The sequence below is a fragment of the uncultured Bacteroides sp. genome (assembly GCF_902491285.1).
GTDB lineage: Bacteria > Bacteroidota > Bacteroidia > Bacteroidales > Bacteroidaceae > Bacteroides.
Genome location: NZ_CABUHK010000036.1, coordinates 1 through 51,181, shown reverse-complemented (window position 1 = coordinate 51,181; position 51,181 = coordinate 1). Strand labels below are relative to the sequence as shown.

The following is a 51,181-nucleotide window of genomic DNA, read 5'->3' as shown; positions in this document are numbered from 1 at the left end:
TTGTTGCAGGTGGTATGAAAGTTGCCTTGATTACAACTATCTTCGGTTTGATCGTTGCTTTGATTCTTCAGGTATTCTACAACTACGTACTTTCTAAGATTGAAGCTCTTACAAGCGAAATGGAAGATTCTTCTATCTCTTTGCTTGATATGGTAATCAAATATAATTTGAAATACAAAAAATAATTCGAAATGAGTAAGTTAACATATAGAATATCGTATTATACTTTGTATGCGATGTTTGCTGTCATCCTCATTGTACTGGGACTTTTCTACCTTGGTGGTGATGCTCAGGGTGCGGATGTTGTCGTAGGAGTAGATCCTGAAATGTGGCAACCGGCACATACTAATACTTTGCTGATGCTCATTTATGCATTGTTTGGTTTGGCTGTTGCTGCTACTGTTATTGCTGCTATATTCCAATTTGGCGCAGCTTTGAAAGATAATCCGGCAAATGCAATTAAGTCTTTACTTGGCTTAGTGCTTTTGATTGTTGTTTTAGTTGTAGCTTGGTCTATGGGGGACGGTACACCGATGCAAATTCCAGGTTATAGCGGTACGGACAACGTTCCTTTCTGGCTGAAACTGACTGATATGTTCCTTTATTCTATTTACATCCTGTTGTTTGTGACTGTTGTTGCAATCATCGCGAGTGGTATAAAGAAAAAAATATCGTAATCAATTGGGGATACTCAATTAAATAAGTAATTACAATGGCAAAAGGAAAAAGAAAAGTTCCTGATATTAACTCAAGTTCTACGGCGGATATCGCTTTCTTGTTGCTGATCTTCTTCTTGATTACGACATCAATGGATACGGACCGTGGTTTGGCAAGACTTTTGCCGCCGCCACCCGAAGATCAAGACCAACAGAATACGGATAAGATCAAAGAACGTAACGTCTTGCAGGTTTATCTGAATAAGGATGACGCCTTGATGTGCGGTAATGATTATATCAGTGTTGATCAGTTGAGAGATAAAGCTAAAGAATTTATTGCTAACGTCAATAACGCGGAGAATATGCCTGAAAAGACACAAAAGAGTGTGGAATTCTTTGGCACATATATGGTTAATGACAAGCACGTAATTTCTTTGCAGAATGACCGTGGATCTTCTTATCAGGCATATATCAGTGTGCAGAACGAATTGGTTGCTGCATATAATGAATTGAGAGACGAGTTGGCTGAACAGAAATTTGGAGTAAAATACGCTGAACTGAGCGATGAACAGCAAAAAGCAGTTCGTGAAATTTATCCGCAACGAATTTCTGAGGCAGAACCTAAAAAATACGGAGAAAAAAAGAAGTAAGTAATGGGAAAATTTAATAAGACTGGTAAACGTGAAATGCCGGCGTTGAATACTTCTTCATTGCCTGACCTTATCTTTACCTTGTTGTTCTTCTTTATGATTGTAACAACAATGCGTGAGGTAACATTAAAGGTGCAGTTTACGCTTCCGCAAGGTACTGAACTCGAAAAATTGGAGAAGAAATCACTGGTGACATTCATTTATGTAGGTGAACCTACTCAGGAATATCGCGCGAAAATGGGTACTGAAAGTCGTATTCAGCTCAACGACAGCTACGCTGAAGTTGGTGAAGTACAAGATTTCATTTTTCAGGAACGTGCTAGTATGAGTGAGGGAGATGCGGCTAAAATGACTGTATCTCTGAAGGTTGACCAGAAGACTAAGATGGGTATTATTACTGACGTAAAAAATGCTCTTAGAAAATCTTATGCTTTGAAGATTAACTATTCTGCTACAAAACGTGGCGAGAAGTAATTAGTTAATTTAATAATAATAAAGAGAGGGCTTCCAAATTATTGGAAGCCCTCTCTTTATTATTATTTTTACTATTCTTTTACTTCATCAGTGTCTTTTACTTGTTTTTTGCTCCTTTTATTCTTTTACTCCGTAAACGGCTGTATGAAGCTTATGCTTTATTTCTTCATAATTTTTCTCCGGTTCAAGATTGCCATGTACCATTAAATACATAGGCAAAGAGTCATCTCCCGGTTTATATGGCGGCTGATAATAGTCTTCATTCCACAGAACGAAACCTTGTCGTTGGTAGAATCCGATACGGCGTTTTGCCATATCTTCTATCGGACGTTCTACTTCAAGTACAATCGGCAGTTTTAAGTAATTGCACAAGTATTCAAGTGTGCGTTTTCCGTATCCTCCATTTCGTAAGGCAGGGTTGGTGGCGAAGTGTTCTATATAGTAGTAACTGTCGAAGTCCCAATAGGTGATAAAGCCGATTGGCAGGTCATCATCAAAGATGATGTTATTATGAAAGTTACCCATACGGTCGGTGTATTCGCGTAGTTGGTTCAACTCGCGGTATTCTTCTGGTGGAAATGCATCTATAAGCAGTTCTTCCATAAACTTGTAATGCTGGAAATCCGATGTGGTAATCGGTTGGAATCTAATCATACGGTTTGGCTTTTAAAATTTATAGTCATATAATTTTTAAGGAATATAAAATTCGATTATCCGGCGGATGGCACGTTGGCAAACCGGGCAAAATTCCGGATATCCGTTAGTTTTCATACGGCAATCATAGGCGGGGCGGTAAATACCTTTGGCAGAATAACCGGCTCCCTCGTACACTCCAACCGGATATTTCTTCTTTTCAGCAGTAGGAGTTGGTATTGGAGTGCTTGCCGGGAGCATATTCTCCCATTTGGAAGCAAAGTTCACTCGTGTAGAAATGTTCTGTTCCCACGGTTCGATATCCAGTGGGTAAGTATCTGTCATTGTATCATCCTCATAGAAATATTCGTCGGCTAATCCGGCGAAGCTGTGCCCGAATTCGTGAACTACTACCGGCTTGAACATCGGATGATGAGCGGTAGTCAAGGTGTAAGAGTTATAGATTCCACCACCACCGTATACATCAGTATTGGCGAGAATAATAATATGCTCGTAAGGGATACCGGATAGAGCGTTATGGATTGATTTCACCCGGCTGGTAGTCAGATAACGATCCGAATAGAAAGTGTCGAAGTGGGAGTGAACAGCCGTTTGTTTCCATTGGTTTTCGCGGGGGACACTGACACCGCTATCCGTAGACGGACTGGCAACGGCAATAATATTGAATTTATCTTTCATAGAACGAAATGGTTCGTGTGAAAAAAGACTTTCACAGGCGTTTTGTGCATCCTGGTAGAATAGCTCCATTTCCTTTTCCGTGTATCCTTCAGCAAGAATAGCGACGTCTATACAATTCTTCTCATTACCACTTTGAAGCATATAACGGTGTGGAGTGATGTGTGACACACCACGTTTATGAATCAGAATATCGTTCGGGCGGACAATATGTTTGTAGCTGGCCATTAGTTCCCTGCGTGGAGAATATAAAGTAATTTCCACTTCGACCGCTTGTTTGGGATAAGGGAGAAGAAAAGTGTTTTCGAATCCTTTTGCTGTTTCTTTGGCTTCATCCGTAGTCAGCCATTCTTGAAATAGAGAAGAGAAAGAAGTCTTATAAATACACTGTTTCGTGGCAAGGTCTTTCACGATGATTTGTCCGTTGCCTTCCAAAGGAAGTTCGGATAAATGGTGTTGTCGACCGGCCCAGGAAGGGAGCTGTGACAGTTCATCCAGGTAGATAGCTTGTTGCTTGGCATTTCCGGTAAAAATATAGTCCACTCGCAATGTTTTGTCTTGAAAATAATCGGCAAAGTTCTGTGCATAGCCTTCTGCAAAAGTTAAGAAGAATAGAACGATACAGCAAATTTGTTTCATATAAATGGTATATTTATGTTTTTTGCAAAGATACAAACTATTGTTGATTTATCTGCTTCGTATAAATAAAAGTAATAGATTATAGTATTTGTTGCCGGAAAATCGCTAACTTTGCACAAAAGATTCATAGATAAAAACAATTTGGTTTAAGAAATGGGACATCATCAATTAGATACTTTAGATGAACAAATACTGAAACTGATTGCAGGCAATGCCCGTATTCCTTTTTTGGAAGTGGCAAGAGCTTGTAATGTATCCGGTGCTGCAATTCATCAACGTATTCAGAAACTGACTAACTTGGGTATACTCAAAGGTTCGGAATATGTTATTGACCCCGAAAAAGTAGGATATGAGACTTGTGCTTATATCGGTATATATCTGAAAGATCCCGAATCATTTGATTCGGTGACAAAAGCCTTGGAGGCTATTCCTGAAGTAGTGGAATGTCATTTCACCACCGGAAAATACGACATGTTCATTAAGATTTATGCAAAGAATAACCACCACTTGTTGAGTATTATTCACGATAAGTTGCAACCGCTGGGGTTGGCGCGTACGGAAACGCTTATCTCCTTCCACGAAGCCATTAAGCGGCAGATGCCTATAATGGTCGACGTAGATGACGAAGATTAATCAATACTTTGTTCCGGACAGAAGGTAGATCTACTTTCTTACGTAATCGACAAAAGCATAGGAGCAGAGATGTTTCTCATCCGCAGGATGAGCATCTCTGTTTTTTTCTTGCCATATCTCAGGAGAAACTTCTGGAAAATAGACATCAGCTTCCGGGGCGGTACTGTCTATTTCTGTCAAGCAGAGTTCATCCGCAAGAGGAAGCGCTTGCCGATAAATGCTTGCCCCGCCGATTATATATACATGTTCGTTTTCCAGACAACTTTGCAGGGCGGCCTCGAGTGAAGGAAAAACTTCAGCGCCGGGACATTCAGTTGCCGGATTCGAAGACAGTACTACGTTTCTACGGTTGGGTAATGCACCTTTCGGAAGAGATTCGAAAGTTTTGCGTCCCATTATAATTGTATTTCCGGTAGTCAGCGACTTGAAGCGTTTCAAGTCGTTTGGCAACCAAAAAAGAAGTTTATTCTGAAAACCTATTGCCATATGCCGGTCAACGGCGGCGATAATTGATATTCTACTCATAGGATTACACGGCTACTACTCCGGCAATGTGCGGATGCGGATCGTAATTGACTAATTCAAAATCTTCAAATTTGAAATCGAAGATATTTTTCACATTCGGGTTGATTTTCATTTGCGGCAATGGGCGGGGTGCGCGCGACAGTTGCAGTTTTACCTGTTCTAAGTGATTCAGATAGATATGTGCATCACCGAAAGTATGGACAAAGTCACCGGCCTTCAATCCTGTCACTTGTGCCATCATTTGTAATAATAATGCGTAAGAAGCGATGTTGAAAGGAACACCGAGGAAAATATCGGCACTACGTTGGTAAAGTTGCAGGCTCAGCCGTCCGTCCGCCACATAAAACTGGAAGAACGCATGACAGGGTGGGAGATTCATGTTATTCAAGTCAGCCACGTTCCAAGCGCTTACGATGATGCGGCGTGAATCCGGATTATGTTTGATCGTTTCCACTACTTCGCTGATTTGGTCGATAAATCCACCGTTGTAATCAGGCCATGAGCGCCACTGGTAACCGTAGATGTGACCTAAGTCACCGTTCTCGTCAGCCCACTCATTCCATATACGTACTCCGTGTTCTTGTAGGTATTTCACGTTGGTGTCCCCTTGCAGAAACCAGAGCAGCTCATATATGATTGATTTTAAATGCAGTTTCTTCGTTGTCAGACAAGGAAAACCATCTTCGAGATTGAAGCGCATTTGATGACCGAAAACGCTGATGGTTCCCGTTCCGGTGCGGTCGCTTTTTTCCGTGCCTTCCGTTAACACACGGTTGAGTAAATCCAGGTATTGTTTCATACGTAAATAAATTATCAAATCATTGGTGAATTCATCACATGAGGAATTACACGTTTGCGCAAAATTACAAAAATGGGGTGAATAAATTCGCAAACCATCCGACGAACTTTTTCCAGGGTGAACGCTTTTTCCAAAATTCAGGTGTCAGTTGGGTACAGTGTTCGATGTCGTTGTGAAACATACTATTTAGTTCGGCAGTCGTTTTCTTGTCAAAAATGAAGGCATTCGTCTCGTAATCATATCGTAGGCTACGGCTGTTCAGGTTGGCGGTGCCGACCGTGCAGAACAAATCGTCTACCATCATAATTTTCGAGTGATGAAATCCGCCGTTGTACATATAGACGGTTGCCCCTCTTTTCATCAGTTTATGCAGTTTGTAGAGCGCCGCATCCGGTGTAAACGGAATATCAGAAGCGGAAGAAACCATTATTGTCACGTCTACCCCCCGGTCGATAGAGCGGTTCAGCGCTTTCTTGATGGAAGAAGTCGGCACGAAGTAAGGATTGACAATGTGCACATTCTTTTGTGCCGAATAGATACTCATCGCATACGCATGACTCAGCATACGGCTGTTCTTCTTCGGAGTACGGTCGACAATGGCAACCACGATATTAGTACTGTCCGTCTGCTCTTTATGCAGGGGAAAATAAACTTCTCCGCCTATATTCTGTTTAGTCTCCTTGTTCCAGATTGTGAGGAATATTTCCTGCAAGTCGTTGACCGCATCCCCTTCAATGCGCATATGCATATCCCGCCATGTTCCGATTTTTGGTAAACCGTTGATGTAGTAATCAGCGATATTCATCCCACCTGTATAAGCCACTTTTCCGTCGATAACGGCGATTTTCCGGTGGTCGCGGTGGGCGGCATGATTGATATAAGGGAAAGTAAACGGGTCGAATTTAACAATCTCGATGCCCCGTTCGCGTATTTTCTTGAGATGTCTTTTTTTTAGCGGTTTATTGTTCGACCAGTTGCCGAAAGCGTCAAACATCGCCCGTACTTCAACGCCTTCCTTCACCTTTTCGGCCAGCAGGTCGAATAAGGCATTGGCAATGGAGTCATTGCGGAAATTGAAATATTCCAGATGGACATGGTGTTTGGCTTCCCGTATGGCTTCAAATAAATCGATAAACTTCTCCCGTCCGCTTTTCAGCAGTTTGACTTTATTATTATCGGAGACAGGGATTCCCGATTCTCCCAGGAAATGCAATACGAGAGAATCACTCGTTACTCCGATAGAGTCCCGGGGATACGTCATCAAGCTGTCGATAACATCTGCCTGGGCACGTAATAAAGACAAAAACAGAAATAAAATAAATATACGTAGTTTCAAAACTTTTCTCTCTATTTTAGTTTACAGAACAACAAAGATACAACATCTAAGTTTGGGGCTGCCCGGAAGAAAGGGTAGATTTATTATTGTTTAACAGACAGGACAGTTAATAAGGATTTCTTGCTATGAAGAATAAAAAAGCCCGGAGATAAACAGACGTTCTTCGGGTTTGTAATTATATATGTTTCCAATAGCATTTACGCCATGGAGGCCACTTTACGGGTTGCCATGAATATCAGGACAACCGTTGCGATAATTATTGATTTCGGGTCAAGGCTTGTGGTGCCATGATTGAGCATACCGATGAACACATCCCTTATCGTTCCCCAAGTAGCTTCCAAACCGCCCAGCCAAACGAAAAGTACAGTTACTACCGCCATAATGAAAGCACTCCAGATACGTGCCAGCCGACGGCTTCGGTCGGGCAAGTGGTGCATGACACGGCGACTGAATCCGTTGTCCGCTATTTCCTGCTTGTTTTTCGAGAAGAAATCCCGCAAGAGCTTATCATTGTCTACTTTTGTCATAACCGTTTTGTTTTAAATACATTGCTAATTTATCTTTTCCACGCGACAGGTGGCTTTTCACCGTTCCTGCCGGTATTCCTATTATCCCCGCAATCTTGTCGATGCTTACATCTTCCATGTAGAACAACGTGATGCAGGTTCTTTCCACTTCTTTGAGCGTTTTGAGTGACTGGTAGACATCCATTTTCTGACCGACATTTTCTTGTTCGGTGCTGTTGATGGCGTCTATTTCCCTTGTATCCAACTCAGCCGTCTCTTTTCGGCTGCGAATATAATCATAAAAAACATTATAGGCAATACGATACAGCCACGTGGAGAAACTGGATAAGTTTCGGAAAGAAGCAATGTTCGTGTATGCTTTGATAAAGGTGTCTTGCGCCAGGTCATCACTCAATTCGCTGTCGCCGCAAGTCAGGTTCAGGAAGAACCGCCGTACAGCCGACTGGTACTTTCCCACTAACTGGTCGAAGGCCCTGGTGTTCTTGAACACCACGACCTGTGCGACTAGCGATATATCGTTGAGTTGACTCATTATTCTTCTTCGTTCTTTTCTTCATTCAGCCCGTTACCTTTCTCTTTGGAGCCGATATTGTGCATCCATGTATCGGATGTATCCGGATTTTGTTTCTGATTGTAACCTATAATCCATTGTCCGATACCCATGAATGTGACTAGAAGTCCGATAGTGCCAATTCCGAATTCACCTGTGATTGCCCAAAGGAAGATAAAAAGCCCGATACCGGTAAATGTATTTTTGATACCTTGTGAGCGTTGGTCGACAGGTTTGTTTTCACGGATAAAATCCGCCGGTAACGGTTGTCCTGCTGCAAGTGCCTGTTCGGCAAGGCGATAGCGTGCTTTCCGGTTCTTGTAACGGAAGAAGAATACGACAAATAGAATAAATACCGGTAACCCGAATACGGCGATTATACTGATAATAGCTACTAGAATGCCACCGCTAATGGCATTGCCGAATTTGTTGAATGGAAAATCGTCATCATCCGTATTTATGGTAAAACTGGCGTTACCATGACTTACGCTGCTTGAATCTGTATCAACTTCGGTAGAGTCAGCATCCGTAGTGTCCACACCAATCACTGTCACAGCAGTGTTGTTCGCATTCGCTTTACTGCCTTTTTTTACACTAACTTTTACGCTTCCAACGGAATCACGTATAATAGTCGTATTATTTTGGGCGATAGCCAATGTGCAAGTGGTCAATACAACCATCAAAGCAAGTAGAAAATTTTTCATATAAATGTTTTTTTTATTTGTTTCTTTGTCTGTTAGACGTAGTTAATATCCGAGAAAGTTGCAAAGAGACGAAATATTTTTGATATTTGCGCAAATTATTATACGAAAATGGATTTACCCGCTTCTTTCATAAAGTACACCCGCTCTTTATTGGGCGATGAAGAATACGACAAACTGGCTGTTGCTATCCAACAGGAACCTCCTGTCAGCATAAGGTTTAACAAGTTGAGAATGGATTCTCAACTTGTTCCCGTTCCTTGGGCATCCGAGGGCTTTTATCTTGATGAGCGTCTTACTTTTACGTTCGACCCGTTGTTTCATGCGGGGTGCTATTATGTTCAGGAAGCCTCTTCCATGTTTGTAGAGCAGGCGCTCCGGCAATATGTCACAGAGCCGGTGGTGATGTTGGATCTCTGTGCTGCCCCCGGTGGAAAATCGACTCATGCCCGCAGTGTACTTCCTGAAGGAAGTCTGTTGGTTGCCAATGAAGTCATCAGAAACCGTTCGCAGATTTTGGCGGAGAACCTGACAAAGTGGGGACATCCGGATGTAGTTGTTACGAACAATGATCCTGCTGATTTTTCGTCCTTGCCGTCTTTCTTTGACGTGATTCTGACCGACGTTCCTTGTTCCGGTGAAGGAATGTTCCGCAAAGATCCGGTAGCAGTTGAAGAGTGGAGTCCTGAAAATGTGGAAATATGCTGGCAACGGCAGCGAAGAATTATCGCAGATATCTGGCCTGCCTTGAAGCCCGGTGGAATTCTTATATATAGTACGTGTACCTATAATACAAGAGAAGACGAAGAAAACGTCTGTTGGATTCAGCAAGAATTTGGAGCCGAACCGCTAGTCCTGGACATTTCGGAAGACTGGAATATAACAGGAAATCTCTTATATAAGAAGTCTGAGACCCCAGATATGGGCGGGAATTCTGAACAAGTGGCTTCCGTCTACCATTTCTTCCCGCACAAAACCAAAGGCGAAGGCTTTTTCCTTGCTGCCCTTCGCAAACCGGAAACAGAAGCAGATACTATGCCAGCTTTTCTTTCTTCAAAAAACAAGGCAGCAAAGAAAAAGGATAAGAAAGGCGGGGCAATCCCTTCAGTTGTCTCCAAAGAGCATCTGAATATAGTCAAGAGTTGGCTGAATGAAGAGAAATCCCACGGATATATAGTATCGGTAGAGGGAACCAAGATTCAAGCCTTTCCGCAACAATACGTTGAAGAACTGGCAGCTATGAAGCAAAGCCTGAAAATCGTATTGGCGGGAGTTGGCATAGGAGAGGTGAAAGGGAAGGATTTGATTCCCGACCACGCTTTGGCGATGAGTTCCGCGCTATTGCGGCAGGGAGCTTTTGCAACCGAAGATATAACTTATGAACAAGCGATTGCCTATTTACGGAAAGAGGCCATTGCCTTGTCGGCAACAGCCCCTCGCGGTTATATTTTACTTACTTACCGGAATATCCCTCTCGGTTTCGTAAAGAACATCGGCAATCGTGCAAACAATCTTTATCCGCAAGAGTGGCGTATCCGTAGCGGATATTTGCCGGACGAGATAAAGACCTTATAGTTTACTTTTGTAAATTCGTGCCATTGCTTTTTGGTACTGATTTTCCAGTTGCAAATAATTCTGGTGGCTTTGATAAATCACGGATACCTCGACAAAGTATTCAATCATGCTGATTTGTCCGCCCGTTAAAGCCTGTCTTAGCAATGCCAGGTCTTGTTGGGACTGGAAAGTCTTGCTGTATTCTTCCATAGAAGTATGCAGCGCTTTAGCTTCCCGATAAAGCTGTGCCAGTTCAGATTCCACCTGCAATGCGGCATTATCCTTTTGCAAGTCAATATTCAGCGCTTGTGCTTTGGCAATCTTTACCTTATTCCGGTTTTCGAAAATCGGGAAAGAAAAGCCGACCACTACACCGTTGAACGGTACTCCCGTCTCTGTATTCCGTCGATAACCCAACTCCAGTTTCGGTAGCCACTGAGACTTGTTGACAGCAATCTGTTTGCGAGCAACCAGACTCTCGTTGCCAAGTGCCATCAATGTGCGGTCTGCGGACATCACCTCAGACTTCAAAATCTGATAATCAGAGGGGAAAGGCACAGCCGCATATTGATTCTCTTCGAAAACTACCGGAATATTTCCGTTCAACGTATTCAGTTCTTGCAACTTATTGCGAAGTGCCGTCTCGTTCAGAGACGCTTCTGTTTTCACGTTCAGCAGTTCCAGGTTAATCTTGTTCGTCTCGAGTGCATTCGCGTCTCCCGTTTGCAGACGTTTGGTGTACATCTTGGCAAGCTCTTCCGCATTGCGCAGACGCTCTTCCAGGATGTTTTTCTGCTGGCGGAGCATGATAATATCCAGGCAAAGTTCTTTTGCTTGCAATAATTTCTCTTGGCGGAAAACATCTGCCTGACTGTCATAAGCTCCGGCTTTCAATCGGTTCAGCTTATTGCGTGTTGCATATAAACTGGGGAAATCGAAGCTTTGTGAAACAACCAGCTCGCCAATTGTTTCACTCTTATCTTTCGCACCCCAAAGATGCGCATAAGAAAGTGTGGGGTCGGGCAAGTTATTCTCCGTTCGGGATTCCAATTTTTGCGAAGTAATAAGTTGGGCATTTGCCTGCAATTCCTTATTATTCGTTTCTATATTTTTTAATACCTGCTCTATGCTACTCTGAGCATGTGCACCGCCTGTCAGGGCGAAAAGTGCTGTAGCAGTAAAAGAACCTATGATAATAATTCGTTTCATACTTTTTCTTTTATTTGTTTTTTGGGGAGTGCATCATCAGGTAAACAATCGGGACAATGAAACCGTTCAGGAATGTAGATGTTAAAAGTCCGCCCAGAATAACTTTAGCCATCGGGCTTTGAATCTCGTTTCCGGGCAGATCGCCACCTAGTGCAAGTGGAATCAGTGCCAGGGCAGAAGACAATGCAGTCATCAGAATCGGGTTCAGACGGTCGAGAGACCCCAGTATCACGCTGTCGTAGACATTCAGACCTTCCTCTTTTTGCAGATGGTTGTAGTGGCTGATGAGCAACATACCGTTTCGGGTCGCAATACCGAACAGAGAGATAAAGCCGATGATAGCCGGAATGCTCACCTCTCCCGTGGTGATAACCAGTGCAAATACGCCGCCAATCAGTGCAAGCGGCAAGTTCAGCAAGATAACGCCGGATTCCTTCACGTTGCGGAATTCATGGTAAAGCAGCAGGAAGATAACGACAATACTGATAAATGAAGTCAGTGCCAATGTCCGGCTGGCAGCCTGTTCGCTTTCAAACTGTCCGCCGTATTCGATGTGATACCCTTCGGGGAGCTGTACGGACGTGTCGATACGTTCCTGGATGTCGTTCACCACACTACGTAAGTCACGGTCGGCCACGTTGGCGGAAATCACGATTTTACGTTTTACATTTTCGCGGTTGATTGTGTTCGGCCCCATGGACGAAACCACTTCCGCCACGTAGTTCAGAGGAACTTTGCGGCCGTCGTTGGTATCCACCATCAGATTGCGGATTTTCTCCATTTCATCTCGCGCGTCATCTTTCACCTTGACGATAAGGTCGAAACTCTTCCCCTTTTCGTAAACCTGTGAGATGACTTTTCCTGCGAGAGCTACGTTGACATACTCCGAAAATTCCGGCAAGGTGATTCCAAATTTGGCCAGCATTTCCCGTTTCGGCTGGATTTTCAACTGTGGACGTTCGATTTGCTGCTCCACGTTGAGGTCGGCGATGCCCGGAATATCCTCGATAGCCCCTTTTATCTGGTTGCCGAGCGAGAACATCTTGTTCAGGTCGTCACCAAAAAGTTTGATAGCAATATTCGCCTTTGTACCGGACAACATAGCATCGATACGGTGACTGATAGGCTGGCCGATTTCTATATTCGCGCCGGTGATTGTACCCAACTTCTCGCGAACCTCGGCAACAAGCTCATTGCGCGGGCGATCTTTCAGTTCAAAAGGCGCCTCGATTTCCGACACGTTCACGCCAAGCGCATGCTCGTCCAATTCGGCACGCCCCGTTTTGCGGGCCACCGTCTGTATTTCGGGAATGGTGAGCAACAATTCCTCTGCGCGATGCCCCATTTTGTTGCTTTCTTCCAAAGAGATACCCGGCAGAGAACTGATATTGATAGTAAAAGAACCTTCGTTGAAAGAAGGCAAGAAACTGCGTCCGAGAGTAAAGAACACACCGAGAGCAATAACAAACAGTCCGATAGTACTACCTAAAGTCAACCGTTTGTGCGCCAGCACCCATGTAAGAGCTTTTCCGTAAATCCCTTTCATCCAACGTGCTACGAAAGATTCTTTCAGCTCCTTGTTCGTCTTGCCGCTGCCTAGTAGATATGAACAGAGCACCGGTGTCAGCGTGAGTGCAACTACCGTTGAAGCAAACAGTGCCACGATAAACGCAATGCCCAATGGAACCAGCATACGTCCTTCCATTCCACTCAGGAAGAAAAGAGGAACAAAACTGACAACAATAATCAATGTCGAATTAAGGATAGGCATACGCACCTCTTTAGAGGCGTTAAACACCACTTCGAGCGTACTAAGCCGTTCAGCTTCCGGTTTTTGGCGGTTCTCCCGCAGCCGCTTGTACACATTTTCTACATCGACAATTGCGTCGTCCACCAGCGAACCGATGGCAATCGCCATACCGCCGAGACTCATCGTATTGATAGTCAGCCCCATGTAATGTAGCGTCAGAATAGAAACAAGCAGCGAGATAGGCAATGTCACCAACGAAATCACCGTTGTGCGCACATTCGCCAGGAACAGAAAAAGAACGATGACCACAAAGATACCACCTTCAAAAAGCGACTTTTTCACGTTACCGATAGAGCTTTCGATAAAACGGCTCTGACGGAAGATATCGGTAGACACTTTCACGTCCGCAGGCAAATTCTTCTGAAGGTCTTTCAGCGAAGCTTCCAGTTTGTCTGTCAGTTCGAGCGTGCTGGTGGCAGGTTGTTTGGTGACAGTCATCAGTACGGCAGGTTTGCCGCGTTCGGAAGCCGTTCCCAGTTTCGGAGCTTTCGGTCCGATTTTCACATCGGCGATATCTTCCAGTGTCACAGGGAAAGTGTTCACCGTTTTCACGACAGCTTTGCCGAGCTCTTCTATCTTTGATGTGGAGAGTACGCCACGTACAATGTATTCATTTCCAAACTCGTATAGCACGCCACCGTTGGCATTGAGGTTCATATCCTGGGTGACAGTCATCACTTCGCCCATTGAAACGCCGTAGTGGCGCATCCGTTCCGGGTCTAGCTGAATTTGGTATTCTTTGATGTCTCCGCCCAGTACTGCCACCTGTGCCACACCGCCGGTAGACAATAGGCGGGGACGAATCGTCCAGTCGGCAATCGTCCGGAGGTCGAGCATCGAGGTCGAGTCGGCAGTCAGACCGACGATAAGCATTTCACCGAGAATCGAAGACTGCGGGCCGAGAGTCGGCTTGCCGACGTTGGCAGGGAGAGATTCGCTGACTACTGCCAGTTTCTCGCTGACAATCTGACGGGCAAGGTAAATATCTGTTCCCCAGTCAAATTCCACCCATACAACAGAAAAACCGTTGGTGGAAGAGGAGCGTACGCGGCGTACACCGGTAGCACCGTTCACGGCTGTTTCGACAGGAAAGGTGACGAGTTGTTCCACTTCCTCGGCTGCCATGCCGTTGGCTTCGGTCATGATGACCACCGTAGGGGCATTGAGGTCGGGGAAAACGTCTACTTCCGTATGCATGGCAGTGTAAGTCCCCGCGATGAGCAGGAGAACGGCCGCGCAGAGCACAACCAGGCGGTTGTGCAGGGAGTAATGTATGATTTTGTTAAGCATGATAATTCATCAATTGAGTGATACAAAATTGGATAGATGCACCGCAAGGAAATCCGGCTGCGGCACCTTGCCGCTTAGTGCTCGTGGCTGTGCGCAGGAATGGCGTTGCTGGCGCTTGCCAGGCGAACCTGATAAGCTCCCTCGGTCACTATACGGTCGCCCGGTTTTATTCCGGTCAGGATTTGCACGCTCTTGCCGTTGTCGGCACCTAGAGTGACTTCCTGCTTCTTGTATCCTTCCTCATCGAGTTGCAGATATACAAAGAATATTCCCTGCTCCTCGGTCAATGCTGTGCGGGGAAGGGAGAGCACATTTTCCAGTTGTGAAGAAAGCAGATAAACCTCTACGAACGAGCCGGCAATGATATCGCCTTTGTTGTCAAACTCGAAAGTCACGGGCACGTAGAAAGAATTGTCACCCGATGTCTTTCCGAAAGAAAGAAGTCGGCCGTTTAACGCACTCAACTCGTACACCATATTATTATAAGGTGTCTGGAAATTGGCGGAATTGATTGTACGGAGATACGGATAATACTTTTCCGACACTTCGGCACGGAGGAACAGACGGCGGTTTTGCGTCACACTGATCAGCGGTTGTCCGATGGTCACATAGTCTCCCTCTTTCACAAGGATACTTTTCACGTAGCCGGCGATAGGTGCGGTGATATTCTGTCCGATTGCCGAATGATTTTTTGCGAGCGCTTCGTAACTGATGCGGGCATTTTCGTAATTCTGTTCCGCCTGTGCAAAATCCTTGTCGGATACGATTTTGTTGGCTACAAGCGCTTTCATACGTTCGTATTCTTTCTTCGAAACTTCGTAAGCGATGCGGGCACGCTGCACCGGGTCGCCGTCTGCGATGTTGTGCGAAGAAATGGTTACCAACGGAGTACCGCGTCCCACGCTCATGCCTTCCGTCACCTTTCCGCGGAAAGAGACAACACCTGCCACTGTGGCTACGGCTACGGATTCGTCACCTTGTGCAGCCAGTACCTGTCCGCTGGTTTTGATGACTTGCCGGAAAGGGGCGGGCTCTACGACGCTCACCTTTACTCCGGCGGCGTCAGCTTTCGCTTTCGGGAGAATAATCTCGTCGCTGTGGGCATCGGCGGCTTCGTTGTGGTCGTCGGTGGTACCCCCCTTGTGATTGTTTGCGGAACCGTGACTATGGTCGCCATTACATTCTCCTTCGTGATTGTGTCCATCATGGTTGTGTGTGACGGTACTATGGTCATGTCCTTCATGGTCATGACTATGCACATTTTTGTTAGTGCAGGAGCCTAAGGCGAACAAGCCCAGGATTCCCATTAAAAAAATCTTCTTCATAAATGATATTTTCCTACTGAGTTTTACTGTTTTTTTACGTTACAAAGATACGGTAATGCGGATGCAACAGATTTGCATTCACGTTTTTACGCAAAAACAGAGTAGGGGGGAGCACGAAGGGAAGTGGCACGGGGAGTATCCGTACCATGCAGAGAATCTCGGTAGACGTAGTAGTTCTTGACCCGTCTCTCTTGCGGTCGCAATAAATGTTCTATGATTACATCCGTGAACAGCGTAGCGATGAATACGTAATCCGGACCGCTATCCGTATGTACGGATGGGATAGGTGATTGAAAGCGCGTCAGGCACTCGCTGCTGCAACACGAGTCGTTTGCCGGGTGGTGATGGTGGTGATGCATGGGGCACTGCTGTTCTACCGGCAAGTCCTGCTTCATGCAAATCATTCCGTCGGAGTGGTGGTGATGGGGAATAACGGCTGCCACCAACATGATAATGTTGATAAAAAACAGCAGAGTTACTATCATTCGTTTCTTCCCTTTCATCCTTTCTTTTAGAGAAATTATTTTTTTAGTGGTTCTTTTTCTTTGTTTGACATAGCTTGTTCTTTCTAAGTCCTGCTATATTAATGTGCACAAATATACAAATACTTTTCTTTCTTTTTCTAGCCATCACCCTCTTTTTATTATTTATTAGGGTGTTATAAGTTGATAAATTCAGACATAAGAACAAAAGAACGTAAAGGCTGCGCTTAGAAAATTATTCCTGCTGTTTATTTAACTACAGTTTTAATTTTTGTTCTTATGTTCTTCTGTCTGAAAAATATTATTTCTTTTCCAGTTCCTGCAACGAATCCATTTTTTTCTTCTCAAGGAACTCATAGATGCCGCAAAGATGTTCCGTCACTTTCTGGTTGCCGAACTCATACACCTTCGTCACCAATCCGTCGAGGAAGTCACGGTCGTGCGAAACGACAATCAACGTTCCGTCAAAATCGAGCAGTGCCTGTTTCAGAATATCCTTCGTCTTCATGTCAAGATGATTCGTCGGCTCATCGAGAATCAGAAGATTGACAGGCTCCAGCAGCAGCTTAATCATCGCCAACCGCGTCCGCTCACCGCCGGACAACACCTTCACCTTCTTCATCGATTCTTCCGGCCCGCCAAACATGAAAGCTCCCAGCAAATCACGAATCTTATTCCGAATCTCGCCTTTCGCCACATCATCAATCGTCTGGAACACCGTAAGGTTCTCATCCATCAGCGATGCCTGGTTCTGCGCGAAATATCCGATTTGCACATTATGCCCCAGCGTCAGCGTGCCGTCGTGCTCAATCTCCCTCATGATACACTTCACGAGTGTAGACTTACCCTCACCGTTCTTGCCGACGAAAGCCACTTTGTCCCCACGCTCAATCGTCAGATTCGCGTTGCGGAACACCGTCTTCTCACCGTACGACTTGCCTACACCGTCCATAATCACCGGATAACTGCCCGACCGTGGCGAGGGCGGGAATTTCAGCCGCAATGCCGACGTATCCTCTTCGTCCACTTCCAGCAACTCCAGCTTCTCCAACATCTTCACGCGACTCTGCACCTGCAACGTCTTCGAGTACGTCCCCTTGAAACGTTCGATAAACTCCTTCGTCTCGGCGATAAACTTCTGCTGCTCGTCATATGCCTTCTGCTGCTGCTCGCGGCGTTCCTTGCGCAGTTGCAGATATTGGGAGTAATTCACCTTATAGTCATAGATACGCCCCATTGTCACCTCAATAGTGCGTGTCGTAATATTATCCACGAATTTGCGGTCGTGACTAATCACAATCACCGCCTTACCGTTGTTAATCAGAAAATCTTCCAACCACTGGATAGATTCGATATCCAGATGATTCGTCGGCTCATCGAGTAACAGTACATCCGGTTTCTGCAACAGCAACTTCGCCAGCTCGATACGCATCCGCCATCCACCGCTGAAATCACTCGTCTGACGCTGGAAGTCGTCCCGCTTGAACCCCAGTCCCAGCAACGCCTTCTCCACATCTTCCTCGTAATTCGTGGCATCAATCGAGTAAAACTTTTCGCTCAACGCGGAAACTTCCTCAATCAGTGACATATAACTGTCACTCTCGTAGTCCGTCCGCGTCTCCAACTCCTTGTTCAATCTCTCAATCTCCGCTTCCATCTCGTGCAGATGTGCGAACGCCTGTGCCGTTTCGTCAAACACCGTCCGTCCGTCTTCCGTCATCAAGTGCTGCGGCAGGTAAGCCACCACACAATCTTTCGGCGCGGAAACCTTGCCGCGGGTAGGCTGCCGCACACCTGCCAGAATCTTCAGCAGTGTACTTTTTCCTGCCCCGTTTTTACCCATCAGGGCGATGCGGTCTTTCTCATTAATTACAAAGGAAATATCACTAAATAAAGCAGTGCCGCCAAACTCTACGGCCAATCCGTCAACAGAAATCATACTATTCTTTTAATTTGAAGCGCAAAGATAGCGAAATATATGAATATTTTTTATACCTTGCGGGCTGAAAAGGGAGACTACCCTTAAAAAACAGATAAAATAACAATAGTAAAACAATATGGAAGGTGAACAAACCAATGAATTCCGTCCACTGATTCTGGTGGCTGAGGATGATGACAGCAACTTCAAATTAATAAAGGCTATCATAGGTAAAAAATGTGATATCGAATGGGCTAGAAACGGCGAAGAAATGGTGCAGTTGTTCCAGCAACACCACGAAAAAGTCAAAGCGATGCTGATGGATATCAAAATGCCCGTAATGAACGGACTGGAAGCGACGAAAATAATCCGTGAGTCCAATACAGAAATCCCCATCATCATGCAGACTGCTTACGCTTTCAGCTCCGACAAGGAAAACGCGATGAACGCAGGAGCGACGGAAGTGCTGGTGAAACCGATCACTTTGGGAATTCTCCGCACTACACTAAGTAAATACTTACCCGACTTGCAATGGTAGAATAGATACTTAAAAAAAGTAAATAGGGTGGATTGGTAGAAAATAGTATCGGTCAGTAGAAAAATGGTATCACAAAATGTGCCGTATGTTTACATTTTCAGTCTGCTTATCTTCATGCTTCATCACAATTAAACGATAATTCTTAGGTGCGAATTATACGGTATACACGGCTTTCACGGCTTTTGGAAATATAGTGTATAAGAGAGTAATCCGTGCTTAAAAAAAGTAAAATAGGCGAACCTCACGGTTGGCCTATTTTTGTTCGCCTCTGTTAATTTGTTAGAGTTCAGAAGCGACGCTATGTAAAGTCCCTCCTTTGAGAGAAATTAGTTCAGTTAGAGAGAGAGGATAAGGCTGGCCTATCCCCTCTGAGGAATCTTTTTATACCGGAGAATACCAAGTCTCGTCTTCGTCCCATGCCGTCCAGCGAAAACCTTTCACCGTGTAGGTTTTTCCGTTCAGAGTGTACTTGACTTCTATGCCGTCGGCTTTCCCGTTTGTCGGTGTTGTCACGCTTTTCTCGGTCATGACACCTGAGGTAACGGTAAATTCTCCGACAACTGTATGACCGTCCGCTTCCATATTTCCGGCTGTTCCGCTGAAAGTGCGTGCCGTTACGTCACAACTGATTTTGCCCAGAATACCGGCGTCGAATGAGTCGTCACTCGGCAGCTTGATCCAAAGTTTGTCTTTATCGTTTTCAGCCGTATTATACAGATACATATAGGTTCCATATACATTATAGGTAACCCCGTTGCTTGTCATTTGATGCATCACTATCTCTTGATTGTTCTCATCAAGCACTTTTACGTAGTACTGTCCGCCCAGCGGGTAGGTGGGTGCAAACTCCTGCTCATAGTCTCCGTAGGTGTCGCATGAAGCGAAAGTCACCAGGGCGAACATCAGGAAAAATAAATATTTAATAGGTTTCATATATATCCTTTCTTTTTTCTAAAAATCAATATCCATTCGTTTATTTATGCCACCACAACGGTTCGGTGATTCCCGGAACTACCGAAGGAGCGTTGGTGTTGTAGTCCAATGACTCTCTGGAGTAGATGAAGCGGTGGGCATATTGTCCTTTGGCCAAAGAACTGTTCTCGTTGTATGCCAGTGTTCCCAGTTCATAACCCGGATTTTCCGTAGTCAGTGTTCCTATCGCCGGTATTCCTGTACGGTTGATGTCAAACCAGGTGTCCCATGCTTGGCAACGGGTGCTGGCAATCCATTTCTGGGTAAGGATGCACTTCAACATACTGGCTTCATTGGTACTGTCAAATTCGTAATCGCCATCGGCCGTGATGAATGAGCTGCCATCGCGTCCCCATCTTTCGAATGAGAGTTCTACGGCGTTGTCGTAATGAGTTTTGGCACTCGCTTTGTCTGCCAGTCGTGCGTAGCATTCTGCCAACAGATATTCTGCTTCGGCAGCCGACATATAATAGACAGGGTCGAGCGCACCTATCGTGGCACGGGCTGTTGTCCGGATGGAGTAAACGGTAGACGTTCTGTTTCCATACGGAATAGCCCTGTAAGAGCCGTCCGCCGCCTTGTCATAGAAATCTTCGATACGCGGATCGTTGTGTGCTGCCAGATAGTTAGCTAGTGTAGTGCAGGCACGCACGTTGTTCGTAGTGTTCAACTGGCGACGGTCGTTTTCATAGAACGGATTCGATTTGTTCACAATGTCCTCAAAGCAATGCACCGTAGCGTCTCCGTCTGTCAGGAATCCGCCTGCGGCAAGCATCGTTTGTATCTCCGTCTTGTTTGCATTGAAGTCTCTCATCAATAGTTTGAGTTTCAGTGTTTTGGCAAATTTGATCCACTTGGAGATGTCTCCGTCGAAAATGTAATCTTCCACCCCCATTGTCAGAAGTCCCGGTGCAGATGCGTCGGCTTCTTTGTCGATTGCGTCATTCAGCATCTTCAGGATGCCCGGATATACTACTGTTTTGCTGTCGTCATATTTACAGTTTTGTCCTTGCAGCGCTTCGGTGAACGGGATGTCACCGTAAGCGTCGGTGAGCACATGATAGGTGAAGGCAGTCATGATTTTGCCTGCTACCCAGTAGTTCCATGCGCCTTCGGCTTCCGATTTCTTAATCACGAGGTCGAGGTCGGGCAGTACGTCGGCATAAGGGATTCTCCAGAGACGCAGGTCGCTGGATGAAGTCATGGCGTAGTTGACCAGCGTGATGTATTGGCTGGACGACGGGTTTTGCGTGTAGTGCTGTGACCACATTCCGCCGTAAAGCTGGTATAGATAACCCATCACGGCTGCCGAGCCGGTGAATGCGGACGGGAGCAGGGACGTCACGGTAACTTGTGATTCGCCCGGATAGTTCGGGTTTTCATTGACATCCAGGTAGTTCTCACAGGAAGTGAACATTCCGGACAGGACGGTGCTTAATACACCTATATATAAATATTTAATCTTTTTCATCTTCAATCGTCTTTTAGAATACAACTTTAATACCACCACCTATGTTGCGTGTAGAAGGAAGAGCGGCAAACTCTCCGAGTTCAGAGGTGATGTCATTACCATAGTTTGTGATTTCAGGGTCAACGTAATTGTTGGCTTTCGGAGTCCACATGAAGAGGTTGCGTCCGATGAAACTTACGTCCAACTGGCGGATTCCGAGTTTGGAAATCCATGCTTTGGGCAGTGAGTAAGAGAGTACCAGTTCTCTCAGTTTCAGGTAGCCTTTCGGGATAACGAAGTTTTCGAACTGGCTTCTTGAGTAAGAGTCGCTGTAATAGTTGCTCATGTTGTCGCTCGTTACCGGATTGTTGTTTTCTGCGTATCCGCCGCCCGGAAGTGCGACAACGGAGTTGGGCACAACGAACGGGTCGCGGTTGTTGAATACCGAGCGGGTCGTGTTACCCACAAAATGCATCAACTGCGCGGTGTATGAGTACATATAGCCGCCTTTGCGCCAGTCGGCTACTGCCGAAAGGGTGAAACCTTTGTATTTGAGGCTTGTATTGAAGCCCATGGTGAAGTCGGGAGATGAAGAACCGATAGTCTTCATTTCGCTGTTGCTGGTGGTCGGGATACCGTTGGCGTCAACAATTGTTTTCCCGTAGTAGGGGCTGTTCTCGTCCTGTACGGTTGCGATGGCGGGCACTTGGAAAATACCGAGCGGTTCGCCCACCTTAGCTACGAAGTTCACACTGTATGCGGTTTGCAATACATATTCCGTCACTGGTTTGCTGCCTTCGTTCCACAGTTTGTTTACCTTGCTCCAGTTCTTGCTGAACGTCACGCCCAAGTCCCATTCTACTTCTTTGGTGCGTACCGGAGTGAAGTTCAGCGCAATTTCAATACCCTTGTTCGAAATTTCACCGACGTTGCGTACGGCTGTCGTGTAGCGGGTTTCCGGTGCTACATCTGCTGAGATGATTTGGTTTTTGGTCAGCTTGTCATAATAAGCGACATCGATGCCGATGCGGTTGTTGAAGAAGTTGGCTGTCAGTCCTAATTCCCATTCGGAAGTCTTTTCCGGTTTCAGGTTGTTGTTAGGCTGGCGGTTGTATTCAGTCAGTCCCAGTGCACCGTTCAAGGGTGCGTCGAGGTATCCGAATCCACTGGAGATATGGTCGGGGATATAGTATGCCAATGTTCTGTATACATCAGCGTCATTACCGGTTTGTCCCCATGCGGCACGTACTTTGAGGAAGTCCATCACGTTGTTTTTCAGTGAAGGGAACATATCGGTCAGTATGAGTGACGTATTGATGCCACCGTAAAAGAAACTGTTGTTGTTGATTGGCAGGGTTGACGACCAGTCGTTACGTCCGGAGAGGTTGACAAACCAGAAATTCTTATACCCGAATTCTACCTGGGCGAAAGCACCGATTGTTCTGCGCAAGTCTCTGTAGTTGGTGCTGACAGGTTTGTCGATACCGTTCTGCAGGTTGTACCATCCTTCCATGAAGAGCCCCTCGAGATAAGACTTGAGGTAAGACGACTTCCGTTGGTTGAGGTTCCAACCGGCGGTACCGCCCAGTGTAATGTCCGAACCGATATTATAGTTGGCGTTTACGAATATCGTAGCGTCGATTTGGTCGTAGTTGTCGGTACGTTCGGTATAAGTCCCCTTTTCATCGGATTTACCGCCGTCGGTACTGTACGAGTTGTCTGCGTAAGTCAGTTTCGCAGTACGCAGTTTCTGGCGTGAGTTGGTGAAGTCGCCGCCAAGACGTCCCACAGCTTTCAATCCGGGGATGACTTCGTATGACAATTCCAGTTTACCGTAGATACGGTCGTCCTGATAGCTGTTCTTGTTGTTGGCGAGTACCCAGTACGGGTTTTGCGCGTACCAAGTATAATAGTTGTCGGCGTCATAACGTTCGTCGTTATAGTCTTTCATTACCGAGTAGTCTATGTCTACGGGATGCTGTATCAGTTCCTGCTGCATGGTTGCTCCTGCTTTACCCTGTCCGGCGGCAGCTTTTGTCATATCCTTGCGGATATAGGTGATGCTTGCGTCGGCGCTGAACTTGCCGAAGTTCATGTTGCCGCGGAAAGAGAACGTGTTACGTTCATATTTGTCGGCGTTGTCGGGCAATACACCATTTGAAGAGGTGTTGCCGTAAGAAAGCATCAATCCCATCTTTTCGTTACCGGTACGTACGCTGACGTTGTTGTTCATCTCGAATCCGGTAGTGTAGAAGTTGCGAAGGTTGTCTTTCACGAACGAGAAATTCTTTTTCATCGGAGTGCTCAGGTTGTAGGAACCCCATTCGTGGAGTCTGCCGTCGAGTACAGGTCCCCATGAACCATTCTCGGCACTGTCCCAGATTCCCCATCCCTGACCGAACTTGTCTTGTTCCTGCGGCACGCGCAGCACGTTCGAAGCCATGAATGAACCGTCATAAGAGATTGTCAGTTTTTCTTGTTTGGCACGTTTGGTGGTAATCATCACGACACCGTTGGCCGCTCTCGAGCCGTAGAGTGCCGTAGCTGACGCGCCTTTCAATATGGTCACCGATTCTACATCGTCCGGGTTGACGTCGTTGGCACCGTTACCGAAGTCGACTGCGTCACTGGCGTCGATAACACCGTTGCCGAGGTCGTTAGAGAGGCTGGTATTGTTGGACATCGGCACACCGTCAATGACGTACAGCGGCTGGTTGCTTGCGAAGGACGAGTATCCACGCACAATCACTTTTTGAGAACTACCGGCTGTTCCGGCACTGGAGATATTTACACCGGCTATCTTTCCGGAAAGTCCGGACATCACCGAACCTGACTTAGCTGCAACAAGATCGTCACTCTTGACCGTAGAAGCAGCATAACCTAATATCTTCTCGCTTCTCTTAATACCCAAAGCGGTGACTACTACTTCGTCCAATGCCTTCGCATCCGAACGCAGGATAATTTTCAGCAATCCTTCTCTGATTGTCACGTCTTGTGGAATCATTCCTACATAAGAAACGCGCAAAGTTTTAGAAGTACTTGGTAATAGCCCTTTCCGCTTTCACTATTGTTAATACTCCTTTACTATATTTGTAGTCGTAAAATAACGAAAAGATGCTCTGTTTGGAGAAGAACTAACGATTTTCTTGCTCAGATCTTGATTTTGTTGACACTTTCTTACTGATAATTATAATGCTTAAAATTTGCTAAATAGAAAATATTTCGTTTTAAACTCTCATTTTATCTATTGATGTGCTTACAATATGATACTTTTTAGTTAAAAGTATAACATATTTTTCTACTTGTTATAATTTGTATTATCTTTGCAACCTGTTAGATATGAAAAAATCTGTTTATAGGTTAAATTTAAGAGAGAATTTATGAAAAGAAAATTGATGTTCTTAATGACCTTCCTTTTTATAGGCATAGGTTTGATGACAGCGCAAACGTCCAGAGTTACCGGGTTGGTAACTTCTGAAGAGGACGGACAACCTGTCGTAGGTGCTTCAGTATTGGTGAATGGCACTTCCCTTGGTACTATCACTGATATTGATGGTAAGTTTACAATCACTAATGTACCAAGTACTTCTAAGACTTATTAGTCTTTTTTCTCCCTTTTCCTCTTTTGTTTTTCTTCTATCATACTGTAAATCAGTATTTCTTTTTCGAATTTAGCAATTTAACACTTCACTTTGTTTCTTTTATTGAAACTTTCTTTTCCTGTTTTTGTGAAATGAGTGGTATTGGCTCTTTTTCCGTTTTCGGAGCGAGTGCTGAGATTCTACCCGATTGGGTGGAGGAAATTGAGAGGGATTTCCTTTTTGGGAAGGAGAAGAAACATCTACTTGAATATGGAATAATATGTAGAAGACTTGATTGTAGCAAGTACTACATTCATCTGGATTTCGTCCTTTTGTTTTCGGGGCTTATGTTTTTTTTGGGGGGGGCATTGCAAACGATTTGAGTATTCGTTTGCAATGACTTTCTTATATCTGCCGTTTCGGGCGGAGGTTGGCTTTATGGCATTTCGTTTTCCATTTGGAACTTGCGGCTTACTTTCATCAGGTTGATAGTGTAAGTCACTACGTTTTGAGCTTCCTGAACCATTGTCAGATAGACCATGCTTACGCGGATGCTTCCCGATTGGCTTTGTATGCGTTGCAGTTCCTTGCGTTTCAGCAGTGAGAGCTGACCATTGAGGTCGTTGGCGCGGCGGATTTCTTCTTCCATGTTGTTGTACTCGTTGTTTTCCAGCTTCTTGCGGCATTGTTGAATCAGGTAGGTGATATTTTCGGCGGCATCGCTGAATTCACCTTTCTGGATAGCGTCCAGCGGGTTGAAGTTGTTGTCGATATGTTCCAGGCACGGTTCGCAGAGACGGGCGATACTGTATACCAGTTCGCTGGCGAAGTCGTTGCCCTGGTAGTAGTAAAGTCCTTTTTCGAGTACGGTGTTGTTGTCGAGACGGCACATGGCTACGGTTCCCGTACGCTTCATCTGTTTGATGAGCTGCTTTTCAAACTTGGTGGAACCCATCGCACGGCGCAGTCCGCGGAGATTTTCGTGCAGGAAAGAGGTGACGGTGAGTTCGAAATTCGTTTCTGCATATTCCAGTACTTTGGAGAGCTCTTCGCGGGTGTGCTTGCGCATCAGTTGCAGGGCTTCTTCGTTGTCTGTGGTCTGCATGAGTTGCTTCAGCGTTTCGTTGCCTTGCGCTTTCGCTTTGCGTTTCTTATACATCACCTGGCTGCGTATCAGGATGAATACAGCGAGGGCGATAAGGGCGATGATGGAGATGTTGCCACCGTAATGGAGTACGAGGGCGACGAAGAAACAGATGGTAAAGGCTGCTCCTGCGGTGATGAACCAGCCGCCGATGACGCTCAGTACACCTGTGATACGGTAGACGGCGGAGTCACGTCCCCAGGCGCGGTCGGCGAGTGAAGTACCCATGGCTACCATGAAGGTGACGTAGGTGGTGGAGAGGGGGAGCTTCAGTGAAGTTCCCAAGGCGATGAGCAGACCTGCCAGTACGAGGTTGACGGATGCGCGGACAAGGTCGAAGGCAGCTCCGTCGGCGATGATGGCTTCGTCTTTACGGAAGCGGGAGCTGAACCATTGCTTGCTGTTTTCCGGCATGATGCGTGAGATGCTGTTGGCAAGTGTCATGCTGATGCGGACTACCGTGCGGGCTATCGGGGTGCTTCCAAAAGTTTCTTCACCTTCGTCCTGGCGGGAGAGGTCGACGGAAGTCTTGATTACTGCATGGGCTTTTTTAGAGGTGCAGAGGGCATAGACCATGATGGCACCGGCGCCGATGAGGAAGTACCACGGGGTTTTGGCGGGGCCTAGCAGTGAGGTCATCAGGAAGCCGTTAGCGTTGCCTGCTCCGTTGGCGGTGTAGTCCATGAAGGATGAGAAGCCTGCGAGGGGGACGCCGATGAAGTTGACGAGGTCGTTGCCGGCGAAGGCGAGGGCAAGGGCGAAGGTGCCCATGAGGACGACGACTTTGAAGACGTTGACTTTGAGCCAGTGGAGTATTTGCATCAGTATGGTGAAGAATACGAAAAAGACGGTGATGAGCATCCATGTGTTTTCCTGTATCCAGTGTTTATTGTCGGGGGTCATGAAAGAACTGTCTTTCAGACCTTTGATGAGCATGAAGTAGATGATGGAGGTTGCAGCGATGCCGCCGAAGAGGGCGATGCTGTATTTCATCTTTTTCTTATAGTTGAAGGTGAAGACCACGCGGGCTATCCACTGCACGAGCATTCCGAAGAAGAAGGCGATGGCGACGGATACGAAGATGGCCATGATGACGGAGAGAGCCTTGTCGGTATTGATGAGGTCGCCCAGACCGAGGGTGTCACTGTTGTGTACTTTGATGAGGGAGAGGGCAAAGGTTCCGCCGAGGAGCTCGAAGACGAGGGATACGGTGGTAGAGGTGGGCATACCCATGGAGTTGAATACGTCAAGCAGTACTACATCGGTCAGCATGACGGCGAGCAGGATGCACATGATTTCGGCAAAGTAGAAGTGCTCGGGCTGGTAGATGCCGTGACGGGCGATGTCCATCATTCCGTTGGACAGTGAGGCGCCGATGAAGATGCCGATGCCGGCTATGAACAGGATGGTTTTGAACGAGGCGGCCTTGGCGCCTACCGCCGAGTTCAGGAAGTTGACTGCGTCATTGCTCACGCCGACTATCAGGTCGAAAATGGCGAGGACGAAGAGGAAGATGATGATGCATAAATAAATTGTCTCCATAAATAATATGTGTGTATGTTATTTCCGGGTGCAAAGGACGGGAATAGACGTTGCAGAGAGGTGTCATATGTGTTACATTTGTGTTACATCAAGGAAAAATTAGAGCCATGCGGGGGCTTGTTGCGAGATGGGAGTGTGGTGTGGGGATTGCGGGGGCAGTCTGAACGTTTTTTTTGATAACTATCTTCAAACCAATTCATTTCCGTACGGAAATGAGCTAAACGGTACGGAAATGAACTAATCTTAGTTTTTCTAAAATTAGATTGGCAGTATGCAATGATTTAATCCCTGTTATATATAAATTTATTCGTCTGACAGTTGTTGAACTTTCGTCTGACAACTGTTATTCTTCCGTCTGACAACTGTCAGACGAAAAAGCAACAATTGTCAGACGAATAAAATCATGCATCATCAATCATAAATTCATTCAGTATTAACGACAAATTTGTACAAGTTCGAAATTAGTTCATAACCGTACGGAAATGAATCTGTTTCTTTGCCATTTGTTGATTATAGTGTGTTTGTATTTTTACTCAGCCGGTCATAGAAGGTGTATTGTGCTCGGATGCTTGGCGTGCCGGGTATTCTTTTTTTGAATACGTTTTGCAGTTGGGCGTCCACCCAGCAGGCTTTTTGGTTGTCGGCGAGTTGGATGTTGAGCATTTCTATCAGGCTGTCGCGCAGGTCAGGAGCGAGGATGGGTGTGACGGCTTCGATGCGGCGGTAGAGGTTACGGCGCATCCAGTCGGGTGATCCCATGAAGACTTTGGGGGTGCCGTCGTTGCCGAAGTACCAGATGCGGGCGTGCTCCAGGAAACTGTCTACAATACGGGTGACACGGATGTTACGGCTGTATGGCTGACCGGGAATGAGGCAGCAGATACCGCGGACGATGAGGTCTATTTGTACGCCGTGTTCGGATGCTTCGTAGAGGCGGTCAATCATGGTGGGGTCTTGAAGGGCGTTCATTTTGAGGATGATGCGTCCTTGCTTGCCTTGGTCGGCGAGGGCTATTTCGCGGTCGATGAGGCGGTTCAGTTCCGGGATGAGGTTGAAGCGGGCAACGAGAAGAGTGGTGAACTTCGGGTCTTCCTTGCCTTGGAGCGTGCGGAAGAGGTTGTAGAGGTCGTTCACTATCTCTTTGCGACAGGTGAAGAGTCCGCAGTCGGCGTAGAGCGTGGCGGTTTTCTCGTTGAAGTTGCCGGTGCTGATGTAGGCGTAGCTGGGGAGTTTTTCGCCGTTCAGTCCGCGGCGGCGGATGAGGGCTACCTTGGCATGGACTTTCAGACCGGGGATACTGTATATTATTTTGATGCCGGCGGCTTGCATCATTTCGGCGGTGGCGAGGTTGTTCTCTTCGTCGAAACGGGCTTTCAGTTCTACGAATACGGTGACTTTCTTACCGTTTTGGGCGGCGGCTATCAAGGTGTTGATGACGGCGGAGTTTTCGGCTACGCGGTATTGTGTCACCATGATTTCGCGGGTTTCCGGGTTGTGTACGGCTTCGTAGAGGAAGTGGATGAAGTGCTCGAAAGAGTGGTAAGGGTAATAGAGCAGCAAGTCCTTTTGGGCGACGTAGTTGAAGATGGATTCCTTTTCGTCGAGGACGGTGAGCTTCATAGGCTTCGGTTTTTCAAGGCCACGCAGAGATTTGTTCGGGTTGGGGAGATGGCGCAGGTCTTCCAGGTTCAAGTGCTTGTCGCCGGGGACGAGTTCGTCACGGTGGATATGGAAGGCGTCTACAAGGAAGTCCAGGAAGTCTTGCGGCATGGCACGGTCGTATACAAAACGGCATACGTCGCCTATCTTGCGTTTCTTTACTTTTTTCTTCAGTTGGGCCACGAGGTCGGCGCTGCTGGCGGTGTCGTCAATCAGGATGTCGGCGTCGCGGGAGATTTTGATGCAGTAGCTCGAGTCGATGTCGTAGCCGGGGAAGATGAGGTTGAGGTTCGCCTTGATGATGTCTTCGGTGAACATCAGGTAGTGATTCTTCTCGTAAGGCGGAAGTTCGATGAAGCGGGGTACCTTGGCGTAGGGTTGTTTCATGACGAAGTAATAGGGAGTACGTGGCTCGGTGTTCTTCAGATAGACGCGGATGGCAAGATAAAGCCGGTTGTCTCGCAGGAAGGAGACGATTTTATCCTTGGATACGGGTACGGGCTGAAGATAAGGAAAGATTTCCTCTTTGAAGAAGTCTTTGATAAACTGCTGGTGGAACGGTTCTACGTGTCTGTCCTGATAGAATATGATATGGTTTTTGCGCAGGGCGGGCAGTATCTTTTGTTCGTAGATGCGTACACGGTCGTCCAGTTGCCGGTTGACTTCCCTGTTGATTTCTTCTACAAGCTCGCGGGCGGATTGTACGGTCTCTTCGTCGCTTTCCGTAGCTCCCGAAGCGACAGCTTTATGGTCGGCTACACGGATTTTGTAAAATTCTTCGAGATTGGAAGAGTAGATGGAAATAAAATTAATACGCTCGTAGAGCGGGAGATGCTCGTCTAGAGCTTCCATCAATACGCGGTAGTTGAATGACAGCCAACTGATATCCCGCTTAAAATAATTATATTTGCTTTCCATGTGCTTTAAGATTTTTCCAAATATAGTATCTTTGTGGGATTAAACAAAGAATTTTATGACAAGAATTGGATTATTATCTGATACTCACGCTTACTGGGACGAGAAATACCTGGAATATTTCGAGCCGTGTGACGAGATTTGGCATGCCGGAGATATTGGCTCAGTGGAAGTTGCGGAGAAGCTGGCAGCATTTCGTCCGTTCCGTGCCGTCTATGGAAATATAGACGGGCAGGAAATCAGAAAACTGTTTCCGCAGGTAAACCGCTTTACGGTGGACGGTGCGGAAGTGCTGATAAAGCATATCGGTGGTTATCCGGGGAAGTATGATCCTTCGATTATCGGCAGCCTGATGGCACGTCCGCCAAAACTTTTCGTCAGCGGACATTCGCATATATTAAAGGTGAAATATGACAAAACACTGGATATGCTACATATCAATCCGGGGGCGGCAGGGATGTCCGGCTTCCATAAGGTGCGGACCTTGGTGCGTTTTGTTATCGACCAGGGGGCGTTCAGAGATTTGGAAGTAATCGAACTGGCGGATAAATAATGATTCATCCTATGGGCCGCAATCGAGAATTGGCATGGCGGCGCATTGAAATAATGGCACATTATTTTTGTCATTTCAGATTTCTTTCCGACCTTTGCACACAGTTAATGAATTAACTTAGACGAACATGAAAGGAATTATTCTCGCCGGAGGAAGTGCTACCCGCCTTTATCCGCTTTCCAAAGCGATTTCCAAACAGATTATGCCTGTGTATGACAAGCCGATGATTTATTATCCGCTGTCCACACTGATGTTGGCAGGCATACGTGAAGTGTTGGTTATCTCAACTCCGCGTGACTTGCCGATGTTCCGCGATTTGCTGGGGACGGGTGAGGAATTGGGAATGTCCTTCTCCTACAAGATTCAGGAGCAACCCAACGGATTGGCACAGGCTTTCGTCCTGGGAGCTGATTTCTTGAACGGTGAACCGGGATGTCTGATTCTCGGTGATAATATGTTCTACGGACAGGGATTCTCCGCCATGCTTCGCCGGGCTGCAAGTGTGGAAAAAGGAGCTTGTATTTTTGGCTATTACGTGAAAGATCCGCGCGCTTATGGTGTGGTGGAGTTTGACGAACAGGGAAATGTGATTTCCTTGGAAGAAAAGCCGGAAGTGCCGAAAAGTAATTATGCAGTGCCCGGACTTTACTTCTATGATGCCAGCGTGACCGAGAAAGCGGCGGCTCTTCGCCCTTCGGCTCGTGGAGAATATGAAATAACGGATTTGAACCGCCTTTATCTGGAAGAAGGTACGTTGAAAGTCGAACTGTTCGGACGCGGATTCGCCTGGCTGGATACGGGAAATTGCGACAGTCTGCTGGAAGCCTCCAATTTCGTGGCTACTATTCAGAACCGTCAGGGATTTTACGTTAGTTGCATTGAAGAAATTGCCTGGCGCCAGGGATGGATTCCGACCGAGCAACTGCTTCTGTTGGGACAGCGGCTCGAAAAGACCGAGTATGGCAAGTACCTCATCGAACTGGCAAAACAATCCTAAAATCAACATAATAAATAAAATATGAAAACTTATTTAGTGACCGGTGCCGCAGGCTTTATCGGTGCGAATTACATCAAGTACATCTTAGCCAAGCATAGCGATGCCAAAGTCGTGATACTGGACGCTCTGACGTATGCAGGTAACTTGGGAACGATTGCCAAAGACATTGACAACGAACGCTGTTTCTTTATCAAGGGAGATATTTGCAACCGCGATGTTGTAGACGGTCTTTTTGCTGAGTACCGCTTTGACTATGTAGTGAATTTTGCTGCCGAAAGTCATGTGGACCGCAGCATCGAAAATCCGCAACTGTTCCTGATTACGAATATTCTCGGAACGCAGAATCTGCTGGATTGTGCGCGTCGTGCATGGGTGATGGGTAAAGACGAACAGGGGTATCCGACTTGGAGAAAGGGCGTACGCTATCATCAGGTATCTACCGACGAAGTGTATGGTTCACTCGGAGCCGAAGGGTATTTCACCGAAACGACCCCGCTTTGTCCTCACAGCCCGTACAGTGCTTCCAAAACAAGTGCGGATATGTTTGTAATGGCTTATCACGACACGTATAAGATGCCGGTTACGATTACCCGTTGCTCCAATAACTACGGTCCGTACCACTTCCCGGAGAAACTGATTCCGTTGATTATCAAGAATATCCTTGAAGGAAAGCATCTGCCTGTCTACGGTGACGGCAGCAACGTGCGCGACTGGCTTTATGTGGAAGACCACTGCAAGGCAATCGACCTCGTAGTGCGTGAAGGCAAGGAGGGCGAAGTGTACAACGTAGGCGGACATAATGAGAAGACAAATCTCGAAATCGTGAAACTGACTATCGCTACCATTCACCGCCTGATGACAGAGAACCCCGAATATCGTAAGATACTCAAGAAGAAAGTGAAAGATGCCAACGGTGAAATATCTGTCGACTGGATTAACGAAGACCTGATTACTTTCGTCAAAGACCGCCTGGGACACGACCAGCGCTATGCCATCGATCCGACGAAGATTACAAATGCCTTAGGATGGTATCCGGAAACGAAATTCGAAATCGGAATCGTCAAGACCATCGAATGGTACTTGGAAAACCAGGCTTGGGTAGAAGAAGTCACCAGTGGTGATTATCAAGGTTATTACGAAAAGATGTACGGGAAATAATTTCTCAACTTATCAACATTCCAATTGATAAAAGAATACCCATAAGCAGCATATTGCGCGAAGTCTCGCCTAATATGCTGTTTAATTTTTTACCACTATATATCTTTACCATCCGTTTCCAGGTAAATACATGGGGAATCAGGTAGAGTTGTGGTAGAAGGGCTGCATAGATATGTCCTTCAAAAAGGAAATACAGGCAGAGGAGAGAAGCCGCAATCCCCAATGACAAATAAAAGTAGCGTCCGAACTTCTCGCCGAAGCGGACAATAACCGTCCGTTTTCCGCTGTGTGCGTCCGCTTCGCGGTCGCGGTAGTTGTTCACTACCAGCAGGGTGTCGATTAGCAATCCGCAGACAAGGGAAGCGATGGTGACGTCCGGTGTCCATGTCAATGCTTGCACATAGTAAGTTCCACCCACGGGTACGAATCCGAAAAAGACAATGACTAATATATCTCCCCAGCCATTGTAGGAGAGGGGATAAGGTCCCGTAGTATAAAGAAAAGCAAACAATACGCAAAGTACTCCTACAATAATAAGCTCCCATCCGGCAAAAAAAAGCAATGTGCAACCGATAAGACAGGCAAGGGCAACGGTCACAATAATTCCCCTTTTCATCGCCTGTGGAGAAATCCATCCTTGTGCGCAGGCGCGTTCAGGGCCCAGGCGGTCTTCGCGGTCGGTTCCTTTGAGGAAGTCGAAAAGGTCATTGATGAAATTGGCGGCAATCTGCATCAAACCCGCAAACAGGCAGCAGACGAGTGCGGGCTGCCAATGGAAATGTCCGTCCATTGCGGCAAGGGCCGTACCTATCATGACGGGGGTGATGGCTCCTGTGAGTGTCTTGGGACGTGCTGCTAATATCCATGCTTGCAATGAGTTACGCTTTACTGCTTCCATACTGTTACGTTTTGCATCTTCCATGCTGTTGCGTTCTACTTCTTCCATGCTGTTATCTTCTTGCTGTTTCTGTACTTTTATATCCCATAATAAGTTTTGACGGACAAAGATAATACTATTTGGGAAATATTCTCTATTACTTTTACCTCACATCCCAGTCGAAAGAATACACAACGCCATTAACGGGGATGAAGACGGTCATAATGGTTCCTTTTTTTCGTTTGATATTCATATAGCCTATGATACATTCACCCGGATGAATGGTGTTTATTTTCATATACCCCTGTTCCTTGACTTCTCTGTCGTTTTCCATCATGTTTCCTAACGTCTGCATCTGATGGGATGCGGCCATATTGGCTTGCAATGTAGCATTTGCATCATAATGTTGGGTGACTGTGGTGTATGGAAGACCATTCGGTGAATAAGTGGTAGAGTAAGAAGTGGAATATCCTGCCATTCCTGCACTAAGTCCGGTAGAAAATCCATATAAAGCCATGGCCCATGTTTGTGACCGTCTTACCTTTCTCTGAAACATTTCGTTTGTATATACTTGAAGTTGTAGTGTGTCTGCTGTTTTTGTCGTTAAATATGCTGAAACCTTTGTCGGGTCAAACAGTAAAGATGTGTCACTATGATTATAGATGTAAATATGTATTTGATAATGTTTCCCGTAGTCTTTGATTTTATAACATGTGGTTCCTACAGTGACATTTTCAATATCCCTATAGAGCCATAATACTCCATCGTTGTATTCTGTTATTACAGTAGTGTCGTTCTCAACTTGGTCAATAGTTTGTGAATAGCAAGCTATTGACCATAAAAGAAACAATATTATAAGATTGGCTTTCTTCATATTTTTGTTTTTGGGATGATGGTTACAAGTCTTTTCCGTTTGAATGATTATACTCGTTGTCATAAAACATTTTAATGTAATATTCCTCATAGCTTTTCCTGTCAATCATAAACCATACTGATTTTGGGAAAATTGATTTCATCTTTTCAAGTATGAACAAGAGCGCTTTCCATGATTATTACTTATTGTTTAATTCATTCAGTGGAAGGCCTTTTGTAAAAATGCAAATGTTTCCCAAATATCTGTTTCCTGTTTATTCAATTCATTACCATACTGTTTTAAAAGATTAATACTTACGTTTCCGGCACAAAGATATCGAAAACGATGATTTTGTCCCATATTCAGCAGTGATAAATTGAATAGATGTGTTGCGAAACAGAATTTTGCCGATTCTATGGGACTGTGTAACTTGTAGTAAATTTTGAAATACCCTTTGGCTCATTTCCTCACAATTATCCACGACTTTTTCATTTAATCTTTTGGACAAAAGAGTATATTCACTTTTGCCTGACTTTATTGCTGCATGTTTGCTCGAAAGAACAGGAAGCGTTCCGGTTCGGTCAGCACTGTGGTTGCTGGTAGGAGTATTAATAGATTAGAGAAGAAATACAGCTTTCTGTGGGAACCTGTATCGGTGTATCAGTGGATTGGTGGATTGGCTGAGAAGGAACGTACGAAAAGAAACAGATATGAATAATCTTTCATTTAGTTTATCAGATATCAAATTAAAACGATTATCTTTGTTTTCTAATCATTTAAATCTCACACTTATGTCAGTAAATGAATGGAAGGAACTATATATTGACCCGAGAACAGATTTCGGATTCAAATACCTTTTCGGAACACCCATGAATAAAGAACTGTTAATCGGCTTTTTGAACGCTCTTTTTCATGGAACATATATCATCGAAGACCTTACTTATCTTAACGGTGAGCAATTGGGTATTCGTAAAGAAGACCGCCGTGCCATCTTTGATGTGTATTGTGAAACGGAAAGCGGTGAAAAATTCATTGTCGAGATGCAGAATGTATTCCAACAATTCTTCAAAGACCGCAGTGTCTATTATTCCACCTTTCCCATCCGCGAACAGGCCAAACGGGGAGATTGGGATTATCGACTCGAATCGGTCTATACGGTAGGAATACTCAATTTTGTGTTCGATGAAGACAAGGATTCAAAGGACTATTTTCATCATGAGGTGAAATTGATGGATGTAAATACCAAAAAAGTATTTTACGACAAACTTACATTCATCTATTTGGAACTCCCCAAGTTTACCAAGACGGAACATGAACTGGAAACATTGTTCGAAAAATGGGTTTTCGTCTTGAAAAATCTATCCCGCCTGCTGGAACGTCCAGCTGCATTGCAGGAACGCGTCTTCAGCCGTCTGTTCGAAGCTGCTTCAATAACCCGTTTCACCCCAAAACAGTTGAGAGAGTATGAGGACAGCGTGAAAGCGTACCGGGATATTGTGAATGCTGTGAATACGGCACGGAAAGAAGGACATGAGGAAGGACATGAAGAGGGACTGAAAGAAGGGTTGGAAGAAGGACTGAAAAAAGGCCGTGAAAAAGAAAAAATGGAAATAGTAAGGAAGATGAAGTCGGACGGATTGTCTGATGGCATGATTGCCAAATACACAGGGCTTCCAATTGGGGAAATAGAGAGAATCTGAAAGGAAATATGAATTTATTGGTTCCGTTCAATCATCTGCATTTATAAACGAGAAATGAAGAAAACAATATACCCCTTTATTCTGCTGATGTTACTTTTGCTGGTTTCTTGTAAATCGAAAAAGAATGTCGTATCAACCTTGCCGCGTTTTGTTTTGAATATCGACTCCGTCTCCAAGGAGATAACAGATACTACCGATGCCATTGCCGGGATGTTCGCCCCCGACCATTCTCAACTTAAAGATCTGAACGTCTCGAAAAACAAGAAACGTAAACCCAAGAAACAAGAAACCGTCGTTGATGACAAACATGCTGACTGGGTGCTTCGTGGCACAAAGATAACCTCTTCGGCAGTCAAACTTTCTTCTGCTTATGCGGGCATAGACCGTGTCGTGAACTACGACTTTACCCACCGTGACGTTCCCGAAGCATTCGAGGGGTTCCGCATCGCTTTCATTTCCGACTTGCACTATAAGAGCTTATTCAAAGAACAAGGTTTGAACAGCCTGGTCAATCTTTTGATTGCTCAAAAGGCAGATGTCCTCTTGATGGGCGGTGATTACCAGGAAGGCTGCGAATACGTAGAACCCTTGTTCGCTGCACTTTCGCGTGTAAAGACACCGATGGGGACTTACGGAGTGATGGGAAATAACGACTATGAACGCTGCCACGATGATATTGTGCGTACGATGGAACATTACGGAATGCGTGTGTTGGAACATAAAGTGGATACGCTTCGCAAAGACGGCCAGCAGATTCTTATCGCCGGAGTGCGCAACCCTTTCGACCTTGCCCGCAATGGCGTGTCACCGTCTTTGGCACTTTCTCCCAAAGACTTCGTAATCCTGCTCGTGCACACACCGGATTATATAGAAGACGTTTCGATAGCCAACACCGACCTTGCCTTGGCGGGACATACACATGGCGGACAAGTCCGTGTCTTTGGAATTGCTCCGATACTGCCCTCACATTACGGCAATCGTTTTGTGACCGGACTGGCTTATAACTCGGCAAAGATTCCCTTGATTGTCACCAATGGCATTGGCACCTCACAAATGCCAATCCGTATCGGTGCTCCGGCAGAAATAATAATGATTACTCTCCATCGGCTGACAGAGTAGATACACTTTCTCGCATGACTTTTTGGTAGAATCTCACACTTTGTCGGATATGTGCTTTAAGTATTTCGCAGACCTTTTATTGCTTCCCAAACTTTCGGATGCAGAAAATATCGGATGTCCTTTCCTGCATTCAAAGCCTCACGGATAAACGTAGAACTGATTTCGAACATAGGGGAGCGAACGAGACGTACCGTTTCCGGCAATTCCTCTTCATTCACGGGAAAGCCCGGACGGGGATAAATGATGATTTGGTTCTCTTTGATGATACGCTCCGACTGATACCAACGGTCGAAGCGTGCCCAATTATCCGAACCGATAATAAAATGAAATTCACGTTCGGGATACGCTTCGCGCAACTTCTCCAATGTATGTACGCTATAAGAAGGGCGTGGCAGATGACACTCAAAATCCGAGACTTGGAAGCGGGGGTAATCACTGATAGATAACCCGACTAATTGAAGACGAAGCTCGTCACTCCATAACTCAGCCTGTGTCTTTAAAGGATTTTGCGGGCTGACCATAAACCAAATTTCGTCCAATCCCTCGTATTCACAAAGATAGTTGGCTAAAGCGAGATGCCCGATATGAATCGGATTGAATGACCCGCTGAAAATTCCGGTTTTTGGCTTGCTGACTTTTTCCGCCATCCCTCTACTTTGTTATTTTTCCAAGAATTCTTTGATGACCTTCAAGGCTTCCTCTTTAGCTATTTCCAAATTGTCATTCACGATGACACGATCAAACTGCGGAGCAAAACTCAATTCATATTCCGCCTTTGCGATACGGCTTTCAATCACTTCGGGAGCATCCGTTCCGCGCCCTTCCAGGCGGCAGCGCAGTTCCTCTACCGAAGGCGGTTGAATAAACACCGACAAAGCCCGGTCGCCATAAAACTTCTTGATATTGCATCCGCCTACCACATCGACATCGAATACCACATTCTGTCCGGCTTCCAGTTGCTTTTCCACTTGCGCTTTCAGCGTGCCGTAGTAGCGGTCTTTATACACCTCTTCATATTCGAGAAACTCATTATTCTCTATGCGGCAACGAAACTCTTCAGGCGTGAGGAAGAAATATTCGACCCCATGCTGCTCCGTACCCCGTGGCGGGCGACTGGTGGCAGAAATAGAAAACGCAAGATTCAAGTTCTGCGTCAGCAGATAATTGATGATAGTAGATTTGCCCGACCCTGACGGGGCAGAGAAAATAATTAATTTGCCTGTCATTGGTGAAATGGTTTAAATTACATTCAAGATTTAAATTACGTTCAAGATTTGAATTACATAACGTTCAACACCTGTTCCTTAATCTGTTCCAACTCATCCTTCATCTGAACGACGATTTTCTGCATCTCGGCATGGTTGGACTTGCTGCCCAGCGTATTGATTTCACGTCCCATCTCCTGAGCGATAAATCCGAGTTTCTTGCCCTGTCCGTTGCCACTTTCCATCGTACTGATAAAATATTTCAGATGGTTGCCCAATCGTTGCTTCTCTTCATTCACGTCCAGCTTCTCGATATAATAAATCAACTCCTGTTCCAGGCGGTTCTTGTCGTAGTCCACGTTCAAAGTCTTTTCGAGAGCATCCGTGATACGCTCTTTCACCTTCTCCACACGTTCCTTCTCGTACGGAGTGATTTTTTCGAGCAAACTGTTGATATTCTCAATCTTCTCACGGAATTTCTTTTCCAGTGCGGCACCTTCCTGCTTGCGGAAATCCACTAGGTGACCGACCGCTTCGAGCACAGTGGCATGAACCGTATTCCATTCTTCTTCCGAAAGTTCTTGAATTTCCGTTTTCGACATCACATCCGGCATGCGGAGCAATACCTGAAGCCAGTCTCCCGGTTCCGGACGAGGGATACCCAGTTCGTTGCAGATTGAATCCAGTTGAAGGTAGTAATTTTCAAGAATTGCCTTATTGACAGGGATAGCGTCTGCGCCCTCTTTCTTCTCAATCCACAGGCTGAAATCCACCTTTCCACGTTCCAGCACTTTAGAAATCTCGTTGCGGATTTCAATCTCTTTTTCACGGTAAGCCGGAGCAATGCGGGTGGACAAGTCCATCGCTTTGCTGTTGAGCGACTTGATTTCTACATTTATTTTTTTGTCGGGGAGTTCGGCCGTAGCTTTGCCGTATCCTGTCATAGACTGTATCATATCCTTAAAGTTTTGTGCAAAAGTACACGAATATTTTAAGAATTGGAAATAATCATGTAAATTTGCGACAATTTAATAAGCTGATTTTTATGTCGTGTATACTAAATATTGAAACCTCTACTTCTGTTTGCTCGGTAGCGGCCAGTCAAGACGGACAGACGATTTTTGTGAAAGAGGACTTGAAAGGTCCTTCACACGCCGTGTCTCTGGGAGTATTTGTAGATGAAGCGCTGTCGTTCATTGACAGTCATGCTATTCCGTTGGATGCGGTTGCCGTAAGTTGCGGACCGGGTTCTTATACGGGGCTCCGGATAGGAGTTTCGATGGCAAAAGGAGTTTGTTACGGACGTAATGTCCCTCTGATCGGAATACCGACACTCGAAGTATTGAGCGTTCCCGTATTGTTGTATCACGATCTTCCTGAAGACACGTTGCTTTGTCCGATGATTGATGCCCGCCGCATGGAAGTCTATGCAGCCCTTTATGACCGCAGCCTGAACGTGAAACGTGCCATTGCCGCCGACATCGTGGACGAAACATCCTACTTGGAATATCTTGACCGGCAGCCGGTCTACTTCTACGGAAACGGAGCCGGTAAATGCCGTGAGAAGATTACGCATCCCAACGCGCATTTCATTGATGATATCCATCCGCTGGCAAAAATGATGTTCCCGCTCGCAGAGAAGGCAGTAGCCGCCGAAGACTATAAAGACGTAGCTTATTTCGAACCTTTCTACCTGAAGGAATTTGTAGCTTCAATGCCTAAAAAACTTTTATAAGCTCCGTCTGTTATGAACAATTATCCATCATCCATTGTAGAATTATCCATTAAAGATATGCAATATAATACTCAACAAAAAAGAATGCCGCTTCCCGAATACGGGCGTAGCATCCAGAACATGGTCGATTACGCGTTGACTATCGAGGATCGGGCAGAACGTCAGCGTTGTGCCAACACTATTATCAATATCATGGGAAATATGTTCCCTCACCTGCGCGATGTACCCGACTTCAAGCATAAGCTCTGGGATCATCTCGCCATCATGTCCGGCTTCGAACTGGATATCGATTATCCTTACGAGATTATCCGTAAAGATAACTTGGTGACCCGTCCGGAACCTATTCCTTACTGCACTGCCCGTATGCGTTACCGCCACTACGGACACACATTGGAAATCCTGATAAAGAAAGCCATTGAATTTCCCGAAGGAAACGAAAAGAGAAATCTCATAGCCCTCATCTGCAACCATATGAAGAAGGACTACATGGCTTGGAACAAAGATACGGTAGATGATAAGAAGATTGCCGAAGATCTCTACGAACTTTCTGACGGCAAGCTTCAGATGACTGATGATATTATCCGCCTTATGGCAGAGCGTCTCAATCAGAACTATCGTCCGAAGACGAACTACACCAATAATCGTCAGAATAACAAGAGAAGATATTAGAAACAAGTATTTGATACTTGATATTTAAAACTTAATGCTTGAACAATGGCTTCATTTGTAATAGAAGGGGGACATCGGCTCTGCGGGGAGATTCATCCGCAAGGCGCCAAAAACGAAGTTTTGCAGATAATCTGTGCCACGTTGCTGACTGCTGAGGAAGTGACGGTGAACAATATACCTGACATTTTGGATGTCAACAACCTTATCCAGCTCCTGCGCGAGATGGGTGTTACCGTTGCAAAGAAAGGCATTGACTCTTATAGCTTTAAAGCTGAAAACGTAGATCTCGCTTATCTCGAAAGCGATGAATTTCTGAAGAAATGCTCCAGTTTGCGCGGTTCCGTGATGCTTATCGGGCCGATGGTGGCACGCTTCGGCAAAGCGCTGATTTCCAAACCGGGCGGAGACAAGATAGGCCGCCGCCGACTGGATACCCACTTTGTCGGCATCCAAGCCCTGGGCGCGGATTTCCGTTACGATGAAGAACGGGGTATTTATGAAATCACCGCCGGCAGGCTTCAGGGCAACTACATGCTGCTGGACGAAGCATCCGTCACCGGAACAGCCAATATAGTGATGGCAGCCGTACTTGCCAAAGGTACTACTACCATCTACAATGCAGCCTGCGAACCCTACGTGCAGCAGCTCTGCCGCCTGCTCAACCGCATGGGAGCGAAAATCAGCGGCATCGCGTCCAACCTGCTCACCATCGAAGGAGTAGAAGCATTGCATGGCACGCAACACACTGTACTGCCCGATATGATTGAAGTCGGCAGCTTCATCGGCATGGCAGCCATGACAAAAAGCGAGATTACCATTAAGAATGTTTCTTACGGGAATCTCGGTATTATCCCCGAAAGTTTCCGTCGTCTGGGCATCAAGCTCGAACAAAGAGGAGACGATATTTATGTCCCCGCACAGGAAACCTACGAGATAGAATCCTTTATCGACGGCTCCATCATGACCATAGCGGACGCCACCTGGCCGGGACTGACCCCCGACTTGCTGAGTGTGATGCTCGTAGTAGCCACACAAGCCAAAGGTAGCGTGCTCATCCATCAGAAAATGTTCGAAAGCCGCCTGTTCTTCGTTGACAAACTCATAGATATGGGCGCGCAAATCATTCTTTGCGACCCTCACCGCGCCGTAGTCATCGGTCACAACCACGGCTTCAAGCTGCGCGGCGCACGTCTGACGTCCCCCGACATCCGTGCCGGTATCGCCCTTCTGATTGCCGCAATGAGTGCCGAAGGAACCAGTACCATTAGTAACATTGAACAAATAGACCGTGGTTATCAGAACATCGAAGGACGTCTGAACGCCATCGGCGCCCGAATCACCCGAATATGATAAAGAAAGAAGAAGTATATAAAATAGGATTATTCAACAAGCCGCACGGCATCCACGGCGAATTGCAGTTCACCTTTACGGACGACATTTTCGACCGCGTGGATTGTGATTATCTTGTCTGCCTGCTCGACGGTATCTTCGTGCCTTTCTTCATCGAAGAATACCGCTTCCGTTCCGACTCCACCGCTTTGGTGAAACTTGAAGGAATAGATACTGCCGAACGTGCCCGTATGTTCACCAACATAGAAGTCTATTTTCCCGTGGCGCACGCCGAAGAAGCCGAAGACGGCGAATTATCCTGGAACTTCTTTATCGGTTTCCGCATGGAAGACATTCACCACGGCTCACTGGGTGAATTGGTGGATGTAGATACAACTACCGTCAACACCCTTTTCGTTGTCGAAAAAGAAGATGGCGAGGAACTGTTGGTTCCTGCACAAGAAGAGTTTATCCTGGGAATAGACCAGAAACAGAAACTCATCACCGTGGAGCTTCCCGAAGGGTTGCTGAACCTGGATGAGCTGGAAGATGACCGATGAGAACCAACAAAACGATGAACCACTCATCACCCGAAAATAGCAAATCTGAAAATAGTAAATAGTAAATCGTAAAATAGTAAATACCCGAGATGCCAAAGAAAAGACGAAGTAAAGCTTTCTGGAAGAATTTCAAGTTTAAGTATAAACTGACGATTGTCAACGAGAATACACTTGAAGAGATTGTGGGGCTTCGTGTATCCAAACTCAATGGTCTTTCGGTGCTGCTCAGCGTGTTGGCAGTGCTTTTCCTGATTGCTGCCTGCATCATCGCCTTCACTCCTTTGCGCAACTACCTTCCGGGCTACATGAATAGTGAAGTCCGCTCCCAAATCGTAGGCAACGCCTTGCGTGTAGACTCCCTGCAAGCGGTTCTCAACCGGCAGAACCTCTACATAATGAACATTCAGGACATCTTCAGCGGCAAAGTCCCCATCGACAGCGTGCAGACGCTCGATTCGCTGACCGCCGCCCGCGAAGACACCTTGATGGAACGCACCAAACGCGAAGAAGAGTTCCGCCGCCAGTACGAAGAAAATGAGAAGTACAACCTGACATCCATCACTTCCCAACCGGACGTGACGGGACTTATCCTTTACCGTCCCACCCGCGGAATGGTTTCCGGCCATTTCAACGCAGAAAAGAAACATTTCGGTACGGACATTGCCGCCAACCCGAACGAAAGTGTGCTGGCTACAATGGACGGAACCGTCATCCTAAGCACATATACCGCCGAAACCGGCTACCTGATTGGCGTGCAGCATAACCAGGATTTTATTTCAATCTACAAGCATTGCGGATCCCTGCTCAAGAAAGAAGGCGACCGCGTGAAAGGTGGCGAAGCCATCGCCCTGGTAGGCAACAGCGGAACCCTCAGCACGGGCCCGCACCTGCATTTCGAACTTTGGTACAAAGGTCATCCGGTGAATCCGGAGAAATATATCGTATTTTAATAATGAATATAGAAACGAATAAAAAGAAGAAACAAATAGCCATCTTAGGCTCCACCGGCTCTATCGGTACACAGGCATTGCAGGTCATCGAGGAACATCCCGACCTGTACGAAGCCTATGCGCTGACAGCCAACAACCGCGTCGAACTCCTCATTGCCCAGGCACGGAAGTTCCAGCCGGAAGTAGTGGTGATAGCCAACGAAGCAAAGTATCCCGAACTGAAAGAAGCATTGAGCGACCTGCCCATCAAAGTGTACGCAGGAACCGATGCCATCTGCCAGATTGTAGAAGCCGCGCCCATCGACATGGTGCTGACGGCCATGGTAGGCTATGCCGGACTGAAACCGACTATCAACGCCATCCGTGCCCGCAAAGCCATTGCGCTGGCAAACAAAGAAACGCTGGTCGTAGCCGGCGAACTGATTAATCAATTAGCGCAGCAATACCGCACACCGATTTTGCCCGTAGATTCCGAACATTCGGCAGTTTTCCAGTGTTTGGCAGGAGAAGTCGGCAACCCGATAGAAAAAGTAATACTCACCGCTTCAGGCGGGCCTTTCCGCACCTGCACCCTGGAACAACTGAAATCTGTAACCAAGACGCAAGCCCTCAAGCATCCCAACTGGGAGATGGGAGCCAAGATAACCATCGACTCCGCTTCTATGATGAACAAAGGTTTTGAGGTGATCGAAGCCAAATGGCTGTTTGGTGTCCAGCCCAGCCAGATTGAAGTAGTGGTGCATCCGCAATCCGTCATCCACTCGATGGTACAGTTTGAGGACGGTGCGGTGAAAGCACAGTTAGGCATGCCCGATATGCGCCTGCCCATCCAGTACGCTTTCTCTTATCCCGACCGTATCAGTTCCACTTTCGACCGTCTCGATTTTGCCAAGTGCACCAACCTGACGTTCGAGCAGCCCGATACGAAGCGGTTCCGCAACCTCGCCCTGGCTTATGAAGCCATGTACAGAGGCGGCAATATGCCCTGCATCGTCAATGCCGCCAACGAGGTAGTGGTGGCCTCTTTCCTGAAAGACGGCATCAGCTTCCTCGGCATGAGCGACGTGATAGAAAAGACAATGGAACAAGCTATGTTTATAGCCAACCCCACATACGATGACTATGTAGCCACCGACGCGGAAGCACGGAGAATCGCTTCCGAACTGGTGAGCCGGCAAAGTCTCTGAGCAATGATTAGTAATTTGTAAATAGTAAAATAGTAAATAATAAACATGGAAACATTTTTGATTCGTGCCCTGCAATTGATAATGAGCCTTTCGCTGCTCGTCATCATTCATGAAGGCGGGCATTTTCTCTTTGCCCGTTTATTTAAGGTGCGTGTAGAGAAATTCTGCTTATTCTTTGACCCTTGGTTCACCCTTTTTAAATTCAAACCCAAGAAAAGTGATACTGAATATGCCGTAGGCTGGCTGCCGTTGGGCGGCTACGTGAAGATAGCCGGTATGATTGACGAGTCGATGGATACCGAACAGATGAAACAACCCGAACAACCGTGGGAGTTCCGTTCCAAACCGGCATGGCAACGCCTGTTAATCATGGTTGGCGGCGTACTGTTCAACTTCCTGCTGGCACTGTTCATCTACTCAATGATACTCTTTGCCTGGGGCGACCAATATATAAAGGTACAGGAAGCTCCCCTCGGTATGGACTTTAACGAAACTGCCAAGGCAGTCGGCTTCCAGGACGGTGATATACTTCTTTCAGCCGATGGCGTCCCCTTCGAACGTTATGACGGAGATATGTTGAGCCAGATTGCCGATGCCCGTGAAGTAAGCGTGCTCCGCAACGGTGCGAAAGCCTCTGTCTATATTCCCGAAGATTTGATGCAACGCCTGTTGGCAGACAGCGTCCGCTTCGCGTCCTACCGTTTCCCGTACGTTGTAGACAGCGTAATGGTAAACTCTCCTGCCGCACAAGCTGGCATCCTGCCGGGTGACAGCATCATCGCCCTGAACGGAACACCGATTTCTTTCTCCGACTTCAAGCAAACGATGGCGGAACGTAAGAAAAACGAAGCAACTATGCTCAAAGACAGCATCGACCCTCGTCTCATCAGCCTTACCTATGTACGTGGCGGTGCAACAGACACCTTGACTATGCGTGTAGACTCCGCCTACATGATGGGAGTAACCGCCTGCCTGGTGACAGACCGCTTGCTGCCAATGGTGAAGAAACAGTATGCTTTCCTCGAATCCTTCCCCGCAGGCGTTTCCCTCGGCGTGAAGACTTTGAAAGGCTACGTCGGCAACATGAAATATCTCTTCTCCAAAGAAGGAGCCAAGCAACTGGGCGGCTTCGGAACTATCGGAAGTATCTTCCCCGCAACATGGGATTGGCATCAGTTCTGGTACATGACAGCCTTCCTCTCCATTATCCTGGCTTTCATGAATATTCTGCCTATTCCTGCCTTGGACGGCGGTCACGTGCTCTTCCTCTTCTACGAGATGATAGCCCGTCGCAAACCGAGCGACAAGTTCATGGAATACGCCCAGATGACCGGTATGGTTTTGCTCTTCGGTCTATTGATTTGGGCAAATTTCAATGATATATTGAGGTTCTTCTTCTAACTTCCGGCACTGTGTGCTGGTTGTTGGAATAGAAACTTCATTCGCAACGGAATTATCTTCGGAATGTGTGGACGCAAGAACGTAAATGTACTACATTTCGTTGATATTCAATGAAATATAGAACCTGATTTATGGAATATAGAAACGGCGTTCTAACACAGTGTTAATACGCCGTTTTTGTATCTAAGAAATGCAAATGTCTAGATTTGTCTATGAGAAAAGGCGTTTTCTCGGTTTGTCTGTATATTGGGTCAGAAATGATTGTTAAATCATTAAGGCTTCCTCTTATTTACTTTTGAGCGTAGAAGGCTGTGACAATCTCAAGCTGCTGACGATAGCCGCCACAACTGCAAACCCGCTTCCCACCATCAGGCAGACAGCCGTACTTCGGTCATGCGTGACAAAACTGAAAAGCATAGCCACCAATGTCGTTCCCGTAGTCTGTCCCAAGAGACGTGCCATCCCCAACATTCCGCTCGCTCCGCCCGAACGCTGTGTCGGGGCTGACGAGATAATCGTACTGTTATTCGGTGTCTGAAACAACCCGAAGCCCGCCCCGCATAGCATCAACCTCAGAATAATACTAATATCGGACGACTCGGCAGTCAGGCTCGAAAGCGAGAAAAGCCCGACGGCAAACAGCACCATTCCGATACTGCCTAATATCCCCGGATGGATACGCTCGACGAGATACCCCGCCAACGGTGCCGTGACAAGCGTAGCCAACGGCCACGGAGTAAGCAGCAACCCGGTCATCACCTCACTGTGCCCCAACGTGTTCTGAAGGAAAAACGGCAGGGACACCATTGCCGACATCTGCGCGATAAACGAACAAATGGAAGTCAGGATAGACAGCCGGAAAATCGGTATTCGCAGCAAGTCGAGCGGTAGGAGAGGAGTTGTCTGAGTCAACTGCCGACGTACATAATACGTCCCGACTACCGCTACCACCACCAACTGAACGACAAGAAAATCCATCTTCTCATGATGCGCAAATCCGTCCAGCGTGTAAATCAGTAACCCGAAAGTTATCGCATTCGCTATGGCACTGATATAATCGAACTTTCGTTTCGACAATTCTTCCTGCTTCGGTAAATGCTTGATACCCAAAACCAACGCCGTGATTCCCAACGGCACGTTAATGGCAAACAACCAATGCCAACTGGCAATCGAAAGAATACCGCTAGCCACAGAAGGACCTGCCGCTGCCGATATGGCAACCACCATCGCATTAATTTCCATCCCCCGGCCAATCTGACTTTTCGGGTAAATATACCGCAACTGCGCCGTATTCACACTCGTAATGGCGGAAGCGCTGAACCCTTGGAAAATACGTGCCACCGTCAGCGTCCAGAATGAATCGGACAGCGCGCAAATCAGCGAAGTGATACAAAACAACCCGATGCCCGAAAGAAAGACTTTCCGATAACCAATCATCTCCCCCAAAGCGGAAAAGGACAACAGGGATATGACGATTGCCAACTGATACCCATTGATAATCCACGTAGTCACGGCAGGCGTCGTCCCGAAGTCATGCGAAAGCGTAGGCAATACGATATTAACTATATTGATGTCCAGTACAGACATGCAAAGAGCGAATCCGACGGATACCACCGCCCAAATACGTTTGGGCATCGGCAATCCGTCGGATTCGTCAGATATATGAGTCGTAGTTATTGTTTGTACCATAAAAAACTTATTCTTGCAGAATTATCTTTTGTCCGTAAAAGTAAACAAAACAACCGTACAGGTGTTTTTGTTTTCTTTGAAAAATAAGTTTTTTTAGTGGTGGAGATTTTCTCAACTTTTGGATTATCTCCCCCTTCGGGATTACTTTAGTTTCAGAATCCGTTGATTGCTGCTCCCCCGAAACTCCAGGTAAGGAGAAAAGAGCGACTGCTCGAAACGTCCGTCCACCAACACGTCGATGTAAGGAAGAATAGCCTTCAACCGTGGTTTCACCTGAATCTCCTCATACGTATACCCGGTATAGCACCACACATTCATCCCCGTCTCTTCTTTCACCCGCTTGGCGAGCGACAGAAATTCTTCGGGATAGAAGAAAGGGTCCCCGCCGGAGAAAGTCACCCCGTCCAACAACGGATTCGCTTTAATCTCCCTGATGATAGACGAAACCTTCTCTTCCGTCAACAGTTCCCCCGCTTTCGGATTCCAGCTTTCCGGGTTGTGGCAGCCGTGACAGTGATGAGCGCATCCGGCAAGATAAATAGAATACCGGATGCCTGCACCGTCCACTATTGTTTCAGGATAAGTTCCTAATAAATTCATTGGTTTACAAATGTTTCACACGGTCTTTTTCTTCCGCCCGTTTGGCAGAGTTCCAAGAACTCAGGTCGCCCGTCAGATAACCCGTGATACGACGCATGCGGAGAATACTTTCACTTTGGCAAACCGGACATTTGTCGAAAATCACCCCTTTGTAGCCGCAGTTGTGGCAAGTATCTACCGGATGATTGATAGAACCATAACCGATTCCCTCGTCATGCATCACTTTCACGATTTTGGCGATGGCACGCACATTCTTCTGCGCTTCCCCGTCCAGCTCCACATACGTGATATGTCCGCCACGGGTGATGGCGTGGAAAGGAGCTTCACGTTTGATTTTCTCAACGATGCTAATCGGCTCTTTCACGTCTACGTGGAATGAGTTTACATAATAATCACGGTCTGTCACTCCGGGGATTTTTCCGTATTTCCGGCGGTCCATCTTCGTGAAACGTCCTGAAAGTCCTTCGGCGGGAGTAGCCAGTACCGAATAATTCAAGTTATATTTCGCCTTGTATTCATCCACTACCTTATTCATTTCCATCACAGCTTCATACAGCGTGTCCCATGCCTTCTGGCTGTGACCGTGACCTTTGCCGTAAAGAGCCACCATCGCATTGTGCCCGCCGATAAAGCCGATTCCCAGCGTACCGCTGCGCAATACATCGCCTACCTGCTCGTTCGGATTCAGTTCGGCACCGCCTTTCCACACGTTATTCCCCATCATGAACGGGAACTGGCGTGCCAGTGCCGTGCGCTGGTATTGGTAACGTTCGTAAAGCTGGTCGGCTACCAAAGCAGCCATATTGTGTACGGATTCGATGAAAATCTCTTTCGCTTTTTGCTCGATGGCATCCGTGTTGCGTTCATCCTCTATTAAGTTTTCAGCCTTAATGCGGGCTTCGATAGCCAATCTCGGCATATTCAGCGTAGTGAAAGAAAGATTACCGCGTCCCAAAGACGATTTTTCTCCCGCCACATTCTCAAACACACGTGTACGGCAACCCATTGTCGCCAATTCGTAGATATAACGTTTCGGGTCGTCCGCTTTCCATTTCTCGTTCGTGTTGAAAGGCGTATCAAGGAACATGAAGTTCGGGAACAACGCCTTCGCGGTAGTCTGGCAAGCTTTCAGCAACAAGTCGAAGTTCGGAGCTTCGTAACGGTCTTTCATCGCGTCTTCTATATTCTCCGCTTTCATCGCTTTCTCAAAGTCCTTTTCCGAGTAAGACACCCCGTCCTTCACCTTGAATATCTGAATCGGGAATACAGGCACTTCTCCCCGTGTACCCAAGCCCTCGATGGTAGCTTTCAGCAATTCCTCAATCACCATCCGCCCTTCTGCAGAAGTGTCCGTACCGTAATTGATAGAACTGAACACCACCTGGTTACCTCCGCGTGAGTGCATCGTGTTCAGGTTGTGGATAAACCCTTCCATCGCCTGATGTGTATCCTTGCGGGTCTGCTGGTATGCTTTCTCCGTGATGCGTGCCAGATGTTCCTTATCTATAATGATTTGCAGGGCTATCAAAGCGATACGCAACGTTTCGCGCTCTGCCTCGGTAGATTTGATAGACGGCAGATACTCCTTAATCAACGTACGGATTGCCTTCTCGTCCGCCTGGCTGCCGTTCTCCATCGCCACATAGAAGTTGATGAACGAAGCCATATGCTTACGGAAAGACTTCGCCACTCCTTTCGCCATGAAGAAGTCGAAAGCGGGAATCGCCTGTCCGCCGTGCTGCTCGTTTTGGTTAGTCTGGAAAATGATAGTAGCCAGCGTCGCGTAGCTCTGAATACTTTGCGGGGTACGGATGCTGCCGTTCTTTGTGCGGAAGCCTCGTTCAAAGAGGTCGTCCATGTCATATTGGATGCAAGTCGTCGTCTTGGTCGGATAATAATCCAAGTCATGGATATGAATGTCGCCCAACTGGTGCGCTTCGGCAAAACGCTTCGGCAACAGATATTTATAAGTATAATCTTTGGTCACTTCGGATGCAAAAGTCATCATCTGTCCGGCAGGGGTGTGGCTGCTCATGTTGGCGTTGCTCAGGTTGACGTCGTTCTTGTCAATGGCAACGATACCGTCCATCACGTGCTTCATCTGGGTTTTCTTGTCCCGTTCCGTATTCCGCCATTCGCGATAGATGATATACTTCTTCGCTACTTCCGGCCTAACCTTCATTAATGCCTTTTCCACTAAATCCTGAATCTCCTCTACGGTAATCGTAGGAGTGGCAAACTGACTGATTACATTCATCGTGATGTCAGCCACCAACTGCTGCTCATCCTGAATCCCCGTTGCACTGAATGCCTTGCTGATTGCATTCTTAATCTTACTGATAGAGAAATCTTCTCTTTTACCATCACGTTTGATGATACAAATTTCCGCGT

General features: G+C 46.5%; 46 protein-coding genes and 1 pseudogene. 21 read left to right on the top strand and 26 right to left on the bottom strand.

Annotation, left to right across the window (positions count from 1 at the left end; all coding sequences use genetic code 11):
- From RDN93_RS11220 to RDN93_RS11205, 4 genes are all read left to right on the top strand, one after another.
- On the top strand, positions 1-185 hold a 185-nt coding region (locus tag RDN93_RS11220; protein ID WP_308745611.1), incomplete at its 5' end, for a MotA/TolQ/ExbB proton channel family protein.
- A 6-nt stretch (positions 186-191) separates the two neighbouring features.
- Positions 192-677 carry a hypothetical protein gene (locus RDN93_RS11215; protein ID WP_308745610.1) on the top strand — a complete coding sequence of 162 codons (486 nt, stop codon included), beginning with the start codon at positions 192-194 and terminating at the stop codon, positions 675-677.
- A 35-nt stretch (positions 678-712) separates the two neighbouring features.
- Complete coding sequence (locus RDN93_RS11210; protein WP_308745609.1) at positions 713-1,306, top strand: biopolymer transporter ExbD; 594 nt, start codon at positions 713-715, stop codon at positions 1,304-1,306.
- A gap of 3 nt (positions 1,307-1,309) precedes the next feature.
- The gene (locus RDN93_RS11205) at positions 1,310-1,780 is read left to right on the top strand and encodes a biopolymer transporter ExbD (protein WP_294629015.1); all 471 of its coding nucleotides are present in this window, start codon (positions 1,310-1,312) and stop codon (positions 1,778-1,780) included.
- Positions 1,781-1,897: 117 nt separating this feature from the next.
- Here the strand turns inward: RDN93_RS11205 and RDN93_RS11200 are convergent, their stop codons facing one another.
- On the bottom strand, positions 1,898-2,434 hold the full coding sequence (locus RDN93_RS11200) for a GNAT family N-acetyltransferase (protein WP_308745608.1): 537 nt from the start codon (positions 2,432-2,434) through the stop codon (positions 1,898-1,900).
- Positions 2,435-2,470: 36 nt separating this feature from the next.
- Positions 2,471-3,748 carry an IgA Peptidase M64 gene (locus RDN93_RS11195; RefSeq protein WP_308745607.1) on the bottom strand — a complete coding sequence of 426 codons (1,278 nt, stop codon included), beginning with the start codon at positions 3,746-3,748 and terminating at the stop codon, positions 2,471-2,473.
- 153 nt (positions 3,749-3,901) lie between these two features.
- On the opposite strand from RDN93_RS11195, the gene RDN93_RS11190 reads away from it, so the two are divergent.
- Positions 3,902-4,381, top strand: a complete 480-nt coding sequence (locus tag RDN93_RS11190; RefSeq protein ID WP_308745606.1) for an Lrp/AsnC ligand binding domain-containing protein — start codon at positions 3,902-3,904, stop codon at positions 4,379-4,381.
- Positions 4,382-4,411: 30 nt separating this feature from the next.
- Here RDN93_RS11190 and RDN93_RS11185 read toward each other — a convergent pair whose 3' ends face one another.
- From RDN93_RS11185 to RDN93_RS11160, 6 genes are all read right to left on the bottom strand, one after another.
- Positions 4,412-4,906: a dihydrofolate reductase gene (locus tag RDN93_RS11185; RefSeq protein WP_308745605.1), complete on the bottom strand. Its 495-nt coding sequence runs from the start codon at positions 4,904-4,906 to the stop codon at positions 4,412-4,414.
- 4 nt (positions 4,907-4,910) lie between these two features.
- Positions 4,911-5,705: a thymidylate synthase gene (locus RDN93_RS11180; protein WP_308745604.1), complete on the bottom strand. Its 795-nt coding sequence runs from the start codon at positions 5,703-5,705 to the stop codon at positions 4,911-4,913.
- Between the two features lie 64 nt (positions 5,706-5,769).
- Positions 5,770-7,041: a cardiolipin synthase gene (gene cls / locus RDN93_RS11175; protein ID WP_308745603.1), complete on the bottom strand. Its 1,272-nt coding sequence runs from the start codon at positions 7,039-7,041 to the stop codon at positions 5,770-5,772.
- Positions 7,042-7,238: 197 nt separating this feature from the next.
- On the bottom strand, positions 7,239-7,568 hold the full coding sequence (locus RDN93_RS11170) for a DUF5056 domain-containing protein (protein WP_308745602.1): 330 nt from the start codon (positions 7,566-7,568) through the stop codon (positions 7,239-7,241).
- Complete coding sequence (locus RDN93_RS11165; protein ID WP_308745601.1) at positions 7,549-8,100, bottom strand: RNA polymerase sigma factor; 552 nt, start codon at positions 8,098-8,100, stop codon at positions 7,549-7,551. Before RDN93_RS11165 ends, RDN93_RS11170 begins: the two co-directional genes overlap by 20 nt.
- Positions 8,100-8,822, bottom strand: a complete 723-nt coding sequence (locus RDN93_RS11160) for a DUF6249 domain-containing protein (protein ID WP_308745600.1) — start codon at positions 8,820-8,822, stop codon at positions 8,100-8,102. The genes RDN93_RS11165 and RDN93_RS11160 overlap by 1 nt, the downstream gene beginning before the upstream one ends.
- Before the next feature lie 108 nt (positions 8,823-8,930).
- Here RDN93_RS11160 and RDN93_RS11155 point away from each other — a divergent pair, with 108 nt between their 5' ends.
- Positions 8,931-10,394 carry an rRNA cytosine-C5-methyltransferase gene (locus RDN93_RS11155; protein ID WP_308745599.1) on the top strand — a complete coding sequence of 488 codons (1,464 nt, stop codon included), beginning with the start codon at positions 8,931-8,933 and terminating at the stop codon, positions 10,392-10,394.
- Here the strand turns inward: RDN93_RS11155 and RDN93_RS11150 are convergent.
- The 5 genes from RDN93_RS11150 to RDN93_RS11130 form a co-directional block, all read right to left on the bottom strand.
- Positions 10,389-11,582, bottom strand: coding sequence for a TolC family protein (locus RDN93_RS11150; protein WP_308745598.1), 1,194 nt, complete (start codon positions 11,580-11,582; stop codon positions 10,389-10,391). The genes RDN93_RS11155 and RDN93_RS11150 overlap by 6 nt on opposite strands.
- A 10-nt stretch (positions 11,583-11,592) precedes the next feature.
- Positions 11,593-14,682 carry an efflux RND transporter permease subunit gene (locus tag RDN93_RS11145; protein ID WP_308745597.1) on the bottom strand — a complete coding sequence of 1,030 codons (3,090 nt, stop codon included), beginning with the start codon at positions 14,680-14,682 and terminating at the stop codon, positions 11,593-11,595.
- A gap of 74 nt (positions 14,683-14,756) precedes the next feature.
- The gene (locus tag RDN93_RS11140) at positions 14,757-16,007 is read right to left on the bottom strand and encodes an efflux RND transporter periplasmic adaptor subunit (protein WP_308745596.1); all 1,251 of its coding nucleotides are present in this window, start codon (positions 16,005-16,007) and stop codon (positions 14,757-14,759) included.
- 86 nt (positions 16,008-16,093) lie between these two features.
- Positions 16,094-16,510, bottom strand: a complete 417-nt coding sequence (locus RDN93_RS11135; protein ID WP_308745595.1) for a DUF6769 family protein — start codon at positions 16,508-16,510, stop codon at positions 16,094-16,096.
- Between the two features lie 280 nt (positions 16,511-16,790).
- On the bottom strand, positions 16,791-18,428 hold the full coding sequence (locus RDN93_RS11130; protein WP_308745594.1) for an ABC-F family ATP-binding cassette domain-containing protein: 1,638 nt from the start codon (positions 18,426-18,428) through the stop codon (positions 16,791-16,793).
- A gap of 118 nt (positions 18,429-18,546) precedes the next feature.
- On the opposite strand from RDN93_RS11130, the gene RDN93_RS11125 reads away from it, so the two are divergent.
- Positions 18,547-18,945: a response regulator gene (locus RDN93_RS11125; RefSeq protein ID WP_308745593.1), complete on the top strand. Its 399-nt coding sequence runs from the start codon at positions 18,547-18,549 to the stop codon at positions 18,943-18,945.
- A gap of 381 nt (positions 18,946-19,326) precedes the next feature.
- Here the strand turns inward: RDN93_RS11125 and RDN93_RS11120 are convergent, their stop codons facing one another.
- The 3 genes and pseudogenes from RDN93_RS11120 to RDN93_RS11110 all read right to left on the bottom strand — a co-directional run.
- The gene (locus RDN93_RS11120) at positions 19,327-19,878 is read right to left on the bottom strand and encodes a lipid-binding protein (protein ID WP_308745592.1); all 552 of its coding nucleotides are present in this window, start codon (positions 19,876-19,878) and stop codon (positions 19,327-19,329) included.
- A gap of 40 nt (positions 19,879-19,918) precedes the next feature.
- Positions 19,919-21,388 carry a SusD/RagB family nutrient-binding outer membrane lipoprotein gene (locus RDN93_RS11115; protein ID WP_308745591.1) on the bottom strand — a complete coding sequence of 490 codons (1,470 nt, stop codon included), beginning with the start codon at positions 21,386-21,388 and terminating at the stop codon, positions 19,919-19,921.
- Between the two features lie 13 nt (positions 21,389-21,401).
- Positions 21,402-24,413: pseudogene (locus tag RDN93_RS11110) on the bottom strand (SusC/RagA family TonB-linked outer membrane protein); the annotation flags it as partial.
- Positions 24,414-24,747: 334 nt separating this feature from the next.
- On the opposite strand from RDN93_RS11110, the gene RDN93_RS11105 reads away from it, so the two are divergent.
- Complete coding sequence (locus RDN93_RS11105) at positions 24,748-24,969, top strand: carboxypeptidase-like regulatory domain-containing protein (RefSeq protein ID WP_308745590.1); 222 nt, start codon at positions 24,748-24,750, stop codon at positions 24,967-24,969.
- A 415-nt stretch (positions 24,970-25,384) separates the two neighbouring features.
- Here RDN93_RS11105 and RDN93_RS11100 read toward each other — a convergent pair whose 3' ends face one another.
- Both RDN93_RS11100 and RDN93_RS11095 read right to left on the bottom strand, forming a co-directional pair.
- Positions 25,385-27,634, bottom strand: coding sequence for an inorganic phosphate transporter (locus tag RDN93_RS11100; protein WP_308745589.1), 2,250 nt, complete (start codon positions 27,632-27,634; stop codon positions 25,385-25,387).
- A gap of 510 nt (positions 27,635-28,144) precedes the next feature.
- On the bottom strand, positions 28,145-30,211 hold the full coding sequence (locus RDN93_RS11095) for an RNA degradosome polyphosphate kinase (RefSeq protein ID WP_308745588.1): 2,067 nt from the start codon (positions 30,209-30,211) through the stop codon (positions 28,145-28,147).
- 55 nt (positions 30,212-30,266) lie between these two features.
- Between RDN93_RS11095 and RDN93_RS11090 the strand changes: the two genes are divergently transcribed.
- The 3 genes from RDN93_RS11090 to rfbB all read left to right on the top strand — a co-directional run bounded on the left by RDN93_RS11090 (position 30,267) and on the right by rfbB (position 32,916).
- Positions 30,267-30,761, top strand: coding sequence for a metallophosphoesterase family protein (locus RDN93_RS11090; RefSeq protein WP_308745587.1), 495 nt, complete (start codon positions 30,267-30,269; stop codon positions 30,759-30,761).
- Between the two features lie 127 nt (positions 30,762-30,888).
- Complete coding sequence (rfbA, locus tag RDN93_RS11085; RefSeq protein WP_308745586.1) at positions 30,889-31,758, top strand: glucose-1-phosphate thymidylyltransferase RfbA; 870 nt, start codon at positions 30,889-30,891, stop codon at positions 31,756-31,758.
- A gap of 21 nt (positions 31,759-31,779) precedes the next feature.
- The gene (gene rfbB, locus RDN93_RS11080; RefSeq protein WP_308745585.1) at positions 31,780-32,916 is read left to right on the top strand and encodes a dTDP-glucose 4,6-dehydratase; all 1,137 of its coding nucleotides are present in this window, start codon (positions 31,780-31,782) and stop codon (positions 32,914-32,916) included.
- 4 nt (positions 32,917-32,920) lie between these two features.
- On the opposite strand, the gene RDN93_RS11075 is transcribed toward rfbB, so the two are convergent.
- Positions 32,921-33,814, bottom strand: a complete 894-nt coding sequence (locus tag RDN93_RS11075) for a 1,4-dihydroxy-2-naphthoate polyprenyltransferase (RefSeq protein WP_308745613.1) — start codon at positions 33,812-33,814, stop codon at positions 32,921-32,923.
- 142 nt (positions 33,815-33,956) lie between these two features.
- Positions 33,957-34,667, bottom strand: a complete 711-nt coding sequence (locus RDN93_RS11070; RefSeq protein ID WP_308745584.1) for a hypothetical protein — start codon at positions 34,665-34,667, stop codon at positions 33,957-33,959.
- A 523-nt stretch (positions 34,668-35,190) separates the two neighbouring features.
- On the opposite strand from RDN93_RS11070, the gene RDN93_RS11065 reads away from it, so the two are divergent.
- The 3 genes from RDN93_RS11065 (at position 35,191) to RDN93_RS11055 (ending at position 37,465) form a co-directional block, all read left to right on the top strand.
- A complete protein-coding gene (locus RDN93_RS11065) occupies positions 35,191-35,364 on the top strand; it encodes a hypothetical protein (protein WP_308745583.1) in 174 nt (57 codons plus the stop codon).
- 73 nt (positions 35,365-35,437) lie between these two features.
- Positions 35,438-36,346 carry an Rpn family recombination-promoting nuclease/putative transposase gene (locus RDN93_RS11060; RefSeq protein ID WP_308745582.1) on the top strand — a complete coding sequence of 303 codons (909 nt, stop codon included), beginning with the start codon at positions 35,438-35,440 and terminating at the stop codon, positions 36,344-36,346.
- Between the two features lie 54 nt (positions 36,347-36,400).
- Positions 36,401-37,465: a metallophosphoesterase gene (locus RDN93_RS11055; protein ID WP_308745581.1), complete on the top strand. Its 1,065-nt coding sequence runs from the start codon at positions 36,401-36,403 to the stop codon at positions 37,463-37,465.
- 56 nt (positions 37,466-37,521) lie between these two features.
- Here RDN93_RS11055 and nadD read toward each other — a convergent pair whose 3' ends face one another.
- From nadD to RDN93_RS11040, 3 genes are read right to left on the bottom strand one after another with little or no spacing between them, the layout of a single operon-like run.
- The gene (gene nadD, locus RDN93_RS11050) at positions 37,522-38,112 is read right to left on the bottom strand and encodes a nicotinate (nicotinamide) nucleotide adenylyltransferase (RefSeq protein ID WP_308745580.1); all 591 of its coding nucleotides are present in this window, start codon (positions 38,110-38,112) and stop codon (positions 37,522-37,524) included.
- 12 nt (positions 38,113-38,124) lie between these two features.
- Positions 38,125-38,691, bottom strand: a complete 567-nt coding sequence (gene gmk, locus RDN93_RS11045; protein ID WP_308745579.1) for a guanylate kinase — start codon at positions 38,689-38,691, stop codon at positions 38,125-38,127.
- A 53-nt stretch (positions 38,692-38,744) separates the two neighbouring features.
- Positions 38,745-39,626 (bottom strand): YicC/YloC family endoribonuclease, encoded by an 882-nt coding sequence (locus RDN93_RS11040; protein ID WP_308745578.1) that lies wholly within the window; start codon positions 39,624-39,626, stop codon positions 38,745-38,747.
- An 89-nt stretch (positions 39,627-39,715) separates the two neighbouring features.
- Between RDN93_RS11040 and tsaB the strand changes: the two genes are divergently transcribed.
- From tsaB to rseP, 7 genes are all read left to right on the top strand, one after another.
- Positions 39,716-40,405, top strand: a complete 690-nt coding sequence (gene tsaB, locus RDN93_RS11035; protein ID WP_308745577.1) for a tRNA (adenosine(37)-N6)-threonylcarbamoyltransferase complex dimerization subunit type 1 TsaB — start codon at positions 39,716-39,718, stop codon at positions 40,403-40,405.
- A gap of 57 nt (positions 40,406-40,462) precedes the next feature.
- On the top strand, positions 40,463-41,074 hold the full coding sequence (locus tag RDN93_RS11030) for a DUF4290 domain-containing protein (protein ID WP_308745612.1): 612 nt from the start codon (positions 40,463-40,465) through the stop codon (positions 41,072-41,074).
- Positions 41,075-41,119: 45 nt separating this feature from the next.
- Positions 41,120-42,424, top strand: a complete 1,305-nt coding sequence (murA, locus tag RDN93_RS11025; RefSeq protein WP_308745576.1) for a UDP-N-acetylglucosamine 1-carboxyvinyltransferase — start codon at positions 41,120-41,122, stop codon at positions 42,422-42,424.
- A complete protein-coding gene (gene rimM / locus RDN93_RS11020; protein WP_308745575.1) occupies positions 42,421-42,963 on the top strand; it encodes a ribosome maturation factor RimM in 543 nt (180 codons plus the stop codon). The genes murA and rimM overlap by 4 nt, the downstream gene beginning before the upstream one ends.
- Positions 42,964-43,052: 89 nt before the next feature.
- Positions 43,053-43,913, top strand: coding sequence for a M23 family metallopeptidase (locus tag RDN93_RS11015; protein WP_308745574.1), 861 nt, complete (start codon positions 43,053-43,055; stop codon positions 43,911-43,913).
- 2 nt (positions 43,914-43,915) lie between these two features.
- A complete protein-coding gene (locus tag RDN93_RS11010; protein ID WP_308745573.1) occupies positions 43,916-45,100 on the top strand; it encodes a 1-deoxy-D-xylulose-5-phosphate reductoisomerase in 1,185 nt (394 codons plus the stop codon).
- Between the two features lie 45 nt (positions 45,101-45,145).
- Positions 45,146-46,501, top strand: a complete 1,356-nt coding sequence (rseP, locus tag RDN93_RS11005; RefSeq protein WP_167966924.1) for an RIP metalloprotease RseP — start codon at positions 45,146-45,148, stop codon at positions 46,499-46,501.
- A gap of 285 nt (positions 46,502-46,786) precedes the next feature.
- Here rseP and RDN93_RS11000 read toward each other — a convergent pair whose 3' ends face one another.
- From RDN93_RS11000 to RDN93_RS10990, 3 genes are all read right to left on the bottom strand, one after another.
- Complete coding sequence (locus RDN93_RS11000) at positions 46,787-48,190, bottom strand: MFS transporter (protein ID WP_308745572.1); 1,404 nt, start codon at positions 48,188-48,190, stop codon at positions 46,787-46,789.
- 141 nt (positions 48,191-48,331) lie between these two features.
- Positions 48,332-48,790, bottom strand: a complete 459-nt coding sequence (gene nrdG, locus RDN93_RS10995) for an anaerobic ribonucleoside-triphosphate reductase activating protein (protein WP_308745571.1) — start codon at positions 48,788-48,790, stop codon at positions 48,332-48,334.
- A 4-nt stretch (positions 48,791-48,794) separates the two neighbouring features.
- Positions 48,795-51,181 (bottom strand): anaerobic ribonucleoside triphosphate reductase (locus RDN93_RS10990; RefSeq protein WP_308745570.1); only part of this gene is annotated, 2,387 nt, incomplete at its 5' end.

What these genes read in the sequence shown, in the direction of transcription:
- RDN93_RS11215 (WP_308745610.1), top strand. Translation starts at nt 192, where the DNA reads ATGAGTAAGTTAACATATAGAATATCGTATTATACTTTGTATGCGATG.
- RDN93_RS11210 (WP_308745609.1), top strand. Translation starts at nt 713, where the DNA reads ATGGCAAAAGGAAAAAGAAAAGTTCCTGATATTAACTCAAGTTCTACG.
- RDN93_RS11205 (WP_294629015.1), top strand. Translation starts at nt 1,310, where the DNA reads ATGGGAAAATTTAATAAGACTGGTAAACGTGAAATGCCGGCGTTGAAT.
- RDN93_RS11200 (WP_308745608.1), bottom strand. Translation starts at nt 2,434, where the DNA reads ATGATTAGATTCCAACCGATTACCACATCGGATTTCCAGCATTACAAG.
- RDN93_RS11195 (WP_308745607.1), bottom strand. Translation starts at nt 3,748, where the DNA reads ATGAAACAAATTTGCTGTATCGTTCTATTCTTCTTAACTTTTGCAGAA.
- RDN93_RS11190 (WP_308745606.1), top strand. Translation starts at nt 3,902, where the DNA reads ATGGGACATCATCAATTAGATACTTTAGATGAACAAATACTGAAACTG.
- RDN93_RS11185 (WP_308745605.1), bottom strand. Translation starts at nt 4,906, where the DNA reads ATGAGTAGAATATCAATTATCGCCGCCGTTGACCGGCATATGGCAATA.
- RDN93_RS11180 (WP_308745604.1), bottom strand. Translation starts at nt 5,705, where the DNA reads ATGAAACAATACCTGGATTTACTCAACCGTGTGTTAACGGAAGGCACG.
- RDN93_RS11170 (WP_308745602.1), bottom strand. Translation starts at nt 7,568, where the DNA reads ATGACAAAAGTAGACAATGATAAGCTCTTGCGGGATTTCTTCTCGAAA.
- RDN93_RS11165 (WP_308745601.1), bottom strand. Translation starts at nt 8,100, where the DNA reads ATGAGTCAACTCAACGATATATCGCTAGTCGCACAGGTCGTGGTGTTC.
- RDN93_RS11160 (WP_308745600.1), bottom strand. Translation starts at nt 8,822, where the DNA reads ATGAAAAATTTTCTACTTGCTTTGATGGTTGTATTGACCACTTGCACA.
- RDN93_RS11155 (WP_308745599.1), top strand. Translation starts at nt 8,931, where the DNA reads ATGGATTTACCCGCTTCTTTCATAAAGTACACCCGCTCTTTATTGGGC.
- RDN93_RS11150 (WP_308745598.1), bottom strand. Translation starts at nt 11,582, where the DNA reads ATGAAACGAATTATTATCATAGGTTCTTTTACTGCTACAGCACTTTTC.
- RDN93_RS11145 (WP_308745597.1), bottom strand. Translation starts at nt 14,682, where the DNA reads ATGCTTAACAAAATCATACATTACTCCCTGCACAACCGCCTGGTTGTG.
- RDN93_RS11140 (WP_308745596.1), bottom strand. Translation starts at nt 16,007, where the DNA reads ATGAAGAAGATTTTTTTAATGGGAATCCTGGGCTTGTTCGCCTTAGGC.
- RDN93_RS11135 (WP_308745595.1), bottom strand. Translation starts at nt 16,510, where the DNA reads ATGAAAGGGAAGAAACGAATGATAGTAACTCTGCTGTTTTTTATCAAC.
- RDN93_RS11130 (WP_308745594.1), bottom strand. Translation starts at nt 18,428, where the DNA reads ATGATTTCTGTTGACGGATTGGCCGTAGAGTTTGGCGGCACTGCTTTA.
- RDN93_RS11125 (WP_308745593.1), top strand. Translation starts at nt 18,547, where the DNA reads ATGGAAGGTGAACAAACCAATGAATTCCGTCCACTGATTCTGGTGGCT.
- RDN93_RS11120 (WP_308745592.1), bottom strand. Translation starts at nt 19,878, where the DNA reads ATGAAACCTATTAAATATTTATTTTTCCTGATGTTCGCCCTGGTGACT.
- RDN93_RS11115 (WP_308745591.1), bottom strand. Translation starts at nt 21,388, where the DNA reads ATGAAAAAGATTAAATATTTATATATAGGTGTATTAAGCACCGTCCTG.
- RDN93_RS11105 (WP_308745590.1), top strand. Translation starts at nt 24,748, where the DNA reads ATGAAAAGAAAATTGATGTTCTTAATGACCTTCCTTTTTATAGGCATA.
- RDN93_RS11100 (WP_308745589.1), bottom strand. Translation starts at nt 27,634, where the DNA reads ATGGAGACAATTTATTTATGCATCATCATCTTCCTCTTCGTCCTCGCC.
- RDN93_RS11095 (WP_308745588.1), bottom strand. Translation starts at nt 30,211, where the DNA reads ATGGAAAGCAAATATAATTATTTTAAGCGGGATATCAGTTGGCTGTCA.
- RDN93_RS11090 (WP_308745587.1), top strand. Translation starts at nt 30,267, where the DNA reads ATGACAAGAATTGGATTATTATCTGATACTCACGCTTACTGGGACGAG.
- rfbA (WP_308745586.1), top strand. Translation starts at nt 30,889, where the DNA reads ATGAAAGGAATTATTCTCGCCGGAGGAAGTGCTACCCGCCTTTATCCG.
- rfbB (WP_308745585.1), top strand. Translation starts at nt 31,780, where the DNA reads ATGAAAACTTATTTAGTGACCGGTGCCGCAGGCTTTATCGGTGCGAAT.
- RDN93_RS11075 (WP_308745613.1), bottom strand. Translation starts at nt 33,814, where the DNA reads ATGGAAGCAGTAAAGCGTAACTCATTGCAAGCATGGATATTAGCAGCA.
- RDN93_RS11070 (WP_308745584.1), bottom strand. Translation starts at nt 34,667, where the DNA reads ATGAAGAAAGCCAATCTTATAATATTGTTTCTTTTATGGTCAATAGCT.
- RDN93_RS11065 (WP_308745583.1), top strand. Translation starts at nt 35,191, where the DNA reads ATGTTTGCTCGAAAGAACAGGAAGCGTTCCGGTTCGGTCAGCACTGTG.
- RDN93_RS11060 (WP_308745582.1), top strand. Translation starts at nt 35,438, where the DNA reads ATGTCAGTAAATGAATGGAAGGAACTATATATTGACCCGAGAACAGAT.
- RDN93_RS11055 (WP_308745581.1), top strand. Translation starts at nt 36,401, where the DNA reads ATGAAGAAAACAATATACCCCTTTATTCTGCTGATGTTACTTTTGCTG.
- nadD (WP_308745580.1), bottom strand. Translation starts at nt 38,112, where the DNA reads ATGGCGGAAAAAGTCAGCAAGCCAAAAACCGGAATTTTCAGCGGGTCA.
- gmk (WP_308745579.1), bottom strand. Translation starts at nt 38,691, where the DNA reads ATGACAGGCAAATTAATTATTTTCTCTGCCCCGTCAGGGTCGGGCAAA.
- RDN93_RS11040 (WP_308745578.1), bottom strand. Translation starts at nt 39,626, where the DNA reads ATGATACAGTCTATGACAGGATACGGCAAAGCTACGGCCGAACTCCCC.
- tsaB (WP_308745577.1), top strand. Translation starts at nt 39,716, where the DNA reads ATGTCGTGTATACTAAATATTGAAACCTCTACTTCTGTTTGCTCGGTA.
- RDN93_RS11030 (WP_308745612.1), top strand. Translation starts at nt 40,463, where the DNA reads ATGCAATATAATACTCAACAAAAAAGAATGCCGCTTCCCGAATACGGG.
- murA (WP_308745576.1), top strand. Translation starts at nt 41,120, where the DNA reads ATGGCTTCATTTGTAATAGAAGGGGGACATCGGCTCTGCGGGGAGATT.
- rimM (WP_308745575.1), top strand. Translation starts at nt 42,421, where the DNA reads ATGATAAAGAAAGAAGAAGTATATAAAATAGGATTATTCAACAAGCCG.
- RDN93_RS11015 (WP_308745574.1), top strand. Translation starts at nt 43,053, where the DNA reads ATGCCAAAGAAAAGACGAAGTAAAGCTTTCTGGAAGAATTTCAAGTTT.
- RDN93_RS11010 (WP_308745573.1), top strand. Translation starts at nt 43,916, where the DNA reads ATGAATATAGAAACGAATAAAAAGAAGAAACAAATAGCCATCTTAGGC.
- rseP (WP_167966924.1), top strand. Translation starts at nt 45,146, where the DNA reads ATGGAAACATTTTTGATTCGTGCCCTGCAATTGATAATGAGCCTTTCG.
- RDN93_RS11000 (WP_308745572.1), bottom strand. Translation starts at nt 48,190, where the DNA reads ATGGTACAAACAATAACTACGACTCATATATCTGACGAATCCGACGGA.
- nrdG (WP_308745571.1), bottom strand. Translation starts at nt 48,790, where the DNA reads ATGAATTTATTAGGAACTTATCCTGAAACAATAGTGGACGGTGCAGGC.